The 53,786-nt window shown below is 68.6% G+C and carries 61 protein-coding genes and 1 tRNA gene (2 of these 62 only partly in view); 31 read left to right on the top strand and 31 right to left on the bottom strand.

The genetic code is table 11. The features are described from left to right. Window positions 1–401: the beginning of a translation initiation factor IF-2 subunit gamma gene (locus LT972_RS01190; RefSeq protein ID WP_232571369.1), read on the bottom strand. Its footprint begins 838 nt before the window's first position; 401 of the gene's 1,239 nt are visible here — the first part of the coding sequence; the start codon lies at window positions 399–401; its stop codon lies off the left edge, out of view. A 169-nt stretch (window positions 402–570) separates the two neighbouring features. On the opposite strand from LT972_RS01190, the gene LT972_RS01185 reads away from it, so the two are divergent. Further along, complete coding sequence (locus LT972_RS01185; RefSeq protein ID WP_232571368.1) at window positions 571–1,551, top strand: DUF5787 family protein; 981 nt, start codon at window positions 571–573, stop codon at window positions 1,549–1,551. A 62-nt stretch (window positions 1,552–1,613) separates the two neighbouring features. After that, window positions 1,614–1,937 (top strand): hypothetical protein, encoded by a 324-nt coding sequence (locus LT972_RS01180; protein ID WP_232571367.1) that lies wholly within the window; start codon window positions 1,614–1,616, stop codon window positions 1,935–1,937. A gap of 10 nt (window positions 1,938–1,947) precedes the next feature. Here the strand turns inward: LT972_RS01180 and LT972_RS01175 are convergent, their stop codons facing one another. Genes LT972_RS01175 through LT972_RS01165 form a run of 3 tightly spaced genes read right to left on the bottom strand, consistent with a single transcriptional unit; the run spans window position 1,948 to window position 5,857 of the window. Then, a complete protein-coding gene (locus LT972_RS01175; protein ID WP_232571366.1) occupies window positions 1,948–2,766 on the bottom strand; it encodes an MBL fold metallo-hydrolase in 819 nt (272 codons plus the stop codon). Next, on the bottom strand, window positions 2,763–4,088 hold the full coding sequence (locus tag LT972_RS01170) for an ATP-binding protein (RefSeq protein WP_232571365.1): 1,326 nt from the start codon (window positions 4,086–4,088) through the stop codon (window positions 2,763–2,765). The genes LT972_RS01175 and LT972_RS01170 overlap by 4 nt, the downstream gene beginning before the upstream one ends. Before the next feature lie 56 nt (window positions 4,089–4,144). Beyond that, window positions 4,145–5,857: a flippase activity-associated protein Agl23 gene (locus LT972_RS01165; RefSeq protein ID WP_232571364.1), complete on the bottom strand. Its 1,713-nt coding sequence runs from the start codon at window positions 5,855–5,857 to the stop codon at window positions 4,145–4,147. A gap of 262 nt (window positions 5,858–6,119) precedes the next feature. Here LT972_RS01165 and LT972_RS01160 point away from each other — a divergent pair, with 262 nt between their 5' ends. The 4 genes from LT972_RS01160 (at window position 6,120) to LT972_RS01145 (ending at window position 9,594) form a co-directional block, all read left to right on the top strand. Then, complete coding sequence (locus tag LT972_RS01160) at window positions 6,120–6,980, top strand: hypothetical protein (RefSeq protein WP_232571363.1); 861 nt, start codon at window positions 6,120–6,122, stop codon at window positions 6,978–6,980. A gap of 62 nt (window positions 6,981–7,042) precedes the next feature. Then, window positions 7,043–8,185, top strand: a complete 1,143-nt coding sequence (locus LT972_RS01155) for a thiolase family protein (protein ID WP_232571362.1) — start codon at window positions 7,043–7,045, stop codon at window positions 8,183–8,185. Window positions 8,186–8,339: 154 nt separating this feature from the next. Further along, complete coding sequence (locus tag LT972_RS01150; RefSeq protein WP_232571361.1) at window positions 8,340–9,140, top strand: glycosyltransferase; 801 nt, start codon at window positions 8,340–8,342, stop codon at window positions 9,138–9,140. Continuing rightward, window positions 9,133–9,594 carry a GtrA family protein gene (locus LT972_RS01145; protein WP_232571360.1) on the top strand — a complete coding sequence of 154 codons (462 nt, stop codon included), beginning with the start codon at window positions 9,133–9,135 and terminating at the stop codon, window positions 9,592–9,594. The genes LT972_RS01150 and LT972_RS01145 overlap by 8 nt, the downstream gene beginning before the upstream one ends. A 3-nt stretch (window positions 9,595–9,597) precedes the next feature. Here LT972_RS01145 and LT972_RS01140 read toward each other — a convergent pair whose 3' ends face one another. The 4 genes from LT972_RS01140 to LT972_RS01125 form a co-directional block, all read right to left on the bottom strand. Further along, the gene (locus LT972_RS01140; RefSeq protein WP_232571359.1) at window positions 9,598–10,164 is read right to left on the bottom strand and encodes a hypothetical protein; all 567 of its coding nucleotides are present in this window, start codon (window positions 10,162–10,164) and stop codon (window positions 9,598–9,600) included. A 59-nt stretch (window positions 10,165–10,223) separates the two neighbouring features. Continuing rightward, window positions 10,224–12,089, bottom strand: a complete 1,866-nt coding sequence (locus LT972_RS01135; RefSeq protein WP_232571358.1) for a cation:proton antiporter domain-containing protein — start codon at window positions 12,087–12,089, stop codon at window positions 10,224–10,226. Window positions 12,090–12,176: 87 nt separating this feature from the next. Continuing rightward, complete coding sequence (locus LT972_RS01130) at window positions 12,177–14,114, bottom strand: AMP-dependent synthetase/ligase (protein ID WP_232571357.1); 1,938 nt, start codon at window positions 14,112–14,114, stop codon at window positions 12,177–12,179. 8 nt (window positions 14,115–14,122) lie between these two features. After that, a complete protein-coding gene (locus LT972_RS01125; RefSeq protein WP_232571356.1) occupies window positions 14,123–15,034 on the bottom strand; it encodes an MBL fold metallo-hydrolase in 912 nt (303 codons plus the stop codon). A 109-nt stretch (window positions 15,035–15,143) separates the two neighbouring features. On the opposite strand from LT972_RS01125, the gene serS reads away from it, so the two are divergent. After that, window positions 15,144–16,526 (top strand): serine--tRNA ligase, encoded by a 1,383-nt coding sequence (gene serS / locus LT972_RS01120; protein WP_232571355.1) that lies wholly within the window; start codon window positions 15,144–15,146, stop codon window positions 16,524–16,526. Window positions 16,527–16,717: 191 nt separating this feature from the next. Here the strand turns inward: serS and LT972_RS01115 are convergent, their stop codons facing one another. Further along, window positions 16,718–17,041 (bottom strand): nuclear transport factor 2 family protein, encoded by a 324-nt coding sequence (locus LT972_RS01115; protein ID WP_232571354.1) that lies wholly within the window; start codon window positions 17,039–17,041, stop codon window positions 16,718–16,720. A 116-nt stretch (window positions 17,042–17,157) separates the two neighbouring features. On the opposite strand from LT972_RS01115, the gene LT972_RS01110 reads away from it, so the two are divergent. Genes LT972_RS01110 through LT972_RS01100 form a run of 3 tightly spaced genes read left to right on the top strand, consistent with a single transcriptional unit; the run spans window position 17,158 to window position 18,292 of the window. Next, a complete protein-coding gene (locus LT972_RS01110; protein WP_232571353.1) occupies window positions 17,158–17,652 on the top strand; it encodes a DUF367 family protein in 495 nt (164 codons plus the stop codon). 54 nt (window positions 17,653–17,706) lie between these two features. Further along, window positions 17,707–18,102 carry a DUF7383 domain-containing protein gene (locus LT972_RS01105; protein ID WP_232571352.1) on the top strand — a complete coding sequence of 132 codons (396 nt, stop codon included), beginning with the start codon at window positions 17,707–17,709 and terminating at the stop codon, window positions 18,100–18,102. A gap of 46 nt (window positions 18,103–18,148) precedes the next feature. Further along, window positions 18,149–18,292 (top strand): 50S ribosomal protein L40e, encoded by a 144-nt coding sequence (locus LT972_RS01100; RefSeq protein WP_232571351.1) that lies wholly within the window; start codon window positions 18,149–18,151, stop codon window positions 18,290–18,292. 51 nt (window positions 18,293–18,343) lie between these two features. Here LT972_RS01100 and LT972_RS01095 read toward each other — a convergent pair whose 3' ends face one another. Further along, window positions 18,344–18,880: a GNAT family N-acetyltransferase gene (locus tag LT972_RS01095; RefSeq protein ID WP_232571350.1), complete on the bottom strand. Its 537-nt coding sequence runs from the start codon at window positions 18,878–18,880 to the stop codon at window positions 18,344–18,346. Window positions 18,881–18,936: 56 nt separating this feature from the next. Continuing rightward, complete coding sequence (locus LT972_RS01090; protein WP_232571349.1) at window positions 18,937–19,545, bottom strand: MBL fold metallo-hydrolase; 609 nt, start codon at window positions 19,543–19,545, stop codon at window positions 18,937–18,939. Between the two features lie 77 nt (window positions 19,546–19,622). Here LT972_RS01090 and LT972_RS01085 point away from each other — a divergent pair, with 77 nt between their 5' ends. The 3 genes from LT972_RS01085 to LT972_RS01075 all read left to right on the top strand — a co-directional run bounded on the left by LT972_RS01085 (window position 19,623) and on the right by LT972_RS01075 (window position 21,064). Then, on the top strand, window positions 19,623–19,799 hold the full coding sequence (locus tag LT972_RS01085) for a DUF5786 family protein (RefSeq protein ID WP_232571348.1): 177 nt from the start codon (window positions 19,623–19,625) through the stop codon (window positions 19,797–19,799). 7 nt (window positions 19,800–19,806) lie between these two features. After that, on the top strand, window positions 19,807–20,385 hold the full coding sequence (locus LT972_RS01080; RefSeq protein ID WP_232571347.1) for an endonuclease dU: 579 nt from the start codon (window positions 19,807–19,809) through the stop codon (window positions 20,383–20,385). A gap of 91 nt (window positions 20,386–20,476) precedes the next feature. Further along, window positions 20,477–21,064, top strand: coding sequence for a uracil-DNA glycosylase (locus LT972_RS01075; protein WP_232571346.1), 588 nt, complete (start codon window positions 20,477–20,479; stop codon window positions 21,062–21,064). Here the strand turns inward: LT972_RS01075 and phnE are convergent. The 3 genes from phnE to phnD all read right to left on the bottom strand — a co-directional run bounded on the left by phnE (window position 21,061) and on the right by phnD (window position 23,956). Continuing rightward, a complete protein-coding gene (gene phnE / locus LT972_RS01070; protein WP_232571345.1) occupies window positions 21,061–22,080 on the bottom strand; it encodes a phosphonate ABC transporter, permease protein PhnE in 1,020 nt (339 codons plus the stop codon). The two genes, LT972_RS01075 and phnE, sit on opposite strands and share 4 nt — an antisense overlap. Next, window positions 22,077–22,886: a phosphonate ABC transporter ATP-binding protein gene (locus LT972_RS01065; RefSeq protein ID WP_232571344.1), complete on the bottom strand. Its 810-nt coding sequence runs from the start codon at window positions 22,884–22,886 to the stop codon at window positions 22,077–22,079. The genes phnE and LT972_RS01065 overlap by 4 nt, the downstream gene beginning before the upstream one ends. An 80-nt stretch (window positions 22,887–22,966) precedes the next feature. Continuing rightward, window positions 22,967–23,956 carry a phosphate/phosphite/phosphonate ABC transporter substrate-binding protein gene (gene phnD / locus LT972_RS01060; protein ID WP_232571343.1) on the bottom strand — a complete coding sequence of 330 codons (990 nt, stop codon included), beginning with the start codon at window positions 23,954–23,956 and terminating at the stop codon, window positions 22,967–22,969. 169 nt (window positions 23,957–24,125) lie between these two features. Here phnD and hisH point away from each other — a divergent pair, with 169 nt between their 5' ends. Continuing rightward, a complete protein-coding gene (gene hisH / locus LT972_RS01055; protein ID WP_232571342.1) occupies window positions 24,126–24,782 on the top strand; it encodes an imidazole glycerol phosphate synthase subunit HisH in 657 nt (218 codons plus the stop codon). A gap of 59 nt (window positions 24,783–24,841) precedes the next feature. After that, window positions 24,842–25,294, top strand: coding sequence for a GNAT family N-acetyltransferase (locus tag LT972_RS01050; protein WP_232571341.1), 453 nt, complete (start codon window positions 24,842–24,844; stop codon window positions 25,292–25,294). Between the two features lie 209 nt (window positions 25,295–25,503). On the opposite strand, the gene LT972_RS01045 is transcribed toward LT972_RS01050, so the two are convergent. After that, the gene (locus tag LT972_RS01045; RefSeq protein ID WP_232571340.1) at window positions 25,504–25,842 is read right to left on the bottom strand and encodes a hypothetical protein; all 339 of its coding nucleotides are present in this window, start codon (window positions 25,840–25,842) and stop codon (window positions 25,504–25,506) included. Window positions 25,843–26,096: 254 nt separating this feature from the next. On the opposite strand from LT972_RS01045, the gene LT972_RS01040 reads away from it, so the two are divergent. The 6 genes from LT972_RS01040 (at window position 26,097) to LT972_RS01015 (ending at window position 31,816) form a co-directional block, all read left to right on the top strand. After that, a complete protein-coding gene (locus LT972_RS01040) occupies window positions 26,097–26,249 on the top strand; it encodes a hypothetical protein (RefSeq protein WP_232571339.1) in 153 nt (50 codons plus the stop codon). Further along, entirely contained in the window at window positions 26,242–27,288 is a 1,047-nt protein-coding gene (gene aceA, locus LT972_RS01035) for an isocitrate lyase (protein ID WP_232571338.1), read from the top strand. Before LT972_RS01040 ends, aceA begins: the two co-directional genes overlap by 8 nt. After that, window positions 27,278–28,588, top strand: a complete 1,311-nt coding sequence (gene aceB, locus LT972_RS01030) for a malate synthase AceB (RefSeq protein ID WP_232571337.1) — start codon at window positions 27,278–27,280, stop codon at window positions 28,586–28,588. Before aceA ends, aceB begins: the two co-directional genes overlap by 11 nt. A 73-nt stretch (window positions 28,589–28,661) precedes the next feature. After that, window positions 28,662–29,777, top strand: a complete 1,116-nt coding sequence (locus LT972_RS01025) for a tRNA (guanine(26)-N(2))-dimethyltransferase (RefSeq protein WP_232571336.1) — start codon at window positions 28,662–28,664, stop codon at window positions 29,775–29,777. A 48-nt stretch (window positions 29,778–29,825) separates the two neighbouring features. Next, window positions 29,826–30,992 (top strand): YihY/virulence factor BrkB family protein, encoded by a 1,167-nt coding sequence (locus LT972_RS01020; protein WP_232571335.1) that lies wholly within the window; start codon window positions 29,826–29,828, stop codon window positions 30,990–30,992. Beyond that, window positions 30,989–31,816, top strand: a complete 828-nt coding sequence (locus LT972_RS01015; RefSeq protein WP_232571334.1) for a phosphatase PAP2 family protein — start codon at window positions 30,989–30,991, stop codon at window positions 31,814–31,816. The genes LT972_RS01020 and LT972_RS01015 overlap by 4 nt, the downstream gene beginning before the upstream one ends. Here LT972_RS01015 and glnA read toward each other — a convergent pair. After that, entirely contained in the window at window positions 31,798–33,153 is a 1,356-nt protein-coding gene (gene glnA / locus LT972_RS01010; protein WP_232571333.1) for a type I glutamate--ammonia ligase, read from the bottom strand. The two genes, LT972_RS01015 and glnA, sit on opposite strands and share 19 nt — an antisense overlap. A 100-nt stretch (window positions 33,154–33,253) precedes the next feature. Between glnA and lrp the strand changes: the two genes are divergently transcribed. Continuing rightward, the gene (lrp, locus tag LT972_RS01005; protein WP_452176541.1) at window positions 33,254–33,739 is read left to right on the top strand and encodes an HTH-type transcriptional regulator Lrp; all 486 of its coding nucleotides are present in this window, start codon (window positions 33,254–33,256) and stop codon (window positions 33,737–33,739) included. A gap of 254 nt (window positions 33,740–33,993) precedes the next feature. Here the strand turns inward: lrp and thsB are convergent, their stop codons facing one another. From thsB to ilvA, 6 genes are all read right to left on the bottom strand, one after another. After that, window positions 33,994–35,661 carry a thermosome subunit beta gene (thsB, locus tag LT972_RS01000; RefSeq protein ID WP_232571331.1) on the bottom strand — a complete coding sequence of 556 codons (1,668 nt, stop codon included), beginning with the start codon at window positions 35,659–35,661 and terminating at the stop codon, window positions 33,994–33,996. 208 nt (window positions 35,662–35,869) lie between these two features. Beyond that, window positions 35,870–36,172, bottom strand: coding sequence for a hypothetical protein (locus tag LT972_RS00995; protein WP_232571330.1), 303 nt, complete (start codon window positions 36,170–36,172; stop codon window positions 35,870–35,872). A gap of 344 nt (window positions 36,173–36,516) precedes the next feature. Then, window positions 36,517–36,598: transfer RNA gene (locus tag LT972_RS00990), tRNA-Ser, on the bottom strand. Between the two features lie 46 nt (window positions 36,599–36,644). Further along, window positions 36,645–36,833, bottom strand: coding sequence for a hypothetical protein (locus LT972_RS00985; protein ID WP_232571329.1), 189 nt, complete (start codon window positions 36,831–36,833; stop codon window positions 36,645–36,647). 5 nt (window positions 36,834–36,838) lie between these two features. Beyond that, complete coding sequence (locus LT972_RS00980; protein WP_232571328.1) at window positions 36,839–37,222, bottom strand: Rid family detoxifying hydrolase; 384 nt, start codon at window positions 37,220–37,222, stop codon at window positions 36,839–36,841. A gap of 45 nt (window positions 37,223–37,267) precedes the next feature. Further along, window positions 37,268–38,497 (bottom strand): threonine ammonia-lyase, encoded by a 1,230-nt coding sequence (gene ilvA, locus LT972_RS00975; RefSeq protein WP_232571327.1) that lies wholly within the window; start codon window positions 38,495–38,497, stop codon window positions 37,268–37,270. Between the two features lie 264 nt (window positions 38,498–38,761). On the opposite strand from ilvA, the gene LT972_RS00970 reads away from it, so the two are divergent. Then, on the top strand, window positions 38,762–40,078 hold the full coding sequence (locus tag LT972_RS00970) for an MATE family efflux transporter (protein WP_390226323.1): 1,317 nt from the start codon (window positions 38,762–38,764) through the stop codon (window positions 40,076–40,078). 54 nt (window positions 40,079–40,132) lie between these two features. On the opposite strand, the gene citZ is transcribed toward LT972_RS00970, so the two are convergent. Beyond that, on the bottom strand, window positions 40,133–41,269 hold the full coding sequence (citZ, locus tag LT972_RS00965; RefSeq protein ID WP_232571325.1) for a citrate synthase: 1,137 nt from the start codon (window positions 41,267–41,269) through the stop codon (window positions 40,133–40,135). Between the two features lie 117 nt (window positions 41,270–41,386). Between citZ and LT972_RS00960 the strand changes: the two genes are divergently transcribed. Next, complete coding sequence (locus tag LT972_RS00960) at window positions 41,387–42,577, top strand: potassium channel family protein (RefSeq protein WP_232571324.1); 1,191 nt, start codon at window positions 41,387–41,389, stop codon at window positions 42,575–42,577. Here the strand turns inward: LT972_RS00960 and LT972_RS00955 are convergent. After that, entirely contained in the window at window positions 42,574–43,170 is a 597-nt protein-coding gene (locus tag LT972_RS00955) for a hypothetical protein (RefSeq protein WP_232571323.1), read from the bottom strand. The genes LT972_RS00960 and LT972_RS00955 overlap by 4 nt on opposite strands. A 48-nt stretch (window positions 43,171–43,218) precedes the next feature. Continuing rightward, window positions 43,219–43,473: a DUF7536 family protein gene (locus LT972_RS00950; RefSeq protein ID WP_232571322.1), complete on the bottom strand. Its 255-nt coding sequence runs from the start codon at window positions 43,471–43,473 to the stop codon at window positions 43,219–43,221. Window positions 43,474–43,560: 87 nt separating this feature from the next. On the opposite strand from LT972_RS00950, the gene LT972_RS00945 reads away from it, so the two are divergent. From LT972_RS00945 to LT972_RS00935, 3 genes are read left to right on the top strand one after another with little or no spacing between them, the layout of a single operon-like run. Beyond that, window positions 43,561–44,517 (top strand): succinylglutamate desuccinylase/aspartoacylase family protein, encoded by a 957-nt coding sequence (locus LT972_RS00945; RefSeq protein ID WP_232571321.1) that lies wholly within the window; start codon window positions 43,561–43,563, stop codon window positions 44,515–44,517. A gap of 48 nt (window positions 44,518–44,565) precedes the next feature. Next, window positions 44,566–45,636 (top strand): pyridoxal-phosphate dependent enzyme, encoded by a 1,071-nt coding sequence (locus LT972_RS00940; RefSeq protein WP_232571320.1) that lies wholly within the window; start codon window positions 44,566–44,568, stop codon window positions 45,634–45,636. Next, window positions 45,633–46,142 carry an NUDIX domain-containing protein gene (locus LT972_RS00935; RefSeq protein WP_232571319.1) on the top strand — a complete coding sequence of 170 codons (510 nt, stop codon included), beginning with the start codon at window positions 45,633–45,635 and terminating at the stop codon, window positions 46,140–46,142. Before LT972_RS00940 ends, LT972_RS00935 begins: the two co-directional genes overlap by 4 nt. Here the strand turns inward: LT972_RS00935 and LT972_RS00930 are convergent. Next, window positions 46,139–46,357 carry a DUF7511 domain-containing protein gene (locus LT972_RS00930; protein ID WP_232571318.1) on the bottom strand — a complete coding sequence of 73 codons (219 nt, stop codon included), beginning with the start codon at window positions 46,355–46,357 and terminating at the stop codon, window positions 46,139–46,141. The genes LT972_RS00935 and LT972_RS00930 overlap by 4 nt on opposite strands. A gap of 82 nt (window positions 46,358–46,439) precedes the next feature. Beyond that, window positions 46,440–47,702, bottom strand: a complete 1,263-nt coding sequence (locus LT972_RS00925) for a tRNA(Ile)(2)-agmatinylcytidine synthase (protein WP_232571317.1) — start codon at window positions 47,700–47,702, stop codon at window positions 46,440–46,442. A gap of 91 nt (window positions 47,703–47,793) precedes the next feature. Here LT972_RS00925 and LT972_RS00920 point away from each other — a divergent pair, with 91 nt between their 5' ends. From LT972_RS00920 to LT972_RS00910, 3 genes are all read left to right on the top strand, one after another. Continuing rightward, window positions 47,794–48,429 (top strand): TMEM198/TM7SF3 family protein, encoded by a 636-nt coding sequence (locus tag LT972_RS00920; RefSeq protein WP_232571316.1) that lies wholly within the window; start codon window positions 47,794–47,796, stop codon window positions 48,427–48,429. A gap of 70 nt (window positions 48,430–48,499) precedes the next feature. Beyond that, window positions 48,500–49,462: a transcriptional regulator gene (locus tag LT972_RS00915; RefSeq protein ID WP_232571315.1), complete on the top strand. Its 963-nt coding sequence runs from the start codon at window positions 48,500–48,502 to the stop codon at window positions 49,460–49,462. Window positions 49,463–49,675: 213 nt separating this feature from the next. Next, window positions 49,676–49,975, top strand: a complete 300-nt coding sequence (locus tag LT972_RS00910; protein ID WP_232571314.1) for a HalOD1 output domain-containing protein — start codon at window positions 49,676–49,678, stop codon at window positions 49,973–49,975. A 336-nt stretch (window positions 49,976–50,311) separates the two neighbouring features. Here LT972_RS00910 and LT972_RS00905 read toward each other — a convergent pair whose 3' ends face one another. The 4 genes from LT972_RS00905 to pyrE form a co-directional block, all read right to left on the bottom strand. Continuing rightward, on the bottom strand, window positions 50,312–50,557 hold the full coding sequence (locus LT972_RS00905; RefSeq protein ID WP_232571313.1) for a glutaredoxin family protein: 246 nt from the start codon (window positions 50,555–50,557) through the stop codon (window positions 50,312–50,314). A 56-nt stretch (window positions 50,558–50,613) separates the two neighbouring features. Then, window positions 50,614–52,050, bottom strand: a complete 1,437-nt coding sequence (locus tag LT972_RS00900; protein ID WP_232571312.1) for an NCS2 family permease — start codon at window positions 52,048–52,050, stop codon at window positions 50,614–50,616. A gap of 131 nt (window positions 52,051–52,181) precedes the next feature. Further along, window positions 52,182–52,895 carry a phosphoribosyltransferase family protein gene (locus LT972_RS00895; protein WP_232571311.1) on the bottom strand — a complete coding sequence of 238 codons (714 nt, stop codon included), beginning with the start codon at window positions 52,893–52,895 and terminating at the stop codon, window positions 52,182–52,184. 163 nt (window positions 52,896–53,058) lie between these two features. After that, window positions 53,059–53,583 (bottom strand): orotate phosphoribosyltransferase, encoded by a 525-nt coding sequence (gene pyrE / locus LT972_RS00890; RefSeq protein ID WP_232571310.1) that lies wholly within the window; start codon window positions 53,581–53,583, stop codon window positions 53,059–53,061. An 83-nt stretch (window positions 53,584–53,666) separates the two neighbouring features. On the opposite strand from pyrE, the gene LT972_RS00885 reads away from it, so the two are divergent. Next, window positions 53,667–53,786, top strand: the start of a protein-coding gene (locus tag LT972_RS00885) for a GNAT family N-acetyltransferase (RefSeq protein WP_232571309.1). 357 nt of this gene lie beyond the right edge of the window; the window shows 120 of its 477 coding nt (coding positions 1–120); it begins with the start codon at window positions 53,667–53,669; its stop codon lies beyond the right edge, outside the window.

Here is a 53,786-nt window from a genome sequence, read left to right as displayed (position 1 = left end):
AGCGCCATCAGGTGCTCCTCGGTCTGGGGCTGGGGCACCGGTTCGTTCGCGCTGACGACGAGCACCGCGCCGTCCATCAGGGACGCCCCGGAGAGCATCGTCGCCATCAGCGTCTCGTGGCCGGGCGCGTCCACGAACGACACCGTGCGCAGAATCTCCGTCTCGGTTCCGTGTTCGGGGCACTGTTCGGCGACCGTGTAACACTCCGGTTCGTCGCAGTCGGGACACCGGCGCAGCGTCGCGTCGGCGTACCCGAGTCGGATGGAGATTCCTCGCTTCATCTCCTCGGAGTGCTGGTCGGTCCACTCGCCGCTGAGCGCGCGGACGAGCGTGGTCTTGCCGTGGTCTACGTGGCCGACCAGTCCGATGTTCACCTCCGGTTGTCGGTGGTTGTCTGCCATGTTCACAGAGTAATCTTGCGTGAATTTCGCCCCGAACGACTGATAAACCTACTGTTACGGAGGCGACGGAGACGGCGCTTCGCGCCGGCAGACGCGACCCTCGCGGGCCGGAACCGAAGGAGTTGGCGGAGACGCGGTATTTAACCGAGAGAGTCGCGTACGCGCCGGTGTGCGAGAGTACGGGTTCGAACTCCGGTTGTGCGCCCGTCTGGAAGCCGGCGGCATCCCCGGAATCGGAGACGCGGGCGTCGTCTCCCGGCAACTCGGGACGAGCGTCCACGCCGCCGGCGGGCGCATCGTCGACACGGTCTGCGTGCTTCCGGGGCCGGAGTTCGACGCCCGAACCGAACTCGCGAGCGACACGATTCCGCCCGCCGTCCTCGACGCCGACGTGCCGGTCGGCGAGTACGAGCGCGTGACGCGCGTCTTCGACGGGCCGCCGGAGCGTGCGCGCTCGCTCGCCGAGCGCGGCGCCGACACCGGCTTCCTGGACGTGACGCGGCGGGGCGGCCAGCAGGTCGTCAGGCAGACCACGCGGTACCCGGACTGGGTCGGCGGTCTCGTCGGCGTGGAGAACAAGCCGGACCTCGGGCGGCCGGGCGACCTCGCGTTCCAGACGCGTCACGACGCCAGCCTCGGCGTGCTCGATTACGCCGTCGTGGCGACCGAGAGCCACGTGACGCGCGCCCACCTGAATCGCCTCCCCGACGCGGTGGGCGTGTGGCGCGTGGACTTCGAGCGCGAGAACCCCATCGAGGTGGTGCGAGCGCCGGAGCAACTCGATTCCGCGGGACCGGGACTGGAAGTCCTCGCGGAACACACCGCCCGGACCGAGGTGCGTCCCGTCACCGCCGACGCGAAGGCGCGCCAGCGCCGCCGCGTCGCGGAGCGCGCGTACGGCAAGGGCTGGCGGACGTTCGACTTCCCGGCGTGTGCGAACGCCTCGACGGGCGACGGGGACGCAACAGTCCCCCACTGCGCGCACTTCGAGCGCGTCGTCGACCCCGCATCCGAATGCGGGCCGGACTGCCCCGGCTTCGAGGCGGCCGACGCGCCGGACGCGGACCTCGACGCCGAGCGCGAGCGCCGGACGCCGTGGCGGTCGGACGCGGGAGGACGCCGGCGGCAGTCCGGCCTCGACCAGTTCTGAGCGTTCGCAGTCACTGCAACGGCCGGCGAACACTGAAATCCCGAGACGCCGAAGGGGAGCGCGTGTCCCCGGAACGTCGATACGTCCTCACGGTCGCCGTCGGCGTCGCGGCGTTCGCCCTCGCCCTCGCGCTCGAAGCGCACGCGACTGTCGTCGTCGCCACCGGCGTCGTCTACGCCACCGCCGCGTACCTCACCGCCGACCACCCGGACCTGCTGTGGGGCCGCGAGGGCCAGCAAAACGGCGGCGTCGTCGCGGGCGCCTCGGCCGTCGGGATGCTCGGACTCGTCGGCGCCGACGTCTCCTCGGGCGTCGTGGTGCTGGCGCTCGGACTGCTCTACTTCGGGTTCGCGGCCGGCGCGTCGTACGCTCGCGACGCGGAGTGAGTGTCGACAGTCAGAGACGGAACGTCTCGCCGTCCACCGCGAGTTCGTCGGCGAACGCCTCGTCGGCGGGGAAGAAGTGGGAGACGTGGACGACCCGGGTCTCGCTCGCGTTCAGGTCGTCGCCGAGCGCGAGCGCGCCCTCCAGTGTCATGTGTTTCGTGCCGAACGTGCGCGGGACGCCCTCGCTGTCCTCGTGGCGGCCGCCCCGCGGGTGGTGATGCGAGAGGTGCGCGGGGACGATGCCGTCCGCGAGCAGGAGGTCCGGGTCGCACATCGCCTCGCGACTCTCCTCCGGGATGTCGTAGGTGGTGTCGCCCGACAGCGAGAGTTTCGCCCCGTCGCGCTCTATCACGACCCCGTAGCAGAGCAGGGGCGGGTGGTCGACGGGGACGAGCGTGACCTCGAAGCCGGCGGCGTCGAACGACTCGAAGGGCGTGACGGCGCGGGCGTCGAGCGGCCGGAGGTAATCGAACTTCGACGCGACGGTCTCCGCGACGGACTCGCCGGTCTCGGGGTCGGTCTCGTCGGCGGCGTACACGGGCAACTCCTCGAACAGCCGGTACGCGTTCCCGAGGCCGTCGAGGTGGTCGAAGTGCTGGTGGGTGACGATACCGGCGTCGGGGAGGGGAACGTCCTCGCGGAGGAACTGGTAGCGGAAGTCCGGGCTGAAGTCCACGAGCAGGGAGTCCCCCGAGGGTTCGTGTTCGACGTGGACGGAAAAGCGCGTGCGCTCCACGCCGTGCTCGTCGGCCGCTCGGCAGGTGTCACAGTCACACCCCGGCGTCGGGGTGCCCGTGGTGTCGCCCGTGCCGAGCAGCGTCACCTTCATTCGTGGCTGTGGTCGGCCGCCTCCGCGTCGTGGTCGTGGCTGTGGTCGTCGTCGTCGCCGTCGAGAGCGTCCTCCAAGGTGTCCAGATTCCGGAGGTGGTCGCGGTCCTCGAAGTCCTCGACGGCGTCGAGGAGGTCTTCCTGAGTGAGTTCGCGGCGGTCCTCCACGAGCGCGTCGAGGACGGCCTCGCGGAGCACGAGGCGGAGGTCGCTCCCCGTGAGGCCCTCCGTCTCGGCAGCGAGTTCCTGCGGGTCGAAGGAGGCGATTTCGAGTTCCCGCACGACGAGTTCGAGGATGTCGGCGCGCATCTGCTCGTCCGGCCGCGGGAAGGAGAGAATCTCGTCGAAGCGCCGCCACGCCGCGGCGTCGAGTTCGTCTGGGTGGTTCGTCGCGCCGATGAGCAACACGTCGTCGTTGACGAGGCTCACCTCGTCGATGCTCTTGAGGAGCGTGTTGACGGCGCGCTTGATGGCGTTGTGCTCGTCGCCCGTCCGCGTCGTCGCGACGAAGTCGAACTCGTCCATGAACAGGATACAGGGCGACAGTCGCTTCGCCACCTCGAAGACCTTCTCGACGTTCTTCGCCGTCTCGCCGAGATACTGGCTCGTGATCATCGAGAGTTTGACCTCGACGAACGGCAGGTCGAGTTGGTGGGCGAGACCGCGCGCGGTCGAGGTCTTCCCCGTCCCCGGCGGCCCGACGAAGAGGAGTTTCCCGATTTCGCTGAGGCCGATGGTCGCGAGGTAGTCGCGGTGCTCGATGGCCTTCGCCACCTTCGACATCTCCTCCTCTTGTTCCTCGGTGAGGACGATGTCGTCGAGGGTCACCTCGATTTCGGCGGGCGACCGGACCTCCACGAGGTCGAGCATCTCCTCGTCGTCCTCGTCGAAGTACTCCGCGAGCAGGCCGTCTATCCACTGCGGGTCCGCCTGCACCGGGCGGTTCTCGTCGCGGGACGCCTCGTAGTCCACGCCGAACTCGTCGTCCAGCACGAAGGCGAGCGCGGGGTTGTCGAACACGCGGTCGGCGTCCGCGCGGTCGACGAACCAGTCGACGGCCATGTCGTCGTCCACGAGCGAGATGTTCCCCGCGAACGCGTCGCGGTCGGTGAACATCAACTCGGAGACGGCGTCCCACGGGTCGTCGACGCCGGTGGCGTCGCGGACGGCGGTCTCGGTCACTTGCGGCGGCCGGGGGACGCCGTCCTCGGCCCAGAGTGCGCTGCGGTGCGCGGGCGGTAAGTCGTTCTCGTCGAGTTCCTGGTGGCGGTCGTAGACGCGGGCCGTGAGCAGGAATTCGACGACGTCGAGCGCCTCGGTCACTACCCACGGACTACCCACCGGGGGCGCTTAAGGCCGTCGCAGTCCGGCCAGCGCTGTCACAACGTCGCGTTCTCGCTGACGTAGAAGACGAGCGGGCCGGGGTCCTGGGCGAACTGGTAGCGCGGGAACACGCGGCGGTCGTAGCCGCGCTCCGTGAGGTCCGCCTCCAGGTTGTCCTCGTCGCCCTCCGCCACGACGACGACGGGCGGTTCGTGTTCGAGGAGCGTCTCGGTCTGGAGCGTACTGGAGACGTTCGTGTCGTACTGCTCGAAGTACCACGGGAGCGGCAGGCGGTCGAACCAGCTCTGGTAGCCGCCGCCGACGTCGTTCGGGTCGTCGTAGTCGTCTATCTGCAGTTGCAGGTCGCGGTCGAAGTCGTTCGGCGCGTAGAACGAATCGCCGTAGAACATCACGTCGACGCCGTCGTGTTCGGCCGAGATCTCCTCGATTTCATTCAGGGTCGGCTGCATGTTCCCGGAGGACTGCGCGTACTGGATGAGGGGGTTGCCGGGGCCCTGGGCGTTGACGTACGAGGTCTGTGCGGCGACCGCGCCGGTGCCGGCGGTGGCGACGAGCAACACGACGACGGCGACGCGAGCGCGGGCGAGATTCCCGGTGGCGACGGCGCTCCGGCCGTACTCGAAGACGAGGCCGACGCCGACGCCCGCGGGCACGGCGAGGGGAACGACCGCGTTCACGGCGGTCCAGCCGGCGGTGATGTCGGTGACGGCGGGGTAGCCGAACAGCGAGAAGACGCCCCAGTAGAAGCAGAACGGGACGATTGCGCGCGGTCGTTCGCGGCCGTATCGCTCGTAGAAGAAGCCGAGGAGGGCGAACGCGACGAGCGCCGCGGCGCCCACCGAGAGCACCGTGAGGTCGTGTTTCAGGAACTCGATGTAGGAGTGGGCGTGGGTGTCCGTCGCCGTCCACCGCTTCGTGAACTCCTCGAACGTCCCGAGCGTGGCGGCGCCCACGACCTCCGGGAGGAGGCCGGGGTTCTGCGGGATGCGGTAGAACTCGGGTTTCGGCGCGTAGAACGCGACGACCACGACGGCGGTTTCGAGCGCGGCGAGCGAGAGGTGGAGTTTGTACCGCCACGCCGCCCGGAGCGCTTCGCGGAGGCGGTCGCGGGCGGTGCCGAGGCGGGTGGCGTCGTCGCTCGCGCCGGCGAGCACGAGGCGACCGTCGAACACGAGGACGAGCGCGCCGAGCCAGCAGACGGGGTAGAGGAGGCTGTTCTCCTTCGTGGTGAACGCGAGCGCGAACGGGAGCGCGCCGAGGTAGAGGTACCGCGCCTTCCCCGTGGAGAGCGCGCGCAGGAAGAACCCGAGCGCGGCGAACATGAACGCGGCGAGCAGGAGGTCGTTGCGCATGAACCGCGAGTAGTACAGCAGGACGGGGTTCAGCGCGAAGAACGCGCCGACGGCGACGACTTCGGCGTCCGAGAGGTAGTCGCGGTAGAGCCACGCGGCCAGCGGGAGCAGTCCGCCGACGACGGCGACGACGAGGCGCATCGTGAAGTCCGACGGCCCGAGCACGCTGAACACGACGCCGTTGACGTGCGGGAGGAACGGCCCGTGGATGATGGCGCGGTACTCCCAGCCGCCGAGTTCCATGTAGTTGAGCACCCAGTGGGCGACGCGCGCTTCGTCCTGGTGGGCGACCCGCCACCCGAGCGCCCAGACGCGGGCGACGAGCGCGAGCGCGGCGACCGCGAGGAGGGCGACGGCGACGCGGGTTCGCGACGAGTCGTCGCGGGGCCGAGGCATACTCCGCGTTAGCGAGGGATGCGATAAACGCTTTCCGGAGTGCGAGAGTCCGAGCGAAGCGAGGACTCTCGAAATCGCGAGCGGCGACCGGAGGGAGCCGCGAGTCGCTGGCGTCTTCGATTCGAGTGGACACGACACGACGCGCAAGCGAAACGAAACCGCGAGCCGCGAGGTGTGACGATGGACTCGTCGCCACAACGCGGTTTCGCACGGCCCGATATCCTACCAGAGTTTTATACGTCAGAGAGAAGAACGGTCGGATATGCCGACTCGCCCTTCGGTCGCCGCGGTGGCGTGTGCCCTCCTCGTCGTGAGCGCCGGCTGTGCCGGTCTCGTGGGGTCTGACGGCGGGACCACGACAGACGCAACGACCACGGAGCCGTCCCCGACCACGGAAACGACGAGCGAACCGACCGAGACGTCCGCCGAGCGTCTCGCGCCCGGACTGACGCGGGACGGGGTGGTGGACGCGGCGGCGCTCGCGGACGCGCACCGCGACGCGGTGCGAAACCACTCGTTCACGAGACAGTCGCGCGTCGAGCGCACGAACGACAGCGCGACGGTGTCCCGGGAGTCGACGATGGTCGCCGCGAGCGAGTCGCACTGGCGGTGGCGCGTGACGACGGACGGGACGCCCCTCGCGCTCGGGACATCGAACGGCACGTTCGTCCAGTACGCCGACGGCGAGCAGGTGGTGTGGCGACTCGAATCGCCGGCCCGCGAGAACGCGACCTACGGCGTGCGCTCCATCTCGGTAGACGGCGGTTCCGAGCCGATACCGCCCGCGCAGGTGTTCCCGTCGGCGCTGTACGAGCGCGACCTCGTCTACTCGCTGTTCGGGAACGCCGACGTGACCGTCGAGCGCGCCAACGAGTCGGCGATTCGAGTTCGCGGGACAGTCGCCGAGATGGCCGTCGACCGCGAGCAGGTGACCGACGTGGCGTTCGCGGCGACGGTCACGCCGGAGGGCCTCGTGGAGTCCCTGGAGATGACCTACGAGCAGGACGGCGCAACCGTCGAGCGGACGGTTCGCTTCGAGCGAACCGGCGGTGACCCCGTGGAGCGCCCCGGGTGGTACGACACCGCGCTGAATCGGACGGCCGCGACGGGCGCGGGCGAGTAAACAGCGAGCGGCGTGCGCCCCGTTGTGGGAGGTTTATGGTTCGGCGTGCGCCACGTGGCGGTATGGGAAGCGACACCACTCCGGTCATCGCGGCGGCGTACCGAACGCCCCAAGGGAAAGACGACGGCGTGTACGCCGACACCCGCAGCGAAGACCTCTCGGTCCCGCTCATCGACCACATCCTCGACGAGCACGGCCTGACGAGCGACCACGTCGACGACCTGCAGTGGGGCGTCGCCCAGCAGCGCAAGGAACAGGACAACAACGTCGCGCGCGTCATCGCGCTCCTCTCGGAACTCGGCGAGGACGTGCCGGCGGCGTCCATCAACCGCTGGTGTGCGTCCTCGATGGAAGCCATCATGCGCGCCGCGGACTCCATCAGCGCCGGGCAGCGCGACGCCATCATCGCGGGCGGCGTCGAGAACATGAGCCGCGTGCCGATGGACGGCGACTCCTACGCCCACCTCCACCCGAAACTCGGCGAACTGTACAACGTCCCCCAGTTGCAGATGGGGATGACCGCTGAGGAGGTCGCGGAGCGACACGACATCACCCGCGAGATGCAAGACGAGTACGCGCTCCAGAGTCAGCAGCGCGCCGCCGAGGCGACCGACTCAGGGCGCTTCGACGACGAACTCGTCCCCATCGAGACCGACGACGGTCTCGTGGAGGAAGACGAGGGCATCCGCCGCGGCACCACGAAAGAGGCCCTTCAGGGCCTGCCGACGGTGTTCAAGAGCGACGGGACGGTGACGCCCGGGAACGCCAGCCAGATTTCCGACGGCGCCGCGGCGACGCTCGTCACGAGCGAGGAGTTCGCGCAGGACCACGGCCTCGACGTGCTGGCGCGCGTCGGCGACCACAACGTCGCGGGCGTCGACCCCGAAGTGATGGGCATCGGCCCGGTGCCGGCGACGAAGGGCCTGCTGGAGCGCACGGGACAGGACATCGACGACTTCGACCTCGTGGAGCTGAACGAGGCGTTCGCCTCCCAGACTGTCTACTCGCGGGACGAACTCGGCGTGGACAACGAGAAGTTCAACGTGAACGGCGGCGCCATCGCCATCGGCCACCCGCTCGGCGCGAGCGGCGCCCGGCTCCCCGTCACGCTCATCCACGAGATGCAAAAACGCGACGCCGACAAGGGCCTCGCGACGCTCTGTGTCGGCTTCGGGCAGGGCGCGGCGATTACGTTCGAGCGGTAAGCCAGTCGCCGTCGCCGCTTCGGCGACCGGTTCCACCGCGGCGCGATTCGGCCAGTAATCGCACGCAGCGCGGCCACTATCCGCATTTTCTCGGTTTCGAAGGTGTCAGTTTGAACCACGAAACTCATACCGTTCGCCCGATTGCTTCGAGCCAATGCGCTCTGTCGGCATCGTGGTCCCCGCCTACGACCCCGACGTCGAGGTGCTCGCGGACTACCTCGACGCCCTCCAGTCGGTCATCCGGCCCGCTCGCGTCCACGTCGAGTTGGACGACGGCGACCCCGAGACGGTCGCGGCAATCGAACAGGCAGGGGCGACCGTCAACGACGCGGCGGCGCGCCGCGGGAAGGGCGCCGCGGTCACCGCGGGGTTCGAGCGGCTCGACACGGACGTCCTCGCGTTCGCCGACGCGGACGGGTCGACGCCCGCCGAATCGTTCGCGGACGTGGTCGAGTGCGTCCGCGAGGACGGCGCGGACCTCGCGGTCGGGTCGCGCCGGCACCCCGAGGCCGACGTCCAGAGCCACCAGACCGTCGTCCGACGGTTCCTCGGCGACGGGTTCGCGTGGCTCGCGAGTGGCCTGTTGTCCGTGGATTTGCACGACTACCAGTGTGGCGCGAAGGCGCTGACGGCCGAGTCGTGGGAGCGCGTTCGTGACCACCTCTACGAACCCGGCTTCGCGTGGGACGTGGAACTGGTCGCCATCGCCGGCGCCCACGGCCTGCGCGTCGCCGAAGTCCCCATCGAGTGGGAGGACCGCCCGAACTCGACCGTCTCCCCGGTGCGCACGCCGTTCTCGTTGTTCCGGTCGCTGGTGTCCGCGCGACACCGCGCGAAGCGCCTGCGGGACAGCCGCCTGCACGCCGCCATCGCGCAGCGACGCGACGACCCGCCGGCGCTCGTCGACTACGTCGGGTCGCTGAGCGACGACCGCCGAGGCTCGAAGCATGAGTAAGTTACTCCCCGAGCGGTTCGCGTCCCTCGCTTCTGGCGCGCGCTTCGGGCAGTTCGTCTCGGTCGGCGTCGTCGGCGCAATCTCGGACAACGCCGTTCTCGCGGCGCTCCGTCTCGGCGCCGGCACTCCCGAGATGTGGGCGAAGGCAGCGGGCGTCGAGACGGCGATTCTCGTGATGTTCCTCGTGAACGAACACTGGACGTTCGCCGACCACGGCGACGACGGCCGGTGGCCGTTCGCGCGCCGCCTCGCGCGCTCTCACGTCGTGCGCTCGGGCGGCGTCGCCGTCCAGTTGGCCGTCTACTGGCTGCTCACGCAGCGACTCGCGGTGACGCTGGTGGTGGCGGGGACCGACCTCTGGTTCCTCGCGGCGAGCCCCGTCGCCATCGCGGCCGCGATGCTCGTGAACTACGTCTTCGAGAGCCTGTTCACGTGGCGCGTCCACGACGCGTAGCGGCTACGACGCGTCCGAGGACGCTCGTCGCCGCCACCAGACCGCCAGCGAGAGCGCCGCGATGAGCGCGTACGCCGGCGCGAGGAGCACCGTCCGGCCCTCGGCGAGCACGAGGTACGCGACGGCGAACGCGCCGACGAGCGCGCCAGTGAGCGCGACCAGCAGCCGGCCGCCGTCCGACGCGACGCGGAGGTCGAGGCCGGTCACGCGACGGACCGCGAACAACAGGAGCGCCACTCCGAGCGCCGTGAACGCGGGCAGACCGACGACCGTCAGCGGCGACGCCGCCACGCCCTCGGCGTCCGCGACGACCGACGACCACCCGACGAGCGCGAGGAAGTACCACGCGACGCCGCGCAGGAGTTCCTCGCCGAGGACGCGGTACGTCGACCCGTCGGCGAGGTCCGCGCCGACGAAGTAGAACGCGCCCAGCGGGCAGAACAGTCCGAGGTAGAGGCCGACGGCGCTGTCCGCGCCCCCGACCGCGAACGCGACTGCGGCGGCGATGATTCCGGCGACCGACGCGACCGCGCCGTATCGGTGGAGCGCCCGGAACGTCCCAGCGTCCATGGGCGGGCGTTTGGCGGCGCGAGACGGAAATGCGCCACGGCGATTCGCAGGAACCGAACTCAGTTCGAGCGCGGATTACACCAGTCGAGGGCGTCCCGCACCGCGTCCTTCCGCCCGAGGAACGTCAAGTGGTCGCCGCGCTGGAGCGTGAAGTCGCCGTCCGGCACCTGGTTCTCGCCGTCGCGCCCGACGAGCGCGATGATGACGCCGTTCGGGAGGTCGGCGTCGAGTTCGTCGATGGTGTAGCCGACGAGCTCGTCGGAGGTCACTTCGACCTCCTGGACGTCGCCCGAGCGCCCGATTTCGGTCATCCAGTTGGCGAGCGCGGGGCGCTCGATGATGTTGTCGATGCCCCACGCGGTGGCGAGCGACGAGGAGACGGTGCGCACGCCGAGGTCCTCGAAGGCGTCGACGTTGTCGGGGTTGTTCGCGCGAGCGATGATGGTTTCGACCTCGAACTTCGATTCCGCGAGCTGGGCGACCAGCAGGTTCGCGTCGTCGTCGCCGGTGGCGGCGACGAGGATGCGGGCGTTCTCCGCGCCGGCGGCACTCAGTTCGTCGGTGTCGGTGCCGTCGCCCTTGTGGACGGAGAACCCCTCGTTTCTGGTTCGTTCGACCATCTGTTCGTCCTGCTCGACGATGACGACGTTCTCACCGCGGTCTTCGAGGCGCTCGGCGAGCGCTCGACCGACGGTGCCGCCGCCGACGATGATGACACGCATTGGTATGACGTCTAAGGCTTCCGCGATGTGTCTGGCGAACCCTCCCTCGAAGACGACCGTCAGCAGAATCGTGAGGAAGACCGTGCCGACGAGGAGGTTCGCGGCGTCCTCCATGCCGACGGCTCGGAGTTCCGCGGCGAACAGCGTCGCGACGGACGCCGGGATGATGCCGCGGGGGCCGACCGCGCTCATGAACGCGCGTTCGGCGGTCTCGTAGCGGTCGCTGCCGGTGGAGGCGAACACGGCGACCGGTCGGATGACGATAGCGACCAGCGCGGCGACCGCGAGGCCGCCGACGCCGAGGTCGAGGAGGGTGTCGAAGGAGAGCAACGCGGCGAGCGCGATGAACACGAACGAGAGGACGACGAGCGTCACGTCGCCCTTGAACGACTCTATCTCCTCCTCGTAGGGGAGGTCCGCATTCCCGAGAATCATGCCGGCGGTCGCGACGGCCGCGATGCCGGCTTCGCCGCGCAGGAAGTCCGCCGCGCCGTACGCGACGAGCGCCCCGGCGAGCACGATGAGGCGGGCGTTCTGGGGGGCGTTCCCTCGGGAGAGGTCGACGTGTCGGAGGAGGTACCAGACGACGCCCGCGACGACCAGTCCGATGAGAACGCCGATGCCGAGGCGTGCGGCGAACTCGTTGACGATGGCGGTACTGGAGAGGTCGGGGTTGACGACCACCTCGAAGACGACGATGGCGAGGATGGCCGCGGTCACGTCGTTGACGACGCCCTCGGTCTCCAGTGCGGCCTCGACGCGGTCTCTGACCGGGACGACTTCGAGAATCGGCGTGATGACCGTCGGGCCGGTGGCGACGAGGAGGCTCCCGACGAGGAACGACATGTCCCACGCGGCGCCGAGCAGGAAGCGGACCGCAATCGCGGTCCCGACGAGCGCGATGCCGGCGCCGAGCGTGACGAGGCGGAGCGTCGCGCCGGGTGCCTCCCGCAACTTCGAGAGTTTCAGGTGGAACGCGCCCTCGAAGACGATGATGGCGACCGACAGCCCGACGATGCCCGACAGCGACCCGATGCCGCCGAAGGACTCGAGCGTGACGACACCGAGCACCTCGGGGCCGACGGCGATGCCAGCGAGGATGAGAAACAGCACGCTGGGCACTTGGAGTCTGTCGGCGACGACCTGTGCGGCGACGCCGAGTGCGATGATGGTGGCGACCAGTGGGATTATCGACGAACTCACCAGTCTCCCTCCGAATTCGGCATCGTGACCGATTTTGCCGCCTGCCCGTATAAAAGAGCCGGGTTGCGGCGAGGGGTGCCGACCCCGTTACTCGGCGTAGATGTCGCCGATGTCGTCGGCGAACCGGTCGAGGATGTTCCGGCGTTTCTTCTTCATCGTCGGCGTGAGCATGTCGTTGTCCTCGGTGAACTCCGTGCCGACGAGGCGGAACTGCTTGATCTGCTCGTAGGACTCGAAGTTCCCGTTCACGTCGTCGACCTCGCGCTGGATGCGCTCTTTCACGCGGTCGTCGCGACAGAGCGCCTGCCTCTCCTCGGGCAATTCGATTCCTTCGGCGTCGGCCCACTTGCGGATGCCGTCGACGTTCGGGACGATGAGCGCGGAGACGAACTTGTGGCCGTCACCGACGACCATGCACTGTTCGACGAGCGGGCTGGCGGCGAACGCGTCCTCGATGGGGCCGGGGGCGACGTTCTTCCCCGTCGACAGCGTGAGCAGTTGTTTCGCGCGTTCGAGGAAGCGGACGTAGTCGTCCTCCCGCACCTCGACGACGTCGCCGGTGCGGAACCACTCGCTTCCGTCCTTCTCGACGAACGCCTCGTCGCTGGCTTCGGGGAGGTTCCAGTAGCCGTCGAACACCTGCGGGCCGCGCACGATCAGTTCGCCGACGCGGCCGTCGTAGCGGTCGCGCTGTTCGGGGCTGGCGACCGACGAGTCGACCGCGATTTCGGTTTCGGGGAGCGGCGGGCCGATGGTGCCGACCTGCGGGCGCTCGGGCGGGTTCACGCTGATGACTGGACTCGTCTCGGTGAGACCGTACCCCTCCAGAATCGGGAGGCCCATGCCGTGGTAGAGCGCACAGAGGTCGGCGGACAGCGACCCGCCGCCGGAGATGAAGAACTCGATTTCGCCGCCGAGCGCGTTCCGGACCTTCTGGAAGACGAGTTTGTCCGCGACGGCGCGCTTCCCGCGCAGGAGCAGGCCGGGGTCGTCGGTCTCGTGGTACTCGCGGCCGACGTCGGTCGCCCACTCGAAGATGCGTTCTTTCGTCGGGGACTCGGTGGCCTGGTCGCGGACGGCGTCGTACAGTTTCTCGTAGACGCGCGGGACGCTCGTCCCCGTCGTCGGTTCGAACAGCCCGAAGTCCTCCTGGAGGGTGTCCGGCGACTCGGCGTAACAGACGTGCGCGCCGGTGGTGAACATCAGGTAGTGGCCGGAGAGGCGCTCGAAGACGTGCGCGAGCGGGAGGAAGGAGACGTGTCGGTCGTCGGGCGTAATCGCGGGCAGACCCTGCTTGTCGGGTCGCGGCCCGAAGCGCTTCCGGCACTGGTTGACGTTCTCCCGGAAGTTCTCGTGGGTGAGCGCGACGCCCTTCGGTTGGCCGGTGGTGCCCGACGTGTAGATGAGGCTCGCGAGGTCGTCGTACTCGGTGGCGTCCACCCACGACTCGTAGGTCTCGCGGTCGTAGGTCTCGCGGCCGCGCTCGTACACCTCCGAGAGCGGGATGGCGTCGCCGTCGGCGACGTGGTCCATGGTGACGACGAACTCCAGGTCGAGGTCGTCCTCGACCTCGCGGACGCGGGCGAGCAGTTCCTCGTTCTCCACGACGACGCCGACCGCGCCGCTGTCCCCGAGCAAGTGTTTGACCTGCCGGGGGCTGGAACTGGCGTAGACGGTGGTGACGGCGCCGCCCGCGGCGAGCACGCCGAAGTCACACTGCGCCCACTCCATGCGCGTGTGGGCGAACATCCCGACGCGGTCGCCGGCTTCGACGCCGAGGTCGCGGAACCCCGCCGCGAGGTTCCGCACGATGTCCCGCATCTCGCCGTAGGTCACGTCCTCGAAGTCGCCGTCGGGCGCCGGCGGAAGTACGTCCGGCGTGAGCGTGCGGTCGTAGACGCCGCCCTTGTACCCCTGGGCGGGGCGGTCCGTGTGGCGCGCGGCGGCCGCCTCGAACGTGCGAGGGAGTGTCTCCCGTGCGATGGTGTCGTCCTCGTACTCGCGTTCCGCCTCGCGGAAGTTCATGGCCCCAACTATTCCTCCTGGGTCTTAAGGTATCGCAGAACCCCACGGACGTTCATTGCAGTTTCCGCACTCGCCTTGTGGTCGCCCCAGACCTCCGCGACCTCCGTAGACGCCGCGAAGTGGTCGATAGCGGCTTCCTCGCCGCCCCGTTCGACGACTTCGTACTTCACCGCATCCACCCAGTCTCTGAGCACTTGCTCGTACTGCTTGAGCACGGCGTCGGTGTCGTCGGGGCCGGGACCGAAGTGCGCGTACAGCAGGACGTCGGGGTCGAGGCGTCGAATCAGCTCCACGTCGTCGATGCACTGTTCGAGGTCGAAGTTTGGCGGCGGGCTCGTCTCCCGAACGCGGTCCTGCGACGGCACCCAGATGCCCGCCGCGTCCGCGGTGAACACGGCGTCACACGAGTGGTCCTCGAAGACGACCTGGTGGGGAGCGTGGCCGGGCGCGTGGTGGGCCGTCAGTTCGCGACTCCCGAGGTCTATCGCGTCGCCGCCTTCCAGTTCCACGATGCGGTCCTCGGGGACGGGCTTCGGCTCGGTGTAGTACTGCCACTGGTCGCCGACAGCCTCCTTCGTCCCCGCGACGAGGCGCTCGGGGTCCACGAGGTGGCGTGCGCCGATTTCGTGGACGTACACGTCCGCGTTCGGGCACTCGGCCGCGAGGAACCCCGCGCCGCCCGTGTGGTCGAGGTGGACGTGCGTGACGAGAATCGCTTCGAGGTCGTCGGGCGCGATTCCCTGCTCGTCGAGCGCGTGCAGGATGCGCTCGTAGTTCGTGCCGATGCCGGTGTCCACTATCGCGGGCCGGTCCGCGTCGATGACGTAGACGGAGCCGTACTCGGCGGTGTCGTACATGCCGGTGTCCACGTAGGAGACGCCGGGACACTGTTCGACGTCGGTGACGTCGCCGGGAGTCATACGTCCAAGCGGGAGGGCCGCGAGGAAAAGCGTTCGCGTCGCGGCGCCCCGCGAAGGCCTCACAGGGATGCGATACGTTCTTGCCGCGGCCCGGCGAACCGACGTGCAAATGCTGAGCAGACAGTTCGTCCGCGAGAACCCCGACACCGTGCGGGACGCCCTCGAGAAGAAGGGCGTGGACGCGGACCTCGACCGAATTCTGGAAATCGACGAGGAGTGGCGCGAACTCAAGGCCCGCGGCGACGAACTCCGCCACGAGCGAAACGAGGTCTCCTCGAAAATCGGCCAACTCAAGCAGGAGGGCAAAGAGGAGAAAGCCCAGGAGGCCATCGAGCGCTCGGGCGAACTCAAGGACGAACTGGAGGACGTGGAGGCGCGCGCGGACGAACTCGAAACGGAACTGGAGCGCCGCCTGCTCACGCTCCCGATGGTGCCCCACGAGGACGTGCCCGTCGGCGCTACCGAGGACGAGAACGTCGAGCGCCGCCGCGAGGGGTTCGACGACCTGCGCGAGTTGCCCGACGAGGTGGTCCCGCACTACGACCTCGGCGAGGAACTCGACGTGCTGGACTTCGAGCGCGGCGCGAAGGTCTCGGGCGGCGGCTTCTACTTCTCGAAGGGCGCCGGCGCGCGCCTCGAACACGCCCTCGTCCAGTTCATGCTCGACCTCCACCGCGAGCAGGAGTACGTGGACGTGTTCCCGCCGATTCCCGTGAACTCGAAGTCGATGGAGGGCACCGGCCAGTTCCCGAAGTTCGTGGAGGACGCCTACCGCATCGGCGACGTGAACGAGGCCGACTACGAGGACGACGACCTCTGGCTCCTCCCCACGGCGGAGGTCCCGGTGACGAACATGTACCGGGACGAGATTCTGCTCAGCGACGACCTCCCGCTCAAACACCAGGCGTACTCGCCGAACTTCCGCCGGGAGGCCGGCGAACACGGCACGGAGACGCGAGGTATCGTGCGCGTCCACCAGTTCAACAAGGTGGAGATGGTGAACTTCGTCGAACCCGACGAGTCCTACGAGCGCTTCGAGGGCCTCGTCGACGAGGCCGAGGAGGTCCTGCGCCGCCTCGACCTCCCGTACCGGATTCTGGAGATGTGTACCGGCGATTTGGGCTTCACGCAGGCGAAGAAGTACGACATCGAGGTGTGGGCGCCCGGCGACGACATGGAGGACGGCCCCGAGGAGGGCGGGCGATGGCTCGAGGTCTCGTCGGTGTCGAACTTCGAGGACTTCCAGGCGCGCCGCGCCGGCATCCGGTACCGGCCCGAGCGCCACGAGTCGGCGGAGTACCTCCACACCCTGAACGGGTCGGGGCTCGCCATCCCGCGCGTGATGGTCGCGATTCTGGAATACTATCAGAACGACGACGGCACCGTCGACGTGCCCGAACCGCTCCAGCCGTACATGAACGGGCAGGAAGTCATCGAGGGCACCCGGAAGGTCGGCGAGAGCGCACTCGGGGACGGGGAGCGCGAGGCGTGAGCGAAGCGAACGCCTCGGAATGCGCGAGCGGTGGAGCGTAGCGGAACCGCGAGTAGCGTGGTTCGGAGCGAGCGCAGCGAGCGAGAACCACGGAAACGCGAACGGTGAACGAAGTGAGCCGTGAGCGACGCGGGCGCGAGAGTGGGAGCGAGCGCAGCGAGCGAGAACCGCGGAATACGACCGTCTCGCGATTAGTCCACGTACGTTCGCAGTTTCTGTATTCTGCCGTCCGCTGTCTCGAAGACGTCCACGAACGAGAACATCGGGCCGTCCGTCGCGACCAGTCGCCCTCGGGCCGCGACGCCGCCGGCGCCGTCGTACACCGCGTCGAGGACGTGCTGGGTGTCGGTGCGGGGGCGGTCGTCGCGCATGAACGCGACGAACGCGTCCCGGCCCTCGTGAGTGAGGTCGGGGCGCACCTGCACGAAGTCCGCGGCGAGCACGTCCCGGAGGGCGTCGTAGTCGCCGTCGTCGATGGCGTCGTAGTACGCCTGCACGAGGGCGTCGTCGTCCATGTCCGGAGGGAGGCGGCGGGGCGACAAGAAACCGAGGGGCCGATGGTTGAGCGACGCGAGGGCGTGCCGGCGAGCGAGTCGCTTTTCCAGTACGGCGACCAAGCGAACGTAGAATCGTGGACTTACACGTCCGGTACGAGGGGGACGACGACCCCGAGAAGTGTACGGCGCGCCGCCTCGCGAAGTTCGACGAGGCGACGCTCCACCGGTCGGCGCGCGAGACGCCGTACGGCGTGGTGTTGAATCCGCACGCCGAGCAAGCGCTGTCGCCGGCCGACGACACCGGAACGCTGGTCGCGCTGGACTGCTCGTGGGAGACGGCCGAGCGCGCGATGTTCGAGATGGACGGCGAACACCGCGCGCTCCCGTTCCTCGTGGCCGCCAATCCCGTGAACTACGGGCAGCCGTTCCAGTTGAACACGGTCGAGGCGTTCGCGGGCGCGCTCGCCATCCTCGGTTACTGGGAGCGCGCGGAGGCCGTGCTGTCGCACTTCTCGTGGGGGCGCACGTTCCTCGAACTGAACGAGGAGCCACTCCGGCGGTACAGCGAGTGCGAGGACTCCGCGGACGTCGTCGCGGTGCAGGAGGACTACCTCGCGGACGACGAGTGAGCGAGGGGGCCGAGCGCGGCGTAGTTCTTTCTCGGAAGGCGTCGTAGGTGGTGTATGCCGCGACGCGCGAACTACGCGCTCCACTTCCTCGGGGCGCACCTCGGCCGCGATAAGGACGCACTGCGAATCGACTGGGCGGAGTTCGCGGGGCGCCGAGCGGAGTTCACCTTCGACGTGGAGACCGACGACCCGACGGACGCCTACGTCCGCCTGCAGGCCTACGACATCGGCGTGTACGGCCACGAACTCGTGTTGAACGACGAGCCCCTGACGGGGTTCGACGTGCCGCCGTCGAACGGCTGGCAGACGTGGATGGACGCGGTGACGGGCGCGACCCTCCAGGAAGGCGAGAACACGCTCGCCGTCGTGCGAGACCCGGAGTCCCACGACGAGTTCGCAATCGGGAACGTGGCGGTCCACTGGCGGGAGCCGGCGCCGCCCGCGCCGTGACGCGCGTTCCGAACCGCTTAAACGCGCCGCGAGCGAACCCCGGTGCATGAGCGAGACCATCGAGGACCGTCTGCTGGGCAAGCAGATCTGCATGCGGTGTAACGCGCGCAACGCCAAGGAAGCCGAGCAGTGCCGGAAGTGCGGCTACAAGCGACTCCGCCCGAAGGCCAAGGAGACGCGCTCCGCGTAACCGATTCGGCTTTCTCGCGGTCGTTCACGACCGAGCAGCGACGCGTCGGTCCTACTCGGCGCGCCACTCGTCTTCGAGGACGCCGTAGTACCGCACGTCGTGGTAGTCGCCGTCGAGGTACATCTCGTCACGGTGCGTGCCCTCCAACTCGAAACCGAGTTTCTCCCAGACCGCGGCCGAGGCGTCGTTGAACTCGAAGACGCGCGCGACGACGCGGTGGCGGCGGTGCTGGTCGAACGCGTAGTCCGTCACGAGTTCGGCGGCCTCGGTGCCGTACCCCTCGCCCCAGTGCTCTTCGGCGACGAAGATGCCGATTTCCACGCTCCCGTTCGGGTCGTCGACGCCCTCCAAGCCGACGCTCCCGACGGCGTCCCCGTCGACGGCAATGACGAAGTCGACGCTGCCGTTGTCGGCGCTCGCGCGCTCCTCGTACCACTCTCGTTCCTGTTTTTCGGTGAGCGGTTTGCGCGCGCCGATGTTCGACCAGACGGCGGGGCTGTTGACGGTTCGCTGGAGGAACTCGACGTCCTCCTCGTCGACCGCACAGAGGTCGACGCTGTCGCCGGAAATGAACGTAGGGCCGGGCATACCAGAGCGAACGCGGAGCCCCCGAAAAAGGCTTCCCGTCGTCTGTCAGTCGTTGGCTAGTCGTCGTACTTCGGTTCGCGGCGCTCGGCGCGTTCGAGCGCGCGCTCGACGACCCCCCGAACGTCGCCCTCGAAGACGCCGCCGTGCCCCGAGTACATCTCGGAGACGGAGTCGGGCAACCGCGCGAGCAGTTCGCGGACGCTCCCGATGAGTCGCTCGCGGGACTGGCCGGGCATGTCGGTGCGCCCGAAACTGCCGTCGTCGAACGCGCCGTCGTCGTGGACGACCACGTCCCCGGAGAACAGCGCCGTCTCGGAGACGAGCGAGACGTGGTCGGGGGCGTGTCCGGGCGTGAACACCACGTCGAAGTCGTCGTCGCCGATTCGGACCGTATCGCCGTCGGCGAGTTCGTGCGTTCGCAGGGTGTGGTCGGCGAACGCGTACACGTCCGGGTCGAAGGCGTCCACGACGGCGTCCAACTGCTGGACGTGGTCGCCGTGCTGGTGAGTGAGCACGACGCGGTCCACGTCGTCGACGTGGCTGCGAATCTCGTCGACGACGCCGTCGTAGGCGCCCGCGTCCACGAGCGTCGTGGCGTCTCCGGGCGCGAGGTAGGCGTTGCACGTGAACGTCTCGGCGGCCTCCGTGACGTGTCGTACGTCCATGCGTCACGGAACGCGCGCTCGCATCCTAAAGCCGGCGGGAAACTTTAGTGACTGAGTGTCCTATCTGCGAGTGTACCATGGGTTTCGGGAGCTACGACGAATCCGAACAGGACGCCCAGTCTCTCGACTCCGAAGACGTCGACCCGGACGAGGGCCTGGACACGTCCGAGCACGAACACGACGGGGGCGTGGACTACGAAATCGGCGCGTCCAACGACGAACTGCTCGACCGGCTACAGGACATCAAAGAGTAGTAGCGCCGTGAAGTCCGGGACGCGCGCGCTCGGCGTCGCCGAGTCCTACAGCGGTAGCCAGTCGACGCTCGGCGGCGTCGTCGTTCGCGCGTCCCGCGTCGTGGACGGCTTCTCCTTCGCTTCGTGTACCGTCGGCGGAACCGACAGCACCGACGCCGTCGTGGACTGCTACCAGAAACTGGACCGCGAGGACGTGCGGTACGTCCTCGTCGCGGGCGTCGCGCCGGCGTGGTTCAACGTCGTCGACCTGCACGCCGTCCACGAGGCCACTGAGCGCCCCGTGCTTTCGGTCTCCTTCGAAGCGAGCGACGGCCTCCGGGACGCCATCGAGCGCGAGTTCTCGGGCGAGGAGCGCGACCGCCGGCTCTCGGTGTACGACGCCCAGCCCGAGCGCGCGCCCGTCGACGTGAACGACCAGCGCGTGTTCGTTCGGAGCGTCGGCTGCGAGAACCCGGCGGAGGTCGTGCGCGCGTTCACGCCCGAGGGCGGCAGACCCGAGCCGCTGCGGGTGGCGCGGCTGGCGGCGCGCGCCGCCGACAAACGCGAGGCGGCGATGGGAGCGAGCGGCGACCGACGGGAGCCGTGAGCCGGGGCTTTCGAGTCGGCGCCGAAACGGTCTCGTCACACGCGCGCAACTCGATGGAACGCTTAACACGACGTGAGTGAGAGTTGGGAGCATGGACGAGATGGACGGGCTCGACGTGGTCGCGTGTACGAAGTGCGCGGACCTCGTGGAGTCCCGGAGTCGCATCGTCAACGGCGACGGCCCCGAGGACGCGGACGTGTTGTTCGTCGGCGAGGCGCCGGGCGCGAACGAGGACGAGGAGGGCGTGCCGTTCGTCGGGCGCTCGGGGGACGTGCTCGACGTCGAACTCGCGGACGCCGGGCTCTCCCGGGACGCGATTCGCATCACGAACTGCGTTCGGTGTCGCCCCCCGGACAACCGCGACCCGCGCAGCGAGGAACTCGCGAACTGCCGGCCGTACCTCGAACGCGAAATCGACCTCGTCGACCCCGAAGTCGTCGTGACACTCGGGAAAGTTCCGGGCGAACACTTACTCGGACGCGACCTCGCGGTCACGAACGAGGCCGGCACCGTCGAGCGCGTCGAACTCGGCGGCCAAGCCCGCGACGTGCTGGTCTGTCTCCACCCGGCGGCGACGCTGTACGACGCGAGTCAGAAGGAGACGTTCAGGGAGACGATAGCGAAAGCGGCGACGATGGCGGGCGCGGAGGGCGGGCAGTCCCGGTTAGGGGACTACTAGTCGTTCTTCGAGCGGTTGCCGACGCCGAGCCACTTGCCGGGGTCGAAGAGGTCCCGGACGGCTTCGACGAGGCTCTTCCCGGAGTGCTCGCCGGGGCGGAGCCGTGCGCGGATGCGCGAGGAGATGAGTTCGATGCCGAGCACCACGACGAACACCATGATGAGGCCCGCCGCGGTCTGCTGGAACTGGAAGAGATTCTGGCTGTTCTTGATCATCAGCCCGAGGCCGCCGGCGCCGACGACGCCGAGGCTGATGGCGATTCGGGTGTTGATTTCGAGGATGTACAGCGTCCACGCGATGAACGACCGGGAGACCTGACTGAGCATCCCGAAGCTCACGGTCTGCGTGCTGGACGCCCCGGTAGACCGGATGGCCTCGATCGGACCTTCGTCGATTTCCTCGAGGTCGTCGGTGAACAGTCGACCGAGGTTCCCGATGCTGTCGGTCCCGATGGCGAGCACCGCGGTCATCTGACTGGGTGCGCCGATGGGGATGTAGAGGAAGATCCAGACGATAGCGGGAATCGCGCGGATGGCGCTGAGCGTCCCGCGGAAGAGGAAGTTGAACGGGAACGGCGTGACGCGCTCGCTACCGAGCACGCCGAGGATGAGCGCGAACGGGAACGCGATGACGGTCCCCATGAAGCCCAACAGCAGCGTCACCAGGCTGGCTTTCACCAGCGAGAGCCGCGACGACTGCAGGCTATCGATGATGGGCGCGCCGCCGTCGCGGAAGCTCGCCGCAATCGCGCGGAGGCCGGTAATCTCCCGTTCTTTCGTGTAGACGGTGAAACTCTGGAAGTCCGGCGGGAAGAACCCCTGTGCGATGAAGTCGTACATCTGCGGGAACCGGTCGGCGACGACGTAGGCCTGGAAGCCGACGAAGCCCATCCCCCAGTACGTGATACCGAGAACCGCGGCGACCACCACAAACCACAGCACGTAGCGGAGGCGGCGGAGGCGGTCGAGTCCCTGGAGTTTCTCTCGAATCACGGTGTCGGCGGATTCGGAACTCACGCGTGTTCACCTCCGTCGGCCGCCGACTCCTGACCGGTCGCGCTGTCACCGCTCTCAGCGCCCGGTGCGACGAGGCTGCCCTCGTCGTCGTCCTCGTAGTAGATGCGTTCCATCTCGTCCATCGTGAGGTCGTCGGTGTCGCCGTCGAAGACGACTTCGCCGTCGCGGATACCGAGGAAGCGGTCGCCGAACTCCCGGGCGATGTTCACCTGGTGGAGGCTCGTGACCGTCGTGAGGTCCTGTTCGAGCGCCGCCTTCTTCAGGTAGCGCATCACGTCGCGGGCGGCCTTCGGGTCGAGGCTGGCGACCGGTTCGTCCGCGAGCAGAATCTCGGGTTGCTGAACGAGTGCGCGTGCGATGCCGACGCGCTGTTTCTGCCCGCCGCTCATCGATTCGGCGCGTTGGCCGGCCTCGTCGAGCAGGCCAACGGTCTGGAGCGCTTCGAGCGCGCGAACTTTGTCGTCGTCCGACTGGAGGCCGAGCGCGCTCCCCAGGAGCCCGTTCCGGGCGAGCGCGCCGGTGAGGGCGTTCCCGAACGCGCTCTTGCTCTCGATGAGGTAGTGTTCCTGGAAGACCATCCCGACTTCGCTGCGGTTGTTCCCGATTTCCTCGCCGCCGACCCGAACTGCGCCTTCGGTCGGTTCGGTGATGCCGTTCAGCACGCGGAGCATCGTGGATTTCCCCGCGCCCGACGGACCGAGGAGGATTACGAACTCGCCTTCCTCCAGGGTGAAGGAGATGTCGTCGAGAGCGACGGTGTCACCGTCGTATATCTTTGTTACGTTGTCGAATTCGATGGTGGGCATCTGATAACCTCTTGACCGGCAAATTGTGGGGCCGCGGGAAAAACGACCCGAACTAGCGTGACTGACAGCTGGCTAAATCGCTACTCGAAGATCTCCTGGCCGACGCCGAGTTCGTTCGCGACGTCGATGACCGACTGGTAGTCGTCTCTCGTCGCTTCCCGGACGTCGCCGAACCAGAGGTCGTCGTCGGTTCCTTCCTCGCCGTCGGCGCCGTAGTAGATGCTATCCGGGCCTTCGGTGAACGCCTTCTGGATGGCCGTCTTGGCGTCGTCGCTGAGTTCCGGGGAGACGACGATGGGGGCACGCGGGAGACCGGAGTCCTCGTGGAGCGTCGTCGCGACGCTCTGCCACTCCTCGGGGGCCGGGCCGGTCTTCGTGTCGCGGACGAACCCGCCCATCGCGGCGGCGTCGACTTTCCCCTGTTCGAGGAGCGTGTACGAGCCGACGTGGCCGCCGGCGAACCGCGCGTCGAACTCGGCCTGCGAGCCGTTTCCTTCGGGGAGGTCGCCCACGTCGAGGCCGCCTTCCGAGGAGATGCTGTACAGCGGGTACAGCGCGCCGCTGGTGGACAGTCGGTCGGAGAACGCGACTGTCTTCCCGGCGAGGTCCGAGAGTTCGGTGATGTCGCTGTCGTTCGGGACCGCGATGATGCTCTTGTACGTCCAGCCGCCGTAGCCGTAGCGCTGGAGGATGATTTCGGAGTTCTCGGACTTCACGCCGAGCGCGGCCGCGAACGGCCCGGTTTCGGCGACGTCCATCGTACCTTGGCCGAGCGACTGGATGACGGCGCTGTAGTTGCTGCCGATGGTGCCGTCGACCTTGAGGCCCTCCGGGACGTCGTGGTTCTCCCGGAGGTGGCTCCCGATGTGGTCGAGGAGCGGGGAGTACTGGGCGTTGAGGTCCTCCTGGGGGACGGACGGCGAGATGCCGAAGTTGACCTGGCTGTCGCCGCCGAAGGTCATCGAGGCCGATCCGCTACCGCCGCCGCCGATGCCCAGGCAGCCGCTCAGTCCGGTGATTCCGAGGGTCGATGCCGCACCCGCCGTCTTCAGGAAGTCACGTCGGTCCATGGGGGGATACGGGTAGAGATTCTGTAGAATACTGAAAAAGTTTTCTAAACTATCCACAGACGTGTACAGCACCCACAACTCGAATGTGAAGTAATACATAGACCTACCGAGAGGAGGCAGAAATCACCGATGGGAAAGGGACTTGCGCGCGGTGTGCGTAGACGGAGCCATGAGTACGACGGCCACCGACCAGACGACGGCGTCCGTCGTCGTCGTTGACTACGGACTCGGGAACCTCCGGAGCGTCACGCGCGGTCTCGAGCGCGCGAACGCCGCCGTGACCGTCTCCGACGACCCGGGCGCGCTCGACGACGCGGACGGCATCGTCCTGCCGGGCGTCGGCGCGTTCGGCGACGGTATGGAGAACGCAGGCCCGTTCCGGGACGCGCTCGCGGACGCAGCCGACGACGGCCGCCCGCTGTTCGGCATCTGTCTGGGGATGCAGATGCTGTTGACCTCCAGCGAGGAGGCCGAGCGCGCGGGACAGGGCGACGCCACGGGCCTCGACTTGATTCCGGGCCGGAACGTCCGGTTCACCGGCGACGTGAAGGTCCCCCACATGGGGTGGAACGAACTCGACGTGGTTCGGGACCACCCGCTCGTGGAGGGCGTCGACGGCCAGTACGCGTACTTCGTCCACTCCTACTACGCCACCGTCGAGAGCGAGAACCACGTCGTCGCGGAGACCGACTACGGGACGACGTTCCCGTCCATCGTGGCGAACGACGAGGGCAACGTCTTCGGGACGCAGTTCCACCCCGAGAAGTCCGGAGAGACCGGCCTGCGAATCCTCCGGAACTTCGTGGACATCTGCGCCGACCAGTAGCCCGGCACGCCATCGCACACCCGACGAACGCTTTTGTCCGTCTCCGAGAGAGTCGACGTATGACCGCCGTGGAGTACGGTGCGACCGCCGAGGAGTTGTGTTCGCTGTACCGCGAGTACGGCTGGTGGGCCGACCGCGACCCCGAGAGCGTGCGCCGCGCGCTCCAGAACACCGACGAGACGGTGCTCGTCCGCGACGAGGCGGGCGACCCGGTCGGCGCCGCCCGAATCCTCACCGACTACGTCTACTACGCGATGGTGTACGACGTCATCGTCGCCGCCGACGACCGCGGCGAGGGCGTCGGCCGCGAGGTGATGGCCGCCGTCCGAGAACACCCCCGGCTACAGGACGTCGCGCCGTCGCTGCTCGCCCGCGAGGGCCTCGTCCCCTTCTACGAGGCCTGTGGCTTCGAGGTGATGGACGAGGCCATCGAACACCCGGACGGCGACCCGGAACCGCTGTCGTGGATGGTGCATCGGCGACGTGACGACGAGGACGAGCAGAGCGCCTGACGACACAGCCGACAGCGAGCATCCGCGACCCGAGCGGGTCGAAGACCCCGGAAGGGTCGCGGTCCACTCTGCGACCGAGCAGCGCGAGGGAGCAGCGGCCGACGAGCGACTAAGCGCCGAAGGCGCGCTGGAGTGAGGAGTGCTTTTTCCGCAAGTTTTTGCCAGCGCAGGGCGCGCTCTGCGCGCCCAAGCGCAGCAAAAAGTGCGTCTCAGAGGAAGTCCCGGACTTCGCTGTAGAACATGTCGTGGTGGTCGACTTCGCCGACGCGTTCGGCGATGTCGACGGCGATGGCGTGCCAGCAGGATTCGTCGGGGGCGAGGTTGTACTGGGCGTCGTGGCAGTTGCAGGAGCCGTCTTCGACGATGTATTCGTCTTCGTGGCCGACGACGACGGTGAAGTCGTTGTACTGTTTGACGCGGCCTTCGCTGGCGGCTTGGATGGCGCGTTGGCCGCGGTCGCCGTGGTCGGCGAGGAGGCGTTCCGTAATCGGGGCGGTGAGTTCGCCGGTGTCGGCGAGTGCGGTCCGCCAGTCGTCGACCTCAGACACGGGCGTTCGTTGGGTGGGGCGCGGTTTAGCAGGTTCGGTTGGGCGAGGGCGGCGAGTCGTGTGGTGCGTTCACACGTGTCAATCTGATTTCTTAATGATTATTCATTGTACCCACAGCAATATACATGATTAATCATTAACTTTATTCGTGTGGTCCGCGCCTCACAGGTCGCAATGTCCGTAGCAGGCCACCACGGTCCGACACACACCCAGACGCGCACCGCCACCCGACCGCAGACCCCCAGAGAACGCCGATGCCAACCTACACTGACATAGAGAACACGGGCGCCCCAGTCGTCCCCGACATGCGAACCGACTACGACCGCGAGACGTGGCTCGACGAGACCGTCCGCAGCCACCGCCTCGACGAACCGACCGCCGACCCCACCGACCCAACCGATGACTGACGAGTACCCCGACTACACGCGACGAGACATCGACAACCCCGCGGCCCGCGAGTTCCGCGACCTGCTGGACGACCAGTACGTGTTCGCGCCCGGCCTCTACCACGCCCTCGACGCTCGGCTCGCCGAGCGCGCCGGCCACGACGCAGTCTACATGAGCGGCTACTCCACCGTTCTCGGGCAGTTCGGCTACCCCGACCTCGAGATGGTGTCGATGACCGAGATGGTCGAGAACGCCAAGCGAATCGTCGACGCCACCTCCCTGCCGGTGGTCGCGGACTGCGACACCGGCTACGGCGGCGTCCACAACGTCCGGCGCGCCGTCCGCGAGTACGAGAAGGCGGGCGTCGCCGCCATCCACATCGAGGACCAGACGACGCCGAAGCGCTGTGGCCACATCGCGGGCAAGCAGATCGTCTCCCGGGAGAAGGCTCGCGCGCGCTTCGAGGCCGCCGTCGACGCGAAGCAGAGCGACGACACGGTGATTATCGCGCGCACCGACGCCTACGGCTCCGCGAACGGCGACTGGGAGGAACACCTCGAACGCGGCCGCATCTACGCGGACGCGGGCGTCGATCTCGTGTGGCCGGAGATGCCCGACCCGAGTCGGGAGGACGCCGTGGAGTACGCCGAGACCATCCACGAGACCCACCCGGACCTCGATTTGGCGTTCAACTACTCGTCGTCGTTCGCGTGGAGCGAGCAGGACGACCCCCTCACGTTCGAGGAACTCGGCGACCTCGGCTACAAGTACATCTTCATCACCCTCTTCGGCCTGCACTCCGGTGCGCACGCCGTCTACGAGGACATGGTGAACATCGAGGAGAACGCCGAGCAGGCGCAGTTCGACCTCGAAGACCGCTACCTCGGCCACGAGACGGAGAGCCACCACGACCTCTCGCTGGTCTCCCGGTACCAGGACATCGAGACGGAGTTCGACCCGGAGGCCAAGCGCCGCATCGAGCAGTCCGAGGGGTACAGCGAGGACGAGTCCGACCCCATCACGGCCGAGGACGCGGCCGCGGAGTCCGATGACGACTGACCCGACCGCGCGCCACTACGACCGCGAGTTCGTGCGGACGTTCTTCACGTCCCCGACGGCCGTGGAGGGCGGCGACGACTCCGCGAAGATGCTCCGGAGCGCCGCCCGACTCCGGGGGATGGAGGCGCCGGACGTCTGGGTGCCGGACAACGAGGACGCCACCGCGCCGTCGATGCGCGAGCAGGGCGTCGAGAACGTCGTCGAGGTCGTCAGCGAGCACGGCGCCGACTTCCCCGGCGAGATTCACCCGCGGGTCGTCTGGCACCGCGACGACCCCGCGACCCGGTACGCGGGGTTCCGGCAGATGCTCGCGATGGCCGACCCCGACGGGGGCGCCGTCGACCACCTCGACGGCTTCGTGATTCCCGAGGTGGGCGACATCGACGACTGGAAGAAAGCCGACGAGGCGCTCACGAGAGTCGAAACCGAGCACGGCCTCGACCCGGGGAGCCTCTCGATGTCCGTCATCATCGAGAGCGGGGAGGCCGAACTCGCGATGGGCGACATCCGCGAGGAGGCCGGGAAGCCCTCGAACAACCTCGAACGCCTGTTCCTGCTCGTGGACGGCGAGGTCGACTACACGAAGGACATGCGCGGGATGACGCCGACCGGCGAACTCCCGCCGTGGCCCGAACTGCGCCACAACACCTCGCGGGGCGCGAGCGCCGCCGGCCTCATCGCGGTCGACGGCCCGTTCGACGACATCCGGGACGTCGCGGGCTACCGCGAGCGCATGACCGAGAACCGCGCGAAGGGAATGACCGGCATCTGGTCGCTGACGCCGGGACAGGTCGTGGAGGCGAACACGGAACCCCTGCCGCCCGCGTCGGGCTACTGGCTCCTCGACGACGGCGAGGGCGAAGGCGAACTCCGCGCGGAAGACGAACGCTGGGTGTACGACGGGGACGCCCTCGGCCTCGAAGAGACGGGCGACGGCTACGTCCTTCGCGTCGACGGGCGCGAGCAGGAACTCAACGCCGACGACCTTCGCGAGGAACTGCTCAGGCGCGCGGCGTACGTCCCGAGCATGGCCGACATGGTGGACTCGATGGCGGAGTTCGAGGCCGCGAAGGAGGCCGGGAAGGGCGCCATCGCGATGACGCGCGCGGCGACCGTCGAAATCGACGGCGTCCCGGTGGACATCGAGGCCGACCGAATGTGGGACGAGGCCACGTATCAGGCCGCGAAGACGCCAATCGACCTCTTCCAGGACGTCTACGAGCACCGCCCCGACCAGCACGACGCGCTCGCCGACCGGTACGGACGCGAGGTCGTGGAGCGCGCGACCGAACTCGGATAGCGGGTGCGCTCGCCGCGACCGCGCCGCGCCCGCCAACCGTCGTCCTTTTTTCCCGACGCCGCCGAGTAGCGGTATGCTCGTCGAGGAGGGAGGCGTCACCGTGGAGGTTCCGACGGCGTCGGGCGGCGGCGACGGCGCCGCCGACGACGTGTTCTTCAACGAGACGCAGGAACTCAACCGCGACCTGACGGTGGCGACACTGTCGGCGTACCGCGACCGCGAACCGCGCGCCGCGTCCTACCTCGACGCGATGACCGCGAGCGGCATCCGGGGCGTGCGCGCCGCCGCGAACGACTGGGACGCGACGCTCGCCGACCTCGATCCGGACGCCGTCGAACTCGCCCGGGAGAATCTCGCGCGCAACGACCTCGACGGCGAGGTCGTCCAGCGGAACGTCAACAGCCTCCTCCACGACCAAGAGCGCGTGTTCGACGTGGTGGACGTCGACCCGTTCGGGTCGCCGATTCCGTTCGCGGACGCGACGTTCGCGAACGCCCGGAACCTCGTCTGCGTCACCGCGACCGACACCGCGCCGCTGTGTGGCGCGCACTTCGAGTCCGGCGTCCGGAAGTACTCCGCCGTCCCGCGGAACACCGAGTACCACGCCGAGATGGGGCTCCGCGTGTTGTTGTCCGCGCTCGCGCGCACGGCGGCGCGCTACGACGTGGGCGTCACGCCCATCCTGAGCCACGTCAGCGACCACTACGTGCGCACGTACCTCGACCTCTCCCATCGCGCGACGGACGCCAACGAGACGCTCGACGAACTCGGTTACGTCTACCACTGCCAGCAGTGTCTCCACCGCGAGCACGAGTTCGGCCTGCTCTCGGACCCCCGCGACGAGTGTGCGCACTGCGGCGGCGAACAGGTGTTGACCGCCGGCCCGGTGTGGCTCGGCCCGGCCCACGAGGAAGCGTTCGTCGCTCGCGTGCGCGAACACCTCACTGAGGACATGGGGAAGGCCGAGCGCGCGTCGAAACTCCTGACGACCATCGAGGGCGAACTCCACGAGCCGACGCACTTCGACCAGCACCGCCTCTACGGCCGGTGGTCGGAACCCGCAATTGGGATGGACGAGTTCCTCGACCAGTTGCGGGACGCCGGCCTCGACGCCTCCCGCACGCACTTCGGCGGCACGACGTTCAAGACCGACGGAACGCTCGCGGACGTCGAAGCCGCGATTCTCTGAGGCGCGTCAGTAACCCGTTTTATATTTCGGGCCGTCGAAGTCGGTGACGTGACTCGAATCGGACGCGCCGTCGGCGTCGCCAAACGGACGCTCGCGGCGGCCCGCGACGAGCAGGTGACGTTCCTCGCGGCCGCCGTCGCGTACTACGCGTTCGTCTCCGTCATCCCCCTGTTGTTGTTGGGCATTGCAGTGGGGACGGCGTTCGGCGGCGAACAACTCGTCGACGTGGTCGTCGACGGCCTCGAACAGTTCCTCTCCGAGACCGGGCAGGACGCCGTGCGGGACGCGCTCACGAACGCCCGCGGGCGCACCGGCGCGACCGTCGTGAGCGTCGCGTTGCTGACGTGGTCGGGCCTGAAACTGTTCCGCGGACTGGACGTGGCGTTCTCCCAGATTTACGGCTCCGACTTCGTCGAACCGCTCCCGAAACAGCTGTTCGACGCGCTCGTCGTCCTGCTCACGATTCCGCTCGCGGTCGCCGCGTCGGTCGCCATCGGCGTGCTCGCGCCCTCGCTCGGGATGGTCCCCTACGTCAACGCCACCGCGAGCGTGACGCTGTTCCTCTCCCTGACCCTGCTGTTCCTGCCGGCGTACTACGTGTTCCCGGACGTCCCGATGACCGCGGGCGACGCGCTCCCCGGCGCGGCGTTCGCGGCGTTCGGCTGGACGGTGCTCGCGGAGGCGTTCCGCGTGTACGCGAGCGTCGTCAGCCTCGAAGTGTACGGCCTGCTCGGCGCGGCGCTGTTGTTCGTCACCCTGCTGTACTTCGGCGGCATCGTTATCACGGTCGGGGCGGTACTCAACGCCGTGCTGTCGGGACGAACTGACGACGAGGCCGAGGTCGAGCGCGAACCGCCCGACGAGGCGCCGGACGTCGCGGAACTCGGCGCGGAAGTCGAGGCGCTCCGCGAGGAACTCGACGCCAAGACCGTGAGCAAATCGGAGTTGGAGACGGACCTGAAACAGTACGTCCGCACCCGACTCCGCCGCGGGAAGGCGCGAGGCTGGGGGCCGTACCTCGTGTTGCTGTACGGCACCGCGATGACCGTCGGCGCGTTCGCCTACCTCTCCGGCGGGTGGGCGATACTCGCGATGGTCGTCGTGTGGCTCTCGACGCTCGGTCTCTACACGCTGATGGTGTTGTTCGGCGTCACCGCGAGCGCGTTCGGACTGCCAGGGCGAGTCGCTGACCGCGTACGGTCGTGGCGCTCATGACCGGACGCGGTGTCGGCGTCACGGACGCTATCGCCGGGAGCGTCCCCGACGCCCTCGTCCCCGCGCTCGTCGCGCTGACGTTCCTCGGGAGCACGTGGTTCATCACGACCGTCGGCCCCGCGCTCTACCTGTTCGGGCCGCGGCGCTCGTGGCTCTCCCGCCGGAACGGCGCGCGCCTGCTCGCGGTGAGCATCGGCGCGCTCGCGCTCGTCGTCCTCACGAAGGGCGCGTTCGCGGAGCCGCGCCCGCCGGAGACGGTGATGCTGATAGCCGAGGACGGCAACGGCTTCCCGAGCGGCCACGCCACCGGCGCGGCGGCGTTCTACGGCGCCGTCGCCGCGCTCCTCGGCGTCGGCTCTCGGGCGCGACGCGCGCTCGCCGCGGGCGGCTTCGTCGTGTTCGTCGCGTTCACGCGCCTCGCGCTCGGCGTCCACTACCTCGTGGACGTGGTCGCGGGGACGGCACTCGGCCTCGCGTTCGTCGGCGTCGCGCTCGCGCTGACGCGGCGCCGCGTCGCGTACGGCTTCGCGCTCGCCGTCGCGCTCGCCGTCGCCGCTGTCGGCCTGCTCGGCCCAACCGAGGACGCCGTCGCCGCGCTCGGCGGGACGGTCGGCGCGCTCGCCGGGTGGCTGGTCGTCGACTCGCGGAACGCGCTCGACGCGCCCGTCCGCACCGCGCCCGCGCTCGCGGCGGTGGCGGTGCTCGGCGGGTCGGCCGCGCTCACGCTGAAAATGGAGGCCGCGGCGCCGGTAATCGTCGGCGCACACGCCCTTGCGGGCGTGGCGTTCGTCGCGCTGCCGGCGGTTCAGAACGTCTCGAGGTAGCGGTCTTTCTCCCAGCCGGAGACCGAGGCCTTGTACTCCGCGAACTCCTCGCGTTTCGCTTCCACGAACTTCTCGGTGACGTGCGGGCCGAGCGCCTCGGCGACGACCTCGTCGTCTTCGAGCGCCGTGACAGCCTGCCCGAGGTTGCCGGGGAGCGTGGTGATGCCGTACTCGTCGCGTTTCTCCTCGTCGAACTCGTAGATGTCCTCGCGGACCGCGTCGCCCGGGTCGGCGCCGTTCTCCATGCCGTCGAGGCCCGACGCGATGACCGCGGCGAGCGCGAGGTAGGGGTTACACGACGGGTCCGGCGACCGAATCTCGAAGCGCGCGGAGACGCCCGCGGCGTCCGGGACGCGGATGAGCGCGGAGCGGTTCACGTCGCTCCACGCGATGTAGACGGGGGCCTCGTAGCCGGGGACGAGGCGCTTGTAGGAGTTCACCGTCGGGTTCGTGACGGCGGTAAAGGCGGGCGCGTGGTCGAGCACGCCGCCCATGAACGCGTAGGCCGTCTCGGAGAGGTTGAACTCGTCGTCGTCGTCGGCGAACGCGTTGTTGCCGTCCTCGTCGAACAGCGAGATGTGGCTGTGCATGCCCGACCCGTTGATTTCGCCGATGGGCTTGGGCATGAACGTCGCGTGGACGTCGTTCTGCTCGGCGACAGCGCGCACGACGGCGCGGAACGTCGCGATGTTGTCCGCGGCGGTGAGCGCGTCGTCGTACTTGAAGTTGATCTCGTGTTGGCCGTCGGCGACCTCGTGGTGGCTGGCTTCGATTTCGAAGCCCATCTTCTCGAGCGTGAAGATGATTTCGCGGCGGATGTCCGACGCGAGGTCCTTCGGCGCGAGGTCGAAGTAGCCGCCCGTGTCGTGGGGGACGGTCGTGGCCTTCCCGTCGTCGTCTTTCTCGAACAGGAAGAACTCGGGTTCCGGGCCGATGCTCACGGTGTAGCCCATGTCCTCGGCGCGCGAGAGGACGTTCTTCAGGACCTGCCGGGGGCCGCCGGCGAACGCGCGGCCCTCGCGGTCGACGACGTCACAGATGAGGCGGGCGCTCCCGCCCTCGCCGTTGTCGCGCCACGGGAGCACGGCGAACGTCTCGGGGTCGGGGTCGAGGCGCATGTCGGACTCCTGAATCCGGACGAACCCCTCGATGGAGGAGCCGTCGAAGTAGATGCCCTCCGTGAACGCCTTCTCCGCTTGGTGGGCGGGGATGGAGACGTTCTTCACGGTGCCGAGGATGTCCGTGAACTGGAGGCGGAGGAAGTCGATGTTCTGGGCCTCGATTTCCTCGAGTACGTCCTGCTCGCGTTCGGTGAGTTCTGGGTTTCCGTTCGTCATCTCTCTGGACAGAGAGTACGACTACAGCCACCAATAAAGCAGTATCGCTTGGGGTAAGTATCCCTGTCCGCGGTAGAATTGGACATTCGTAAACTTCTATATCGTGGAGTCGGTAGCGGAGTGTATGACCTACGAGCACCTCGACGTCCGCCTCGTGAACGAACTGCTCGGCGACGGTCGCGCCAGCCTCCGTAGCCTCGCCGACGACCTCGACGTCTCGGTCACCACCGTCTCGAATCACCTCCAGACGCTCGAAGACCAGGGCGTCATCGAGGGGTACACGCCCGTCGTGAACTACGACGAACTCGGCTACGACGTCACCGCCATCCTCCAACTCAAAGTCGAGGGCGGCGCCCTCCCCGACATCACCGACCGCCTCCGCGGCCACAAACAGATGGTCTCGGTGTACGAGGTCACCGGCGACTACGACGTGGTCGCCGTCGGGAAGTTCACCGACACCGACGACATGAACGCGCTCATCAAGGAACTGCTATCGGACGCCGACATCAAGGAGTCCTCCACGAGCGTCGTCCTCAACGCCGCCGCCGAGAACGAGCAGTTCGAACTCGACGCCGGCGACGAGTGACGCTCCCGCGGCGCGAGCGTCAGTACGCCACTGACAGCCCGTCGCGCTGGAACCTGTTCGTCGTGTAGTCGACGAGGTCGCCGTCCGCGCGCTCGCTCAGTCGGCGAACGTCCTCGCGGGCCGCGCCCCGGGTCGAAGAGCGAGCACACTACCGCATCGAACGCCGTCGCTACGCGGTCTGCGTCGAAAGAAAACGTCGGCCGGTCAGCGAGCGGTGCGAGACGGAGTGGAAGTGGGTGGCTTCTGGACCGATTTTACATCATGCCGCCCATGCCGCCGCCCATACCGCCGCCCATGCCGCCGGCACCGCCTTCGTCGTCGCCCTTGTCCGTGGACAGGTCGCCCGCGGAGATGATGTCGTCGATTTTGAGGACGAGGTTCGCGGCCTCGCTGGCGCTCGTGACGGCCTGCTCCTTGGCGTGAGCGGGCTCGACGACGCCGGCTTCGAAGGTGTCCTCGAGTTCGCCGGAGAGGACGTTCAGGCCGGTGCGTTCCTCGCCGGACTCGTGTGCGGAGCGCAGGTCGACGAGCGTGTCGATGGAGTCGAGGCCCGCGTTCTCCGCGAGGACGCGCGGGACGAGTTCGACGGAGTCCGCGAACGCCTCGACGGCGAGCTGCTCGCGGCCGGAGACGGAGTCCGCGAAGGTGCGGAGGCGGTCCGCGAGTTCGACCTCGATGGCGCCGCCGCCGGGGAGGACGCGGCCGTCCGAGAGCGTCTGCGCGGACACGTCGAGGGCGTCAGTGACGCCGCGCTCGAGTTCGTCGACGACGTGGTCGGTGGAGCCGCGCAGGAGGATGGTGACGCCGTGGGCCTTCTCGCTGGCGCCCTCGACGTAGAACAGTTCGTCCTCGTCGTCGCGCGTGACGGAGCCGGACGCGACGTCGGCCTCGGTCGCGGCGTCGAGGTCCGTGACGACGGACGCGTCGAGGACGTTCGTCAGGAACTCGATGTCGGACTTCTTCGTGCGGCGGACCGCGAGGATGCCCTCCTTCGCGAGGTAGTGCTGGGCCATGTCGTCGATGCCCTTCTGGCAGAAGACGACGTTCGCGCCGGTGTCGACGATCTGCTGGACCTTCTCCTTGAGCTGTTTCTCCTCCTGGTCGAGGAAGGACTGGAGCTGGTCGGGGCTCTCGATGTTGACCGAGGTGTCGGCTTCCGCCTCCTCGACTTCGACGGCCTCGTTGAGGAGGAGAATCTTCGCGTCGTCGACCGCGGTCGGCATCTCGTCGTGGACCGGGTCCTTGCTGATGGCGGCGCCGCGCAGGAGGTCGCTCTCGCTGGAGGAGCGGCCTGTCTGGGTCTCGATGTTGATGTTGGCGGCGTCGACGACGACCTCGCCGTCCTCGGTCTCGACGGAGACCTGCTTGATGGCGTCGTAGATGATGCCGGAGAGCAGTTCCTTGTCGAGTTCCGCGCCCTTGCCCGTCATGGAGGTCTCGGCGACGGAGCGAATGAGGTCCTCGTCGTCGGGGTCGACGTCGATGGCGATGTTGTCGACTTCCTCGCGGGCCTGTTCGGCGGCGAGGTTGTAGCCCTTGATGATGGCCGTCGGGTGGATGTCGCGCTCGAGGAGTTCCTCGGCGTTCTTGAGGAGTTCACCCGCGATGGCGACAGCCGTCGTCGTGCCGTCGCCGGCCTCGTCTTCCTGGGTCTCGGCGACTTCGACGATCATCTCCGCGGTGGGGTTGTCGATGTCCATCTCCTGGAGGATGGTGACGCCGTCGTTGGTGACGGTGACGTCGCCCATCGAGGAGACGAGCATCTTGTCCATGCCCTTCGGGCCGAGCGTGGAGCGTACGGCGTCGGCGACCGCGCGGGCGGCGGAGATGTTGTGTTCCTGGGCGTCCTTGTCCTTGACGCGCTGTGCGTCGTCGCCCATGATGATCATCGGCTGTCCCTGCATTCGCTGTTGCTGAGCCATGGTGTACCGGATAGATTGAATGTGCTTCTATATAAATGTTTGGCCAATCCAGTCCGGGAGCCACGCCGGTCGTGGACAGCAACCCCGTACGAACATCACCGAGCGGTCCTGAAACACCCGAATAGTGTGATAAGTAGTCACAAGGTTCGCCGGGTAGATGGCGGGCTTTAAGTCTGTGAGTGAGTGGCACGCCCGGCCGGCGGCCCGGCTACGCGCCGCCCGACGCGTACCCGAGCGCCTCAACCGACGAGAGCGTCCCCACCGGCTCCACCGAATCCTCGCCGCCGTCGTACTCGTCGACCAGCGGCGCCAGCCAGCCGTTCGCCCACTGCGTCTCGATGCGGAACACCCGGTCCTCCCGCGTTCGCACGACCACCCACAGCCGGTCGTCCTCCACGCGCTTCCGATGCGAGTACCCCTCGAACTGTTCGTCCGCCACCTCGAAGCGCAGACGCTCCAACATCCCCAAACTCGACAGCGTCTCCGCCGGATTCTCCTCGCACGTCGCCATACCCAACGACGGCCACCGCGCCACCTTCACTATGCGTCGGCTACTCCGTCTTATGGGTGTGTTAACGGTCGAACGCCGTGGCTAACGGGTTCTACTGCGACCGGCTATAGTTACCACTGATAGTGGCATCCGCGTTCGCGAGGGTCGGCGCGGCTTCGCCGCGCCGGAATTTGAACCCGATGCCAGACCTCGCTGACTCACGGTTTCACCGTTCGTCTTTCCGAGGTTGCGTCGCAACCTCGCACCGCTCGGTCTGCCGTGGTTCGAACCCCTGCGGCGACTACACACTTCGCGTCACGCGGCGCGACGAGACGCGCCGCTTCGGACGCGGTATCGGAAGAAGACGCCGGGACAGGGATTTGAACCCTGAACCCCGTAAGGGGACACGCTTTCCAGGCGTGCGCTTTGCCATTCGGCCATCCCGGCCCAGTCTACCGTACCGGGGTCGGGCGTTTAAACCCTTCTTTTCGCGTCAGTGGAGGTAGCCGTCGAAGACGTACGCCGTGACCGTGGCGGCGACGGCGACGACGACGGCGATGCCCACGGTGGGTTCGAAGCCGACCGTTTCGCCGGCGGCGAACAGGTACGCCTGCGCGAGCACGAGGAAGGCGAGCGCGCCGATGACGCCCCAGAGGAGGCTGGCTTTCGTGCGCGCGTCCATCGCCGTCAGTCGCGCTGGGCGGCGATGGCTTCGATTTCGATGCCGACGCCCTTCGGGAGGTTCGCGACCTCGACCGCGGAGCGCGCGGGCGGATTGTCCTGGAAGTACTCCTTGTAGGCGTCGTTCATCTCGTCGAAGTCCTGGATGTCGTCCATGAACACCGAGACCTTCAGGACGTCCTGCATGTTCAGGCCCTCCTCTTCGAGGATGGCTTTGACGTTCTCGAGGCTCTGTCGTGTCTGGACCGCGATTTCCTCGTCGTCGAGGAGGTCGCCGTCCGGCGTCATCGGAATCTGTCCGGCGGTGAAGACGATGTCGCCGTCCGTGGTCGCTTGGCTGTACGCGCCGACCGCCGCGGGAGCGTCGGGGGTCTCGATGATGCGTTTCATACAGATGGGGTCGCAGTCGTCCGCCTTAAACCCACGGCGTCCGGGTCAGGCCTGCGGGCGCGGCCCGTTCAGCACGGTCACGTCGAAGCCCTCGTCGCGGATGCGGTCGAGGAGGCCGTCGACGTGCTCGGGGCCGCGGGTTTCGAGGTCGAGTTCGACCTCGGTCGCGTTCATCGCGATGTCGCGGTTGGTGCGGTCGTGCTGGATGGCGTAGATGTTCGCGCGCTCCTCGGCGACGATGTCGAGCAGGTCGTTGAGCGACCCGGGGCGGTCCTTGAGGACGGTGCGAATCTTCACGTACCGGCCCTGGTCGACGAGCCCGCGCATGATGACCGTCGAGAGGAGGTTCAGGTCGATGTTCCCGCCGCAGAGCGCGGGGACGATGGTCTCGTCGTCCTCGTAGTCGAACTTCTCTTCGAGGACGGCGGCCAGCGGCGTCGCGCCCGCGCCCTCGACGAGCGTCTTCCCGCGTTCGAGCATCAACACGAGCGCGGTCGCGATTTCGTCGTCGGAGACGGTGACGACTTCGTCGACGCGCTCCCGAATCACGGGGAACGTCCGCTCGCCGACCTTCCGCACGGCGATGCCGTCCGCGATGGTGTCCACGGAGTCGACGCCCTCGGGGTGGCCCTTCTGGAGGGAGCGAGCGACCGTCGACGCGCCCTCGGCCTGCACGCCGACGACGCGCGCGTCGGGGTTGTGGGCCTTGACCGCGGTGGCGATGCCGGAGATGAGGCCGCCGCCGCCGATGGGGACGACGACGGTGTCGAGGTCCGGGAGGTCCTCGGTGATTTCGACGCCGAGCGTTCCCTGTCCGGCCATGATGTACTCGTCGTCGAACGCGTGGACGTACGTCCGCCCCTCCGCTTCCTCGAGTTCGTGGGCGTGGGCCTGGGCCTCGTCGTAGTCAGCGCCCTCCAAGACGACCTCCGCGCCGTAACTCTTGGTCGCCTTTATCTTCGAGATGGGCGCGGTCTCGGGCATCACGACCTTCGAGTCGACGCCCGACCGACTGGCGGCGAGCGCGACGCCCTGCGCGTGGTTGCCGGCGGAGGCGGTGACGACGCCAGCGGCCTGCTCCTCGTCGGAGAGCGTGCGGATGCGGTTGCTCGCGCCCCGAATCTTGAACGACCCCGTGCGCTGGAAGCACTCCAGTTTCAGGTGGACGTCCGCGCCGGTCATGTCCGAGAACGTGTGCGAGTAGTCCAGCGGTGTGTGTCGAGCGACGTCCGCGACGCGGTCGCGGGCCGCCAGCACGTCGTCGTATTCGAGCATACGCGAGGCTACGGCGGAACTACTGTTAACGGTTGGTGATGCGACCGACCGCAAGGAACCGGGGAAAAGCGTGTGACGGTCGTGACGAGGACCGCGATTGCAATAAAACCGACCAAAGCGAAGTGAAAGTGAAACTGGACGCCGTCCCGCGGTCGGACGGACTACCGCGACCGACACGCACTTTCCACCCGCCCGCGACGGTCCGCTGTGTACTCGCGACTGCGGACGGTGTGGAAGCGCGTGTTCGCGCTCGCGTGGCCGGTGATGGCCGAGCAGACGCTCCGCACGCTGATGCGCACCGTCGACGTGGTCGTCACCGCCGCCATCTCGCCCGCCGCCGTCGTCGCCGTCGGTCTCGCCGACCTCTACGCCCGATTCCCGCTGCGCGTCGGCCTCGGCCTCGGCGGCGGCGCCATCAGCCTCTCAAGTCAGGACACCGGCAGGGGGGCGGCCGCCACCCGCGACGAAGCCGTCACGCAGGCCATCGCGCTCGGCGCGCTCGCCGGCATCCCGTTCGCCGCGTTCGGCGCGCTGTTCGGCCCGGCCGCCATCCGCCTGCTCGGCGCCGACCCGAACGTCGTCGAACTCGGCGGCACCTACCTCGCCGTCGTCCTGCTCACGGCGCCCGCGCGCCACGTTTCCCTCATCGCGGCGCGCTCCCTCCAAGGCACGGGCGACACCCGCACCCCGATGTACGTCAACGCCGTCTCGAACGTCGGGAACATCGTCGGGAGTGTCGGCCTCGGCCTCGGCTACTTCGGCCTCCCAGAACTGGGCGTCGTCGGCGTCGGCGCCGCCACCGCCGGTGCGAACGTCTTCACCGCCGTCGTGCTCTGTCTCGCCATCGCGTCGGGCTACACCGCCGCCGGGTTCGCGCGCCCCGAGTCGGCGGTCATCACCAAGCAGTTGTTCGTCGTCAGCACCCCGAAAATCGCCGAGGGGATGACCTCCGCGCTCGCGGAGTTCCCGTTCAACGCGCTCCTCCTGACGTTCGGCACGAACGTCAACGCCGCCTTCCAGATCGGTCGGCGCGCCTACCAGCAGGTCACGGGCCCGCTCTCCCGCGGTTACAGCGTCGCCGCGAACGTCGTCGTCGGACAGGCCCTCGGCGAGGGCGACCCGAAGCGCGCGCGCTACGACGGCTGGGCGGTCGCCGCCCTCGGTCTCGTCACTGTCGGCACCATCGGCGTCGCGCTCGCGTACTTCGCGCGCCCGCTCGTCGCCCTGCTCGCCGACGACCCCGAGACGCTCCGGTACGGAACGTGGTTCGCCCGCGCGTACGGCCTGAGCGCGCCGTTCCTCGTCGCGTTCGTCGCGCTGTCGGGCGCGCTACAGGGCGCCAGCGAGACCCGCGTCCCCCTCGTCGCCCGGGCGACGGGGATGTTCGGGTTCCTGCTCGGCTTCTCCTACGTCGCCGGCGTCACCCTCGGCTGGGGCGTCTCGGGCGCGTACTGGGGCGTCGCGCTCGCGAACGTCTGGATGGCCGCCGTCGTCGCCGCCGGCTTCCACTACGGCGACTGGGCGACTCGGGCGGCGGACATGATGGCCGAACGCGGCGGCGACGCGGAGCCCACCGACTGACCGAGTGCGAAACGAACTGCGAGAAGAATCGGCGTGAAGCGGCCTACCGGAGCGTTACCGCTCGTCGAAGTCCGGGAACTCGCGGTCCTCCTCGCCGACGTACCGGGCGCGCGGCCGGATGAGGCGGTTGTCCTCGTACTGTTCGAGGACGTGGGCAATCCACCCGCCGACGCGGGACATCGCGAAGATGGGCGTGTAGATGTCGACGGGGATGCCCATCTGGTAGTACGTCGAGGCGGAGTAGAAGTCGACGTTCGGCGCGAGGCCCTTCTCTTCGGCCATGTAGTTCTCGATGGCGACGCTCATCTCGTACCACTTCGTGTCGCCGGCGGCCTCGCCGAGGTCCTCGGACTGCTCGCCGAGAATCTTCGCGCGCGGGTCCTTGACGTTGTAGACGCGGTGGCCGAAGCCCATCACGCGGTCGCCGCGGTCGAGGGCGTCCTCGACCCACTCGACGGGGTCCATGTCGCTGTCGTCGACCTCCTTCAGCATGCGCATGACGTTCGCGTTCGCGCCGCCGTGGAGGCTCCCGGAGAGCGTGCCGACGGCGGACGTAATCGCGGAGTGGAGGTCAGCGAGCGTCGAGGACGTGACCATCGAGGAGAACGTCGACGCGTTCAGGCCGTGGTCGGCGTGGAGCACGAGCGCCTGGTCGAAGACGTCGGCGAGCACGTCGTCGGGCTCCTCGTCGTTGAGCATGTAGAGGAAGTTCGCGGCGTGGTCGAGATCCTCGCGGGGTTCGACCGCGTCGTTCCCGTCGCGGAGGCGCGTGAACGCCGCGACGATTGTCGGAATCTTCGCGGTGATGCGCTTGCCCTTGCGGAGGTTCGCGTCGCGGTCGGTCGGGTCCGCGTCGGCGTCGTCGTCGAACGCCGAGAGTTCCGAGACGGCCGTGCGGAGCGCCGCCATCGGGTCCTCGTCGGCGGCCGCGAGGTCCTCGACGAGGTCGTAGACGTCGTCGTCGAGGTCGCGGTGGGCCGCCATGTCGTCGCGGAACGTCGCGAGTTCGTCGCGATTCGGGAGGCGGCCGTGCCAGAGCAGGTAGAGGACTTCCTCGTAGCTCGCGTCGCGCGCGAGGTCCTCGATGGTGTACCCGCGGTAGACCAGTTTCCCTTCGTCGCCGTCGATGTAACTGAGTTCGGACTCGGCGACGAGCACGCCCTCGAGACCCTTCTTGAGTTCCTCGGACATGGCTTAGCGTCGCTGGGGGCGCTCCTAATGGGTATCGGTTCAAGCGCGCCGAATCCGGCAAGCCGTTCCGGCTGTCGCGCACGAACGTTTAACGCGGGCCGGGGCGAACGTCCAGCCATGAGCGGCCGCGTCGAGTACGAGCCGGCGAGCGTGAAAGCGCTGCTCGCGGAGATGAAAGACACCGCCGAACTCCTCATCGACCTGTCGTACTCGGCGGTCCTCCACGGCAGCGCGGACGTGGCCGCGGAGGTTCTCGAACTCGAAGAGCAGATGGACGTCCTCCAGATGCGCGCCCGGATGAGCCTCCTCATGGCGGCGCGCAACCCCGAGGACGCCGAGGCGCTCGCGCCCGTCCTCGGCGTCGTCGGCGCGGCCGAGAAGATAAGCGACGCGGCGGGCGACATCGCGAAGGTCGTCCTCGAAGAGGTCGGCGTACCGGACGCGGTGCGGTCGGCGCTCCCGGAGGCCGTCGAGACGCTGGTGCGCGCCGAACTCGCCCCGGACTCGCGGTGGGCGGGCGCGACGCTCGCGGACGCGAACCTCGAAACCGAGACCGGCGTGCGCGTCATCGCCATCCGGCGGGGCGGCGACTGGATTCTGAATCCGGGCCGAGACACCGACCTGCGCGCGGGCGACGTGTTGCTCCTGCGGGGCCCCGAACCCGGCGTCGCGGACGTCTACGAGGGCGCGACCGGCGACGCCTACGAACCGCCCGAACCGCCCGCACAGGAGGTCGCGGACCTCGAACGCGCGGTGGACTCGCTCGTGACGATGAAGAACATGAGCGAACTCGCGGTCGACCTCTCGTACGGCGCCGTGCTGTTCGACTCGACGGACCTCGCCGAGGAGGTCGTCGCGCTCGAAGCCGAGGTGGACGCGCTCAAATCCCGCTTCGAGGCGTGGACGCTCCGCGCCGCGGGCCGCGTCGACGACCCCGTCTCGCTGCGCGGCCTCGTCCACATCGCGACCGCCACCGAGGTCATCAGCGACGCCGCCGTGGAAATCAGCGAGGGCGTCCTGCGCGGCCTCGACACCCACGTCGTCGTGCAGGAAGCCGTCGAAGAGTCCGACGAGGTCATCGTTCGCGTGGACGTGGCCGACGGCGCGCGACTCGCGGGCGCGACGCTCGGCGACGAACAGGTGGAGACGGCGACCGGGATGCGCGTCATCGCGGTGCGGCGGCCGGGCGAGGACGGCGACGAGTGGGTCGTCCAGCCCGGCCCCGAGACCGCGGTGCGGGCGGGCGACGTGTTGCTCGCGAAAGGGACGCGGGCGGGCGCCGAGCGCCTCCGCGAGTTCGCCGGCTAGTCGAGCGCGCGGCGCTCCGCCACGAGCGCCCGCAACGCGAGGTCGGGGAGCGGCACGGAGACGTAGTCGCGGCCGTCCGAGAACCCCGTCACCGTCAGCATCGACGTGGCCGCGGTCTCGAACCGGAGTTCGAAGCCGACCGGGTCGTCGGTGGTTCGCGTCGTCGTCACGCGGTCCTCGACGCCCTCGGCGACGATTTTCGCGCGGCGCTCGGCGAGCGCACTCGCGCACTCCGGGTCGACGCCCAGCGCGTCGTAACTGCTCGACCGACCGCGGATTCTGGAGAGCAGGCCGCCGGAGTCAGTCGGGTGGAGGCCGTGGCGAGCGTACACGTACCCGTGTTTCTGGTAGACGGCGAGGCGGGCGATACACCGCTGTCCGCCGAATCCGACCTCGCACGTGAACGCGTACCGGTTCTCCGCGTGGTCGGCCGACTCGGCCTCGAACTCCCTGCCCCCGGTCGACTTGTCGAATCCGCGGAGCGGCGCGAGGAGGCCGGCGACGACCGCCGACGCCTTCGGGAGGCTGTCGCCGCCGTCCCCGTCCTCGTCCATCGCCGCCGCGAGACGAACCGGGAAGTCGTCTTTCGGCATCTCTCGGACGGAGCCGATTCCCCCTACAAGAACGTTTTCCCGGCAGTATCAATCGAGAGATTTCGAGACGCGGTACGCCGCGCCGACCGTGAACGCGAGCGTCGCGAGCAGACCGAGCGTGAACGCCAGCACGGCCGCGAGCGCGAACAGGTAGAGACTGGAGTACGCCGACCCGCCCGACGCGACGACGAAAAACCAGTACGTCGCGGCGGCGGCGAGTATCCCCACGAGGAAGCCGCGTTTGGCCTGTCGACGCACGTCGAGTGTCCGCATGAAGTTGTCGACGCCGGGCCGCTCGGACATACCCGAGGGTTGTGGCGGGCCCGCCAAAGCCCCGTCGGTTCTCCGGGACCGAATCGCTCAAGGCGCGGCCGGCGGATTCTACACGTGATGACTACGCTCGGCACGGCGTCCGCGGACCCCGGGGAGTTCGACACGGGCCGACTCACCGTCGGCGAGACCCGGGACGGCACCGCGGTCGGCCTCCCGGTCGCGGTCGTGAACGGCGAACGCGACGGGAAGACGCTGTACGTGCAGGCCGCCAGCGACGGCGACGAACTGAACGGCGTCGGCGTCGTCCGGCGGTTCGTCCCGCAGTTGGACCCCGCCGACCTCGCCGGCGAGGTGCGGGTCGTCGGCATCACGAACTACCACGCCTTCCAGGTCGCGGAGCACCGCAACCCCATCGACGACACGAAGATGAACCGGGCGTATCCCGGCAACCCGAACGGGTCGTCCTCTGAGCGCATCGCACACGCGACGTTCTCCGCCGCGGAGGACGCCGACCTCATCCTCGACCTCCACCAGGGGTCGACCTCCCGGATGATAAACGAGGTTCGGGTGCGGTGTGGCCGCCACCACCGGATGCACTCGGAGTGCCTGGAACTCGCGAAGGTGTTCGGGACGGGCCACGTCCTCGACCAGAAGGGGCCGGACGGCCAACTCGCGCGCGCCGGCCCGGACGACGGCATCCCCACCATCGACCCGGAGCTCGGCGGCTGTGTCGGCTGGGACGAGGAGTCGATTCGGTACGGCGTCGACGGCGTGTTCAACGTCCTCCGGTACTACGGCTTCCTCGACGGCGACGTGGAGACGGAATCCCAGACGCGCGCGAAGGAGTTCGACCGCTACGGCTCGCCGGTCGGCGGTCTCGTCAGTTTCGAAGCCGACCTCGGCGAGGAGGTCTCGGCGGGCGACACGCTCTTCGAGGTGACGGACGTGTTCGGCACGCTGAAAGCCACCGTCACCGCGGACAGCGACGGCATCTTCTGGCGGAGCCGACGGCTCCCGCAGGTCGCCACCGGCGAGTACGTCTGCTCGGTCGGGACGAACGTCGATTCCTTCTAGTCCGCCGCCACCGCCACGCTCAGGTAGCCCGGCGTCTTCCCCCCGAACATGCTCGAATGCCGGTCGTGTGGCGCGACCTACGATTCCGGTCCCGGCGAGCTGTGGCGCTGCGAGTGCGGGCACGCGCTGGACTTCCCGGCGGTGTCGCTTCCCGAGAGCGACCCGGACGTGGACACGCGCGAGGGTCTGTGGGCGTTCGCCGACTTTCTCCCAGTTGGCCCCGAGGTGACGCTCGGCGAAGGGTGGACGCCCGTCGCCGATTCCCCCGAGTGGGACGCCCAGTTCAAACTCGACTACGTGTTCCCCTCGGGGAGTTACAAGGACCGCGGCGCGGCGCTCACGCTCTCGCGGGCGGCCGAGTTGGGCGTCGAGCGCGTCGTGGAGGACTCGTCGGGGAACGCGGGCGCGGCCATCGCGCAGTACGCGGCGCGCGCCGGCGTCGACGCCGACATCTACGTGCCCGCCGACGCGAAGCAGTCGAAACTCGACGCCATCGAGGCGGCGGGCGCGACGCCCGTCCGCATCGAGGGGAGTCGACAGGACGTGACCGACGCCTGCGTCAGCGAAGCAGTCGGCGGCGACGCGTGGTACGCGAGCCACGCGTGGAATCCGGCGTTCTACGCGGGCACGGAGACGTTCGCGTACGAACTCGCGTACCAGCGCGACTGGAGCGTCCCCGACGCCGTCGTCTTGCCGCTCGGGCACGGGACGCTCTTTCTGGGGGCGTACCGCGGCTTCTCGAAACTCCGGGCGGCGGGCTGGACGGACTCGGTGCCCCGACTGCTCGGCGTGCAGGCCGAAGGCGTCGCGCCCGTCGTCGCGGAACTGCACGGCGCGAGCGCGGCGGGGACGAACGACGTCGCGGACGGCATCCAGATTCGGGAGCCCGCGCGCTTCGACCAGATTCTGGACGCCATCGACGCGACGGACGGCGACGCAATCGCCTGCGGCGAGGCCGAAACCGAGCGCGCGCTCGGCGCGCTCCACGAGCGCGGGTTCTACGTCGAACCGACGAGCGCCGTCGCGGTGGCGGGCCTCGAAGCCTACCGCGAGCGCGGCGTCCTCGACGCCGGCGACGACGTGGCGGTGGCGCTCACCGGGAGCGGGCTGAAGAAATGATTCCCCGGTACTGCGACCAGTGCGGTTCCAAACTGGACGACTGGGCGTTCGACGGCCGGGAACGAAAGTGGTGTGAGGACTGCGAGCGCCCGGTGTTCCGGAACGCGGTGCCCTGTGCGGGCGTGACGGTAGTGGACGGCGAGCGCGTCCTGCTCGTGGAGCGCACGGCCGAACCGGGCGTCGGTGACTGGTCGATTCCGGCCGGCCACCTCGAAGTCGAGGAGGAACCCCGTGAGGGCGCCTCGCGGGAACTCGAAGAGGAGACCGGGCTGACCGTCGACCCGGCGGCGCTGACGCTACTGGAGGCGACGCAACTCGAATCGCCCGGCGAGAAGCACGTCGTCTCCGTGGGGTACGCGGCGCGCGCGGCGGACGCCGCGGGAACACCCGAGGCGGGGTCGGACGCGAGCGCCGTCGAGTGGGTGGCCGTCGGAGAACTGGGCGAGCGACCGCTCCGCCCGCACGTCGAGCGGCGGGTCGCGGCGGCCCTCGACGCGCTGGACTAGCGCCAGTCGTCGAGCGAGACGAACGCGTCGTCGGCGGCCGTCACCCACGTCGTGACGAGTTCGTGGGCGGGGGCGTCGGCCGGGAACAGGGTACACTCCTCGCGGCCGTCGTCGGCCTCGATTCGCGCGGCGACGCGCCCGGCGGCGGCGTCGCTGTCGGCGGGGGACTGAGACGGGTCGGGGTCGTCGGGGCGGCTGCGGCAGCCGGGCTTCATAGTTACGAGTCGTTCGGCGACGGCATAAAGTGTTCCGGGACAGTGCGACGGCGTCACAGAGCGCCGACACGTACTTGTGGGGTCAGCGTTCCGGGTGGACGGGCGCGTCCCAGTCGCCGCGAATCAGGGGTTGGGCGACGTGGCGGCGCGCACAGGGCGGCACCTCGTACCAGCCGACTTCGAGGTCGCGGTCGAGGGCGCGCTCGGTCTTGCCGGGCGCGCTCGTCGAACAGTCCCGGCACCGGTAGCCCTGGTCGGCGCCCGCGCTCTCCATCCGCGTCCCGCAGTCGGGACACGTCGGCGTGACGCGTTCTGTCGTCACCAACTCCCGGACGGCGAACTTCTCCAGTTTGAGCGTGCCGTCGCTCACCTCGCCACAGACCGTGACGCGGTCGCCGGGCCGGAGCGCTCGCACGCGGTCGCGGAAGCGCTTGGTCGGTTCGAACGCCGCACACCGCAGGCTGTCGCCGTCGGCTTCGATGTCGACGAAAACGTGGCCGCCTCGGTACGTCTCGGGGTCGCTCGCGACGGCGGCGTCGACGCGGTAGCCGCGGCCGTCCGCGACGTCCGCGAGCGCGGCGTCCCGGAGGTGGGCGTCGGTGCCCTGATTCGTGACGAACAGTTCGCTCGCGTAGACGGACTCGCTGTCGATGTCCGCGGCGACCCCGGAGACGGCGCCGGCGTCGTCGCCGCGAATCCCGTAGAGGATGGGGCACGGCGTGTGCGGGACGCAGACCGTCTCGCGCTCCACGCGGTCGACCGTGTCCCAGACCTCGGGGTAGGCGGCGTCGGCGACCGCGAACACGCTGTCGGCGTCCACGTCGCGGGCGGTCCCCCAGCGGTCGGGGTGGCGGTAATCGATGTGCTCGTACGTCCAGTCGTCGAACGCCGCCCACGCGCCGACGGCGGCGAGCGCACCGACGACGCCGCGGCCCTCGCCCCACGACGCGGTGTCGTAGCCGTGGGCGGCGGCGAGCGACTCGGCCTCGCCGGAGTCGAGGAGTTCCCGCATCGCGCGCTCCGCGAACGCCGCGACGGCGGGCGGCGCGTCGGCCTCGTGGGCGACCACGACGCCGGGGTTCGTCCGAGGGTCGTCGGTCTCGGCGGTCTCGCCGACCACGTCGGTGGCGACTTCGAGGGCGACGGCGGGGTCGACGTCGGCGTGGACGGCGAGCGCCGCGTTCCCCCGGGTCTTGTACTCCACCGCGGGGTTGAGGCGGACGAGCAGGACGCGCTCGACGTTCGCGCCCCGGGAGCGCAGTCGCTCGGCGACGAGGTGGGCGGCGTACGTCGTACACATCCCGCGCTCGCGGGAGTCCGTGTCGTCGAGGGCGACGACCGTCATCGCCGACGGGTAGGGCGCCCGGACGTTTCGCCGTTCCGGTCCGCGGAGGAAACGCCGAATCGTTATGTCCGGCGGGTGTCTGGACCGACCTATGGACGTTCCGGTACAGGCGGGGTTGGTCGTCGGCGGGCTGCTGTTGGGGGTCGCTGGCGTCCACATCGAACGGGTGGCAGTGATGCTCGTCGGGTTCGTGCCCGGCGCGTTCGCGGGGGCGACGCTCGCACCGCAGTTCGTCTCGAACGCGGGCGACGGCGGCGCGCTCGTCGTGACGGCGGCCGTCGGACTAGTCGGCGGGATAGTCGGCGCGCAACTGGCGTGGAGCGCGTGGGTGCTCGTCCACGCGATTCCCGGGTTCGTCGCGGGCGTCGCGGTGACCGCGCCCGCGGTCGGCGTGTCCACCTCGGACCCGTCGCTCGGCCCGGAAATCGCGGTCGTGCTCCTCGCCGGGGTGGCGGGCGCGGTGCTCGCGTGGGCGGTCCACCGCGTGTTCGTCGCCGTGCTCACGGCGGGCGTCGGGTCCGCGATGGTGAACGTCGCCGTCCTCGGACAGGACGTCTACCTGCCCACCGGGCGCGCGCTCCTCCAGTACCCGGAAACAGAACTCCGGCTCGTGGTGGAGTCGGCCCGGGACCTCGGGACGCCGTTCGTCGGCCTCGCGGTCGTGTTCGCGCTCGTCCAACTGGCGTCCCTCGCGGCGACCGAGAACGACGAGGAGCGCGGCGAGTAGCCCGAAACCCGGAGGCAGCGGCAGTCTCCCGGCACAACGCATATATGTGGCCGACGGCTTACGTCCGGCTATGTCACGGTCGGCACTCATCGAGAACGTCACCGCGATGCTGGCGGACGCGGGTTTTTCGGTGAGCGACCGCTGTGCGACGCGGCCGAAGAGCTTCGACGTGGCCGCGCGCCGCGGTGAGGACGTCGTCCTCGTGAAGATTCTCGGAAACATCGACGCGTTCGACGGCGAGACGGGCGCGGAGATGCGGCGGCTCGGCTCCCACCTGCAGGCGACGCCGCTGGTCATCGGCCTCCGCACTCGCGACGAGGAACTGAAGCCGGGCGTGGTGTACTTCCGGCACGGCGTGCCCGTGCTCAGCCCGGACACCGCGATGGAGTTCTTCGTGGAGGACGTGCCCCCGCTCATCTACGCGGCGCCGGGCGGCCTCTACGTGAACATCGACGGCGACGTGCTCGCGGACCGGCGGGAAAACGAGGACTGGAGTCTCGGCCGGCTCGCGGGCGAACTCGGCGTCTCCCGGCGCACCGTCTCGAAGTACGAGAACGGGATGAACGCCAGCATCGAGGTGGCGATGGCGCTCGAGGAACTGTTCGGCGGCGACCTCACGTCGCCGGTGTCGGTGATGGACGGCGCCGAGGAGGTGCGGGACGCGGACCCGACGCCGGAGGACCCGGAGGCGGCACCCGAGGACGTACCGGTGCTGTCGGTGCTCGCGCGCGTCGGCTTCGAGGTGCATCCGACGGTTCGCGCGCCGTTCAAGGCCGTCGGGGAGGACGTGTCGCGCGCCGACCGCCTGCTGACGGGGCACTCGTCGTTCACGGAGGCGGCGGTCAAGCGCGCTCGCATCATGAGTTCGCTCGGCGAGGTGACGCGCACGCGGGCCGTCTACGTCGTGGACGAGGCGAGCCGCGAGTCCGTCGACGACACGGCCATTGTGGAGCGCGAGGAACTCGAAGAGGTCGAGGACTCCGAGGACCTCCGGGACCTGCTCGCGGAGCGCGGGTCGCCCCAGGAAGCCTGATTTTGCACTCGCTGCCTGCCGTCCGCGAGTGACTATCGACGGGATTTCGCGGAAGCAGTTGGACAAACAGACGTTCTGTTTGGTTTCGTTTCACGCCGCAGTCTTGCGGTTGTTTCGTGCTTGTTACCAGACGACAGCACAATAGTCACGAAAGTTATATGTGCGAGTCTGCCGCACGGACGGTGTAGAATGCCGAGTACCACCGGCCGAACCATGTCAGAGGCACACGACACCGCATCCGCGGACCACCGACTCCCAATCAGTCAGACGTACGACTGGTCGCAGACCACGCCGACGACCGCCGTCGTCGAGACCGTCGCCGCCGCGGCGGGCCGCGACCCGACCGACCTCGACCTCCTCGGGGACGCAGTTGACCCCGACGCGCTCAACGCGCTCGTGGAACCAGCGATGCCCGCACCCCCGACGCAGTTACGCGTCACGTTCACGTACCACGACTACACGGTGACGGTAGCACAGGACGGGCGCGTCACGCTGTGCGCACGCGACCGCTGACGGCAGCACCGACCCACCACGCGACCCCCGTTTTTTCACCTGCGGAACGCGAGGCGGTCAGTGGCCACGCAGCGCGCCGAACGCGAACCAGAGACGACGCGCCGACCGGCAAAACCTGGACCAAAACCCTACCCGCCGTACGTCTCTTCCAGGTACGCCACGATGTCAGGTCGCCCACCTTTTCCCGGCCGGCGCACACCGCGCGCCGACCGGCAAAACCTGGACCAAAACCCTACCCGCCGTACGTCTCTTCCAGGTACGCCACGATGTCAGGTCGCCCACCTTTTCCCGGCCGGCGCACACCGCGCGCCGACCGGCAAAACCTGGACCAAAACCCTACCCGCCGTACGTCTCTTCCAGGTACGCCACGATGTCGTCGCTCTCGGCCATTCCGTCGACGCCGTGTTCCTCGTCGACGATGACGGGAACGCCGGTCTGACCGCTGACTGCCTCCACTTCGTCTCGCTGGCTGTGCGAACTCGGCACCTCGTGTTCGACGTAGTCGACGCCGAGTTCGTCGAGTTTCGTCTCGACTTTCGCGCAGTACGGACAGCCGGGGAGTTTGTACAGTTCGAGAGTCACGACCGGGTGTTGGGAAGCCCCGGTGAAGAACGTCGTGGTGGCGGTGCGCGCGGCCGCTACACCGCGGCCGAGAGCACGCCGCTCGTGCGGACGTAGAAGTAGAGCACGAACAGCGCAGCGAGCACCCACTGGCCGACGTGGACGTCGTCGACTTCGCCGACGGCGGCCTTCACGAGCGGGTAGGAGACGATGCCGGCGGCGAGGCCGTACGCGATGCTGAACGTGAACGGCATCACGAGCACGGTGAGCGCGGCGGGCACCGCGAACGTCACGTCGTCCCACGCGATTTCCGCGACGTTCGAGAGCATGATGACGCCGACCACGACGAGCACGAGGTGGCTCGCGTACGTCGGCACGGCGACGGCCAGCGGGACGACGGCGAGACTCGCGAAGAACAACACCGCGACGACGAGCGCGGTGAGACCGGTTCGACCGCCCTCCTCGACGCCCGTCGCGGACTCGATGTACGTGGTGACGGTGGAGGTGCCGAGCATCCCGCCGACGGTGGTGCCGACGGCGTCGGCCATCAGCGGCTTGTCCACGTCGGGGAGGTTGCCGTCCTCGTCGAGGAAGCCGCCGGCCTGTCCGACGCCGACGAGCGTGCCCGCGGTGTCGAAGAAGTCCACGAAGAAGAACGTGAACACGATGAGCGCGAAGGACACGCCCTCGACGTTCTGGAGACCCGTGATGAACGCGCCGGCCAGCGGCGAGATGTCGTAACTCGCGGCGTTGTACGTAATCGGCGCGTCGGGCGCGAGCGGCACCGGCGACTGGAGCGTGACGCCGTACAGTTCGGTGGCTTTCTCGGCGGCGTACGCGGTGTACCCCATCGCGCTGGCGGCGTACCCCATCAGGGAGGTGGCGACGATGCCGACGACGATGCTGCCGGGCACGTCGCGGGCGTACAGCGCGAGCGTGAGGAACAGGCCGACGACGCTAACGACGGCGACGGGGTCGCTGGCGAACACCGGACTGAACGTGAGGAAGGTGGCGGGGTCGCCGACGACGACCCGCATCTCTTCGAGGCCGATGATGGCGAGGAAGAGGCCGATACCGGCGCCGACGGAGAGTTTCACCGGTTCGGGGAACAGTTTGATGATGTACTCGCGGGCGCCGACGGCGGTGAGCACGATGAAGATGATACCCTCCACGACGACGGCGGCGAGCGCCGTCTGCCACGGGATGCCGAGGCCGAGGACGACCGTGAACGCGAAGAAGGCGTTGAGGCCGAGGCCGGGCGCCTGCGCGAACGGTCTATTGGCGTACAGCGCCATCACGAGCGTCGCCGTCCCGGCGGCGACGAGCGTGACGACCGCAATCATCTGGAAGGTGCGGTTCGCGCTGACGCCGTCTATCTGGATGGCGTTCGAGAGGATGGCCGGATTCACCACGACGATGTAAGACATCGTTAGGAACGTGGTGACGCCGGCGACGAGTTCCGTCCCGACGTCCGTGTCGTGTTCGTCGAGTGCGAAGTAGTCAGCGAGCCCCATGATGCACGTTCGAGCACATCGGGACGAGAATATTAAGCGTTGTTATGCACGTTCGACGTTCGTGCGTGCAAACACGTTCTCGACGGGGAGAGAACTGCACGTCAGTGCATAGAAGTAGGGGGTCGTGGGTCTCAGTCGAGGTTCGCGAGCGCGCCGACCGGGGCGTCGGTGAGGTCGCGGGCGCGCTCGACGCCCTCGTCGCCGGCCGCGATGAGCGCGAACACGCCGGTCACGTCGGCGTCCGCGGCGGCCGCGATGTCGAGGAGGAGTTCCTGAGTCTCGCCCGAGCGAATCAGGTCGTCCACGACGAGCACGGTGTCGCCCGCGTCGAGCGCCGACGCCGGGAGGTAGTAGGTCAGTTCGATGCCCGAATCGAGGCGCTGGCGGGCCTCGATGAACTCCTCGACGGCGGTCTCCTTGGACTTCTTCGCGTACGCACACCGGGCGCCGTAGTAGGAGGCGAGCGCCGCGGCGAGCGTGATGCCGTCGGTGGCGGCGGTGAGCACCACGTCGGGCTGGTCGAAGTCGAACGTCTCGGCGGCGACCGGCGCCACCAAGTCGAGGAACGACTGGTCGAAGACGACCTCGGAGTTGTCGACGTACCCCTCGTCGTCGAGGCGCACGCGGTCAGTGAGTTCCTCGCGCAGGAGGTCGGCGCCGGCGTCGCCGACGACCTCGCTGGCGCGGTCCTCGCTCGGGAGGACGTGGCCGTTCACGTAGCGGTTCAGGTCGCCCGCGGGGAGACCGGTCTCCGCGGAGAGTTCGTCGTAGGTGCGCGTCTCCTTGAGCGTCCGCAGGACGGCGACCGCCTGCAACTGCAGCGTGGCCTTCTCGGCTCGGTTCATGCAGATACACACGTTTCCACAAACTTGAATACCGCGAATCCGCGTTCGTGGGAACAAATCACAAACGCGCGCACTTCGCGGTGTGGGACGGCGCTCCGGCGCGAGTGGCCTCGTCACTCGGCGTCCGCGGGAGCGCCAGCGACCGCTGACTCGAATAACAGCGTTATTCGGCGTCCAGCAGGTCGCTGGCCGTCACGAGCGCCTCCATCTCGACGCCGTGCTCCGCGAGCAGTTCGCGCCCGCCCTCCTCGCGGTCCACCACGAGCAGCGCGCGGTTCACTTCCGCGCCCGCCTCGCGGAGCGCTTCGACGGCGTCCACGGCGGACTGGCCGGTCGTCGCGATGTCCTCCACGACGACGACCTCCTCGCCCTCGTCGAGGCGGCCCTCGATTCGGTTCCCGGTGCCGTACTCCTTGGCTTGCTTGCGCGCGATGACGTAGGGCACGCCCGCCTCGACGGCGGTCGCCGCGGCGAGCGGGACGCCGCCGAGCGCGACGCCGCCCAGTTTCGTGTCGTCGTCGATGCGCTCGGCGAACGCCGCGGCGATTGCGCGCAGGCACTCGGGGTCGGTCTCGAAGAGGTACTTGTCCACGTAGTAGTCCGACGTGCCGCCGTGCGAGAGTTCGAACTCGCCGTACTGCACGGCGTCCGCGTCGCGGAGGGACTGGATGAGGTCGTCGTTCGCCATCGGGTGAGAGGGCGGGCCGGGCGAGTAAAAACCGTCCGGTCGCCGCCGAAACCGGTATGTCAGACGCCGGCGAAGCGCTTCGCGTGCGACTGCGCGAAGCGACGCCGGACGACGCGACGGCGGTCCGCCGCGTCGCGGACGCGGCGTGGCACGACGCCCACGCCGATATCGTCGGCGCCGACGCCGTCGAGGAGTTCCTCGCG

The organism is Halobacterium litoreum (genome assembly GCF_021233415.1).
GTDB classification, from domain to species: domain Archaea; phylum Halobacteriota; class Halobacteria; order Halobacteriales; family Halobacteriaceae; genus Halobacterium; species Halobacterium litoreum.
Note: the sequence above shows the minus strand (reverse complement) of the source record. Positions and strands in the feature narration are given on the sequence as shown.

Bases quoted from the DNA above. Each gene is read 5' to 3' on its own strand.
- LT972_RS01175 (WP_232571366.1), bottom strand. From the start codon at position 2,766: ATGAAGGTGACGCTGCTCGGCACGGGCGACACCACGGGCACCCCGACG.
- LT972_RS01165 (WP_232571364.1), bottom strand. From the start codon at position 5,857: ATGCCTCGGCCCCGCGACGACTCGTCGCGAACCCGCGTCGCCGTCGCC.
- LT972_RS01160 (WP_232571363.1), top strand. From the start codon at position 6,120: ATGCCGACTCGCCCTTCGGTCGCCGCGGTGGCGTGTGCCCTCCTCGTC.
- LT972_RS01155 (WP_232571362.1), top strand. From the start codon at position 7,043: ATGGGAAGCGACACCACTCCGGTCATCGCGGCGGCGTACCGAACGCCC.
- LT972_RS01150 (WP_232571361.1), top strand. From the start codon at position 8,340: ATGCGCTCTGTCGGCATCGTGGTCCCCGCCTACGACCCCGACGTCGAG.
- LT972_RS01145 (WP_232571360.1), top strand. From the start codon at position 9,133: ATGAGTAAGTTACTCCCCGAGCGGTTCGCGTCCCTCGCTTCTGGCGCG.
- LT972_RS01140 (WP_232571359.1), bottom strand. From the start codon at position 10,164: ATGGACGCTGGGACGTTCCGGGCGCTCCACCGATACGGCGCGGTCGCG.
- LT972_RS01130 (WP_232571357.1), bottom strand. From the start codon at position 14,114: ATGAACTTCCGCGAGGCGGAACGCGAGTACGAGGACGACACCATCGCA.
- LT972_RS01125 (WP_232571356.1), bottom strand. From the start codon at position 15,034: ATGACTCCCGGCGACGTCACCGACGTCGAACAGTGTCCCGGCGTCTCC.
- serS (WP_232571355.1), top strand. From the start codon at position 15,144: ATGCTGAGCAGACAGTTCGTCCGCGAGAACCCCGACACCGTGCGGGAC.
- LT972_RS01115 (WP_232571354.1), bottom strand. From the start codon at position 17,041: ATGGACGACGACGCCCTCGTGCAGGCGTACTACGACGCCATCGACGAC.
- LT972_RS01105 (WP_232571352.1), top strand. From the start codon at position 17,707: ATGCCGCGACGCGCGAACTACGCGCTCCACTTCCTCGGGGCGCACCTC.
- LT972_RS01100 (WP_232571351.1), top strand. From the start codon at position 18,149: ATGAGCGAGACCATCGAGGACCGTCTGCTGGGCAAGCAGATCTGCATG.
- LT972_RS01095 (WP_232571350.1), bottom strand. From the start codon at position 18,880: ATGCCCGGCCCTACGTTCATTTCCGGCGACAGCGTCGACCTCTGTGCG.
- LT972_RS01090 (WP_232571349.1), bottom strand. From the start codon at position 19,545: ATGGACGTACGACACGTCACGGAGGCCGCCGAGACGTTCACGTGCAAC.
- LT972_RS01085 (WP_232571348.1), top strand. From the start codon at position 19,623: ATGGGTTTCGGGAGCTACGACGAATCCGAACAGGACGCCCAGTCTCTC.
- LT972_RS01075 (WP_232571346.1), top strand. From the start codon at position 20,477: ATGGACGAGATGGACGGGCTCGACGTGGTCGCGTGTACGAAGTGCGCG.
- LT972_RS01065 (WP_232571344.1), bottom strand. From the start codon at position 22,886: ATGCCCACCATCGAATTCGACAACGTAACAAAGATATACGACGGTGAC.
- phnD (WP_232571343.1), bottom strand. From the start codon at position 23,956: ATGGACCGACGTGACTTCCTGAAGACGGCGGGTGCGGCATCGACCCTC.
- hisH (WP_232571342.1), top strand. From the start codon at position 24,126: ATGAGTACGACGGCCACCGACCAGACGACGGCGTCCGTCGTCGTCGTT.
- LT972_RS01050 (WP_232571341.1), top strand. From the start codon at position 24,842: ATGACCGCCGTGGAGTACGGTGCGACCGCCGAGGAGTTGTGTTCGCTG.
- LT972_RS01040 (WP_232571339.1), top strand. From the start codon at position 26,097: ATGCCAACCTACACTGACATAGAGAACACGGGCGCCCCAGTCGTCCCC.
- aceA (WP_232571338.1), top strand. From the start codon at position 26,242: ATGACTGACGAGTACCCCGACTACACGCGACGAGACATCGACAACCCC.
- aceB (WP_232571337.1), top strand. From the start codon at position 27,278: ATGACGACTGACCCGACCGCGCGCCACTACGACCGCGAGTTCGTGCGG.
- LT972_RS01025 (WP_232571336.1), top strand. From the start codon at position 28,662: ATGCTCGTCGAGGAGGGAGGCGTCACCGTGGAGGTTCCGACGGCGTCG.
- LT972_RS01015 (WP_232571334.1), top strand. From the start codon at position 30,989: ATGACCGGACGCGGTGTCGGCGTCACGGACGCTATCGCCGGGAGCGTC.
- glnA (WP_232571333.1), bottom strand. From the start codon at position 33,153: ATGACGAACGGAAACCCAGAACTCACCGAACGCGAGCAGGACGTACTC.
- thsB (WP_232571331.1), bottom strand. From the start codon at position 35,661: ATGGCTCAGCAACAGCGAATGCAGGGACAGCCGATGATCATCATGGGC.
- LT972_RS00995 (WP_232571330.1), bottom strand. From the start codon at position 36,172: ATGGCGACGTGCGAGGAGAATCCGGCGGAGACGCTGTCGAGTTTGGGG.
- LT972_RS00985 (WP_232571329.1), bottom strand. From the start codon at position 36,833: ATGGACGCGCGCACGAAAGCCAGCCTCCTCTGGGGCGTCATCGGCGCG.
- LT972_RS00980 (WP_232571328.1), bottom strand. From the start codon at position 37,222: ATGAAACGCATCATCGAGACCCCCGACGCTCCCGCGGCGGTCGGCGCG.
- ilvA (WP_232571327.1), bottom strand. From the start codon at position 38,497: ATGCTCGAATACGACGACGTGCTGGCGGCCCGCGACCGCGTCGCGGAC.
- LT972_RS00970 (WP_390226323.1), top strand. From the start codon at position 38,762: ATGGCCGAGCAGACGCTCCGCACGCTGATGCGCACCGTCGACGTGGTC.
- citZ (WP_232571325.1), bottom strand. From the start codon at position 41,269: ATGTCCGAGGAACTCAAGAAGGGTCTCGAGGGCGTGCTCGTCGCCGAG.
- LT972_RS00960 (WP_232571324.1), top strand. From the start codon at position 41,387: ATGAGCGGCCGCGTCGAGTACGAGCCGGCGAGCGTGAAAGCGCTGCTC.
- LT972_RS00955 (WP_232571323.1), bottom strand. From the start codon at position 43,170: ATGCCGAAAGACGACTTCCCGGTTCGTCTCGCGGCGGCGATGGACGAG.
- LT972_RS00950 (WP_232571322.1), bottom strand. From the start codon at position 43,473: ATGTCCGAGCGGCCCGGCGTCGACAACTTCATGCGGACACTCGACGTG.
- LT972_RS00945 (WP_232571321.1), top strand. From the start codon at position 43,561: ATGACTACGCTCGGCACGGCGTCCGCGGACCCCGGGGAGTTCGACACG.
- LT972_RS00940 (WP_232571320.1), top strand. From the start codon at position 44,566: ATGCTCGAATGCCGGTCGTGTGGCGCGACCTACGATTCCGGTCCCGGC.
- LT972_RS00935 (WP_232571319.1), top strand. From the start codon at position 45,633: ATGATTCCCCGGTACTGCGACCAGTGCGGTTCCAAACTGGACGACTGG.
- LT972_RS00930 (WP_232571318.1), bottom strand. From the start codon at position 46,357: ATGAAGCCCGGCTGCCGCAGCCGCCCCGACGACCCCGACCCGTCTCAG.
- LT972_RS00925 (WP_232571317.1), bottom strand. From the start codon at position 47,702: ATGACGGTCGTCGCCCTCGACGACACGGACTCCCGCGAGCGCGGGATG.
- LT972_RS00920 (WP_232571316.1), top strand. From the start codon at position 47,794: ATGGACGTTCCGGTACAGGCGGGGTTGGTCGTCGGCGGGCTGCTGTTG.
- LT972_RS00915 (WP_232571315.1), top strand. From the start codon at position 48,500: ATGTCACGGTCGGCACTCATCGAGAACGTCACCGCGATGCTGGCGGAC.
- LT972_RS00910 (WP_232571314.1), top strand. From the start codon at position 49,676: ATGTCAGAGGCACACGACACCGCATCCGCGGACCACCGACTCCCAATC.
- LT972_RS00900 (WP_232571312.1), bottom strand. From the start codon at position 52,050: ATGGGGCTCGCTGACTACTTCGCACTCGACGAACACGACACGGACGTC.
- LT972_RS00895 (WP_232571311.1), bottom strand. From the start codon at position 52,895: ATGAACCGAGCCGAGAAGGCCACGCTGCAGTTGCAGGCGGTCGCCGTC.
- pyrE (WP_232571310.1), bottom strand. From the start codon at position 53,583: ATGGCGAACGACGACCTCATCCAGTCCCTCCGCGACGCGGACGCCGTG.